This is a genomic window from Myxococcus sp. RHSTA-1-4 (assembly GCF_020037125.1).
Taxonomy (GTDB): Bacteria; Myxococcota; Myxococcia; order Myxococcales; family Myxococcaceae; genus Myxococcus.
The window spans coordinates 56,601-114,271 of the sequence record NZ_JAIQDG010000005.1 but is presented as its reverse complement, the minus strand read 5'-3'; the positions used below and the strand labels follow the sequence as shown (position 1 = coordinate 114,271).

The following is a 57,671-nucleotide window of genomic DNA, read 5'->3' as shown; positions in this document are numbered from 1 at the left end:
TCCAGCGCACGGGACAGGGCCGCCTGCGCGGACTCCGCGGAGAAGTGCTCCAGCCGGCGCGTCTGCCCGGCGATGACCGGCTCGCGCAGGGACAGGTCCTCGCTCAGGTCCACCGCCAGCTCGGCGAAGAAGGCGAAGCGCTTCTGGTCGAAGGCCACCCCCGCGCCCCCGAGCGTCTCCGGCACCGCCGCCGCCGCGTAGGCCAGCACCGGCACCTCGGCCGCCATGGCCTCGATGAGTGGGACGCCGAAGCCCTCGTGCTCGCTCATGGACACGAAGACGGACGCGGAGCGGTACGCGGCCACGAGCTGCGCGTGGCTCAGCCGCCCCAGGAAGTGCACGCCGCTCAGCCCCTTCGCCTCGCGCTTCAGCGAGCGGAAGTAGCGGCTGCCCGGCTCGTACCCGCCCACCATCAGCAGGCGCGCCTGGGGCCGCAGCCGCAGCACCTCGCGGTGCAGGGTGATGAGGTCCTCGAAGCGCTTGTGCGGCATCACCCGGCTGACGCCCAGCAGCACCGGGCCGGGGCCGGACAGGCGCTGGAGCATCTTCGGGTCCGCGCTGGCCCGGCTGAAGCGCTCCGGCTCGATGAAGAGGGGCACCGTGTGGACGTTCCGGTAGCCCGCGGCGCGCAGCTCCGCGGCGTTGAAGTCCGACACGCCGATGGCCACGTCCGCGAAGGGCGCCATGGCGGCGAGCTGGGCGCGCCCCGCCACCAGCGCGTCCTCCAGCGGCAGGCCCGTGTAGAAGCGCGCGGGGCTGATGTTGTGGAAGACCACGCCGCGCCGGCAGGGCAGGTGCATGAGCCGGCTGCTCAGCGGCGACGCGATGCCGTGGTGGTAGAGCACCAGGTCCCCGGGCTCCGGCCGCAGGGCGGAGGCGGGGCTGGCCAGACCCTCCAGGCCCGCGCCCACCTCATCCGCGTAGATTGCGCCCGCGTGGCCCATCCGGCGCAGCAGGAGCTGCAGGTGCAGCGCGGCCTGCCCGGTGGCGTCGCCGGGGACAAAGCTCGGAATCAACTGGTGGATCGCCATGCGCGCCCTGCCTATCACACGAGCGTGCTATGAGGCGCTCCGTGTCCATTGGCCCCATCGCCTTCGACGCGACGCTCTGGGACGAGCCCACCACCGGCATCGGCCTTTACACTCGTTGCCTGGCCTCGGCCCTGGAGGGACTGGGTGTGCGACTGGTGAGGCTCGGGGCGCACGGCTCCGGCGAGCACCCGCGCGGTGACTCCGGCCGCACCGCGTGGACGCTCGGCCAGCTCCCCGGGGTGCTCCAGCGGCTGGGCGCGCCGCTGTACCACGCGCATGGGAACTTCAATCTGCCCCTTACCCGCGTGCCCGGCACGGCCTACGTGCTCACGGTGCACGACCTGATTCCGCTGCTGATGCCGGACACGGTGTCCCGCGCGTTCCGCTGGCAGTTCCGCCTGTGGCTGGCGCGCAGCCTGATGCTGGCCGGCCAGGTGGTGTGCGTGAGCGAGCGCACCCGGCAGGATTTGCTGGCCCGCTTCCCCGAGGCGGAGGCGCGCACCGTCGTGGCGCACAACGGGGTGGACCATGTCCACGCGCCGGTGCTGGACTCCATCAGCGTGGACTTCCTGCGCGCCCTGTCGTTGCCGAGGGACTACGTGCTCTACGCGGGTTCGCTGGACGTGCGGAAGAACGTGGACCTGGTGCTGGACGCCATGGAGCGGCTGCGGGCGCGCGGGCGGCCGGTGCCGCTGGTGCTGGTGGGGCAGAGCTGGTTCGGCTCGGGCCGCGTGGAGCAGCGCGTCTCCCGGCTGCGCTCGGAGGGGCATGACATCCGCTCGCTCGGCTACCAGGGCGACGCCGTGTTCTACGAGTTGATGCGCCGGGCGGCCGTGTTCGTGTTCCCCTCGCGCTACGAGGGCTTCGGCCTGCCGCCGCTGGAGGCGATGCACCTGGGCACGCCCACCATCGTCTCCACCGCGGGCTCGCTCCCGGAGGTCTGCGGCGACGCGGCCCTGGCGGTGCGGCCGGACGACGCGGACGGGCTGGCGCACGCCATCGACCGGCTGCTGCGCTCGCCCGAGGAACGGCGGGCCCTGGCGGAGCGCGGGAAGGCCCGCGCGGCGGAGTACACCTGGAAGCGGACCGCGGAGCGCACCCTGGCGGCGTACGAGGCCGCGCTCCGGCGTTGATCAACGGAGGAGACTCATGCGAAAGCTCATCTGGAGTGGCGTGGTGCTGTGCGGACTGCTCGTCGGGTGCAAGAGCACGCCGGAGAAGACCGAGGAACCCGCGGTGACGCAGCCGGAGTTCCAGCCCGGCGAGTCACCCAAGAACACGACGTCCCAGGAGGGCAAGGCGCCCATCCAGCAACTCGTCATGGACGCGAGCGCCCAGCCGGGGGACCCGCTCACCATCGAGGGCTTCCGCGCCTTCCGGGACGTGATGGACGTGAGCGTGAAGCATGGGGGCGGCTGCAAGGACCACGTGTACTCGCTGGCGTGGGACGGCGAGCTCCGGGAGGGGACGGACGGCACCCCGGTGGCGAACCTGGTGCTGATGCACGACGCCCAGGAGGACCGGTGCAAGGCCATCGTCATGGCCACGCCCCGCTTCGACCTGAAGCCCATCGCGCAGCGCTTCCGCGAGAAGTACGGCAAGTCCTCCGGCGCGGTGGACCTGGCCCTGCAAGGCCAGCCCACCGTGCGCTACGAGTTCTGAGCCGCGCTAACGCGCGACGGCCGGACGGGCCTCCGTCACGCCCTCCGCGACGAGGTCCTCACGCAGCTTCGTGAGGACCTTGCCCAGCAGGTTCTGCCCCCGCCACTTCGACGGGTCCTGGATGCGAGGGTCCTCCGCGCCCAGGCCCACGCCCCAGATGCGGTCCAGCGGACTGGCCTCCACCAGCTCCGTGCCCGCGGTGGCCAGCAAGGTCTTCAAGAGCTCCGCGCTCTGGGTGAACTTCGCGCGGTTGCCCTCGTAGACGATGCGCTCCCGCTCGCGCTCCCAGACGGCGGCGTCGAAGTCGCGCACCTTGCGCCCCAGCGCCTTGTGCGTCTTGGGGGACGCGGACTTCAGGATGCTCGCCAGCACCTCCGCGTCCCCGAAGAGGCGCGCCTTGCCCGCCATCATGTACTGCTCCGCGCAGACGTAGCGGACCCCGTCCACCACGAACTCCGAGCGGTGCCACTGCGAGAACGGGGACTCCTCACGCCAGAAGAACGTGAACCTGCGCTGCTCCGCTCCGTCCATGTGCCATGCCTCCTGCTTGGTGTGGAGGTTACACTAACGTGTGACTCGCGCGAGCCTGACGTGGGGGGGATTACAATGCACACTGGCTCCCCATGAAGCTCTCCGACGCCCAGGTCCTGCTGGAACGCTGCTTCGCCGGCATGGCGGAGGGGGCGCCCCGGCTCATCGAGCCCGACGACTCGCGCTTCGTGCTCCGCCCGAGCGCCGTGTGGCTGGAGTACCGCTGGTACGTCCACGAGCGCGGCCTGGCCGAGGTGTTCCTCAAGTGGGGCCGCGTCCCGTCCGAGCAGTCCGCGGGGACGGAGGCGACGGTGCTGCGCGTCCACCTGCTCGGCGCCTCGCCGGAGCTCTCCGGGCGGGCGGGGAGGGTGCTCGAAGGGGGCACGCCCTCCCAGGAGCGCATCCTGGACCTCTTCGGTGATGACGGCGTGCGGCGCGAGTGCGTCTCCTTCGGCCGGACGAGCGTCACCGTGGAGCACTGGGACGTGTCCGGCCCCCGGCCGCTGCTGGAGGACGCGCGCTTCCACGCGCTCGCGGGCACGCTGGACGACCCGGACTCCACCAACGAGGAGCGCCACGAGGCCGTGCAGCGGCTGGCCGCGGAGCGCAGTCCCCGCGTGGTGGACGCGCTGCTCGCGCTGGTGGCACGCAAGCCGTCGTTGATGGCGCTGCGCGTGCTGTCCGAGTGGGGCGTGCTCCAGGCGCGGGGGCCGCTCCAGCGCGACCTGGCCGCCGTGCGCCCGGACAACCCGGCGGACCTGTGGACGCTCACCGCGCTGGACCGCCGGCTGGAGGCCTGGCAGGCGCTGGCGGGCTGAGCCGGCGCGGCGGGCTTCCGGACCTGCCGGCGTGGCTCGCGCCCCATGAGGGCCCGAGCCACGCGCGTGCAGGCGCCTTCGTGCGTCCCCGGGAGTCTCAGCCCTGGCGCGCCGGCACCTTGGGGCCGAGCACGTCGCGCAGCGCGTCCGTCACCGACAGCTTCGGCTCCCAGCCCAGCGCGCGCAGCCTGTCCGGCGCGCCGACGAGGCTCGGGATGTCCGAGGGCCGCAGCCGCGCCGGGTCCAGCTCGATGCGCGCCTCCACGCCGGCCAGCGTCAGCATCTCGTCCAGCAGGCTGCGGATGGTGCGTCCCTCGCCGCTGCAGATGTTGTACGCCTGCCCCGGCTCGCCCTTGAGGAGCAGCAGCCGGTACGCCTCCACCACGTCGCGGACGTGGCAGAAGTCGCGCACCGCCTCCAGGTTGCCCGTGCGCAGCACCGGGTCCACCGTGCCCAGGCCAATCGCGCGAATCTGCGAGGCGAAGGAGGGCACCACGAAGGTGGGGTCCTGCCCCGCGCCCAGGTGGTTGAAGGGCCGGGCCATCACCACCTCCAGCCCGTAGCTGCGGTGGAACTGCACGCCCGCCAGCTCCGCCGCGGACTTGGAGGCCGCGTAGGGGCTCAGCGGCACCGGCGGCATGGACTCGGTGGCGCGCGTGCCCTCGGGCACCGGGCCGTACACCTCGCCCGAGCCCACCAGCACCACCCGCGTCTTCGGCGCGGTGTCGCGCAGCGCCGTCAGCAGGTGCACCACCCCCATCGTGTTCACCGCGAACACACGAGAGGGGTTGTGGTGGCTCTTGGCCACCGAGCTGAAGCCCGCCAGGTGGATGACACCCTCGGGCTTCGCCTCGGCCACGGCGGCCTTCATCGCGGCCTCGTTGGCCACGTCGAAGTGCAGCGCGCTGCTGCTGATGCCCTCTCCGCGCGGCCCGTGCGCCTCGATCACCTCGTCACCCGCGGCGCGCAGCAAGGCGCACAGGTGCCGGCCAACGAAGCCGTCCGCTCCCGTGACGAGGATGCGCATCTACCGCTGCCCCGCCTTCAGACGCTCCAGGTCCGCGTCCACCATCATCTCCACGAGCTGCTTGAAGCGGACGGTGGGCTCCCAGCCCAGCTTCTTCTTCGCCTTGGAGTAGTCGCCGATGAGCAGGTCCACCTCGGCGGGGCGCACGAAGGCCGGGTCGATGTGCACGTGCTTCTGCCAGTCCAGCCCCACGCGGGCGAAGGCAATCTCCACCAGCTCGCGCACCGTGTGCGTCTCGTTGGTGGCCACCACGTAGTCGTCCGGCTCCGGCTGCTGGAGCATCCGCCACATGGCGTCCACGTAGTCACCCGCGAAGCCCCAGTCGCGCTTGGCGTCCAGGTTGCCCATGGGCAGCTTCTCCTGGAGGCCCAGCTTGATGCGCGCCACGTTGTAGGTCACCTTGCGCGTGACGAACTCCAGGCCGCGGCGCGGGGACTCGTGGTTGAAGAGGATGCCGCTCACCGCGAACAGGCCGAAGGACTCGCGGTAGTTCACCGTGATGTGGTGGCCGTACGCCTTGGCCACGCCGTACGGGCTGCGCGGGTAGAAGGGCGTCTCCTCCGTCTGCGGCACCTCCAGCACCTTTCCGAACATCTCGCTGGAGGACGCCTGGTAGAAGCGCACCTGCGGGCGGGTGTGGCGGATGGCCTCCAGCATCTTCGTCACGCCCAGGGCGGTGAACTCGCCCGTCAGCACGGGCTGGTTCCAGCTCGTGGGCACGAAGGACTGCGCCGCCAGGTTGTAGACCTCGTCCGGCTTGACCAGGTTCAGGAGCGCCGCGAGCGAGAACTGGTCCAGCAAGTCTCCCTGGTGGAGCTGAATCTTCCCGTGCAGGTGCTGGATGCGCTCGAACTTCTCCTCCGAGGAGCGGCGAACCATGCCGTGCACCTCGTAGCCCTTCGACAGCAGCAGCTCCGCGAGGTAGCTGCCGTCCTGCCCCGTGATTCCCGTAATCAGTGCACGCTTGGTCGCCATGGTCATTTTCTATGTTGGCTGGAGAACGCGCGGGTTCTACCTGACGGCATCACCCGCCGCCAACCCTTCCCCGCGTCTTCGGACTTGAAAGACATACTTCCCGTGACAAGGTAGGCGCTCCCATGAAGCCCAAGGAGCCGGTCATGCGCAACCCCACCCTCCTCGCCCTGGTGGCGCTGCTTTCCGGAGCGGCGGCGTCAGCGCAACCCGCCACGGTGGCGCCCCTGCGGGAGACCACACCGCAGGCCAGCGCCTCGGGTGGGGCGGTCGAGGACGTCGCGCTGTGGGTGAACCCCGCGGACGCTGGCGCCAGCCTGCTGCTCACCGCCCAGGGCAGTGCCGGCCTCATCACCTTCGGGGTGGATGGGCAGCAGGTGGACGCGGAGCTGGCGGACGGGCCCACCGTCAGCGTGAGCGCGCGCGACGACTTCCCGCTGGGAGGCGGAAACCGGACGCTGGTGGTGACGGCCAACAGCAACTTCAATGGGCTGACGGCCTACCGGGTGGACCCGGGGGGCGCGGACCGCGTGCTGCGCATCGGGGCTCCGGGCGCCTTCGCCGCCGGTCCCTTCACCGCCGTGGCGCTCTACCGTGCCTCCTCGGGCAGCTTCTACGCCTTCGCGGGCAGCCAGAACGGGCGCCTGGAGCAGTTCGAGCTGACCGGGGCGGACGGTGGGGTGACGGCCACCCCCGTGCGCGTCCTCCGCACGACGGGAGGCGCCATCGAGGGCATCGCGGCGGACGAGGAGACCGGCCTGCTGTTCGTCACGGAGGCGGGGCAGGGCCTGTGGCGCTACTCCGCCGTTCCCGACGGTGGCACGGACCGGACGCAGGTGTCGGCGCTCGGCGGCGGGCAGCTCTCCCTGACGGTGGGCCGGGTGGCCCTGTACCCCGCGAGCAACGGCGAGGGGTACCTCCTCGTGGCCGACACGGGCGCGGATGCGTTCGCCGTCTTCGAGCGCCGCTCCCAGGCCTTCATCGGCACGTTCCGCATGGTGCAGGACGGCGGCATCGACAGCGTGGAGGCCCCGGCCGCCCTGGCGGTGTCGCCGCGGCCGGTGGGCCCGGACTTCCCGGAGGGCCTCTTCGCCGGGCATGACGGCACCAACAGCCCGAGCCCGGAGAACCTCAAGCTCGCTTCCTGGGGAGCGGTGGCCCGGGCCTTCGACCCGGCGCTGCGCATCGAGACGTCGCAGGTGACGGACGGTGGCGCGGACGGCGGGGCGGATGCGGGAGCAGATTCCGGGCCCCCCGTTCGCCCGCCCCCCAACCCGCCCATTTCCGGCAATGGTGGCGACGAGGGCGGGGGGTGCTCGTGCGCCACGGCCTCCGTGCCCGCCTCCGCGGTGCTCGCGCTGCTCGCCCTGGCGCTCGCGGGCCGGCGCCGGCGGAGCTGATGCGCGTTGCCAGGGCGCGCGCCCCGCGCTGAAGTGCGCGCCCTCATGCTGCGTTCCTCTCGCCTCGTCCTCCTCGCGCTGGCGGCCCTCGCCACCGCCTGTGCCGGCACCGCTCCCTCCGTCCCTCCCGCGGCCGCCCGCTCCGCTCCGGCGGAGCCCGTGCGCCTCACCCTGGTGGGCCTGAACGACTTCCATGGCCAGGTGGAGCCCCACCGCACGCGTCTGAAGGACGGGCAGGTGGTGGAGGAGGGCGGCGCGGCCACCCTGGCGGCCTACGTGGCCCGGCTGCGCGCGGACAACCCGGACGGGGTGGTGCTCGTGGACGCCGGGGACCTCTTCCAGGGGACGCTGCCCTCCAACCTCACGGAGGGGGCCGTCGTCATCGACGTGTACAACCGCCTGCGTTTCACCGCGGCGGCCATCGGCAACCACGAGTTCGACTACGGCCCGGTGGGGCCGGGCGCCATGGCCAGCAAACCCGGCGAGGACCCGCTGGGCGCCCTCAAGGCCCGCGTCCGCCAGGCGCGCTTCCCGCTCCTGTCCGCGAACATCCTCGAGGCCGCCACCGGCAGGCGCCCGGCATGGCTGGGCAACGACGGCACGCACCTGGTCACCGTGAAGGGCGTGAAGGTGGGGCTGGTGGGGCTCACCACGGAGGACACGCCGGACGTCACCAACCCCGCCAACGTGGCCTCGCTGCGCTTCCTGCCGCTGGCGCCCGCCGCGCTGGAGGCGGCCCGCTCCCTGCGCTCGCGCGGGGCGGAGGTGGTGGTGGCCGTGGCGCACGCGGGCGGCAAGTGCCCGGACCTGAAGAACCCGCGCGACACGTCGAGCTGCGAGCGGGGCGACGCGGAAATCCTCGCCATGCTGGACGCGCTGCCGCCGGGCACGCTGGACGCGGTGGTGGCCGGGCACACGCACCAGTCCATGGGCCACTTCTTCGGCGACGTGCCCGTCATCGAGACGACGGGCCAGTCGCGCTCGCTGGGCGTGGTGGAGCTGTACGTGGACCCGGAGAGCCGCCGCGTGCTGCCCGGGCGCACCCGCATCCAGGCCGCCATCCCCCTCTGTGCCCGCGTGGATGCGGACAGCGGCACGTGTGAGGGGCGCCGCCTTCGCGACAGGTCCGGGGTGCGGCTGGTGCCGGCCACGTTCCTCGGCGCGCCGGTGGTGCCGGACGCGGAGGTGGCGGGGCTGCTGGCCCCGGCGCTGGCGCTGGCGGAGGAGGCGCAGCGCCGCCCGGTGGGCGTCTCCGCGGCCACGCCCCTGGCGCGCGGCTACGCGGAGGAGGGCGCGCTGGGCAACCTCATCGCGGACGCGATGCGTGAGGTGGCCGGCGCGGACGTGGCGGTGATGAACCCCGGCGGCGTGCGCGCGGACCTGCCGGCGGGCCCGCTCTCCTTCGGCCACGTCTACGAGGTGCTGCCCTTCGACAACACCGTGGCCGTGCTCCAGCTCACCGGCGTGGAGCTGCGGCTCCTGCTGGAGCTGGCCAACGCCTCGGAGCGCGGCGCCGTCTTCCCCGTCTCCGGGCTGGAGGTGACGCTGGCGCGCTGCCCGGGGCCCCAGCGCCTCCAGGACGTGACGCTGGAGGGGGGCAGGGCGCTGGAGCCCGGGAGGACGTACCGGGTGGCGCTGCCGGACTTCCTCGCGCGCGGCGGCGACGGCGTGGGCCCCGTCATGCGGGCGCTGCCCCCCGAGCGCGTGGACCTGACGCCCGCGCGCGGCATGGACCTGCGCGAGGCGCTCATCGCCTACGGGCGGGCCCGGGGCGGCATCCTCTCCGCGCCGCCGCTGGGACGCGTGCGCTACAAGGGTGTGGCGGACTGTTCCAGCGCACCGCGCTGAGAGAGCCCGGGCCGAAATTTCGGTCCGGGTGTGATCCGCTGGGACTGAACGAACAGGGCCAACTTGGCGTAAGTACGGAGAAAACGCGCCAGGGCCCGATTTTTCGGCCCTGGATCAGTTTTCAACGGGCGGAAGAGTCCTTACTCTAGTGATCGCGAGCGACTGAGCCGAGGTGGCCCTTTGGCAGGGCCTGCGCGCGCGGACGACCGTGAGCGGGAGGGACAGACATGCTCTACAAAGTGACCCCGATGATGGCGCCGCCTGCGCAGGAGAAGGCCAAGCCGCGCGAACCGGGGCAGGGTCAGCCGCGGAAGCGGCGCAAGTCCGCCGTGTACGACGCGGACGGTCACGAGGTGCTCATCTCGCTGATGTGCATCAAGTGCCGGACCCTGAAGCCGCTGGCCCAGTTCGGCCTGCGGAAGATGGCGGACGGGGCCATCCGGAATCAGCCGTGGTGCCGCACGTGCCGCTCGGGCGCGGGCTCCAAGAAGGCCAAGGCCGGCAAGGACGCCGCCGCGGCGGCCCCCGAGGCCGCGCCGGTGCTCCAGGTCGTCGCCGGCACGGACGCCACGGCCGAGGCGGGGGACACTCCCGTCACGCCGCCCGCCGCCGCGCGGGGCTGAAGCTGATCCACCGGCGAGCTTCCTTCCCGAGGGTGGGCCCATCCGGGCCGCCCCGACGGGAGGGATCCGACCGCTCGATGAGCCCGCGGCGCTGACGCCGGGGCTTCCGGCCCGGCTTCCCGGGCCGTTCCTACCGTCGATCAGGACAGGCGCAGCCCCGCGGGCAGCGTGTCGCCGAGGGCGCGTGCCTCGTCGGCCGCCTCCAGCGCCACCACCTCGCGCACCATGCGCACCCAGGTGTCGGACGCCTTCGCGGCGATGAGCGCCCGGGCCGTGCGCTCGCGCAGCTCCGGGTCGATGTCCCGCGTGCGGTCCCCGGTGAGCCGGGCGAGCTGCGCCGCGGCGAACGGGGCGCCGTCGATCTTCTTCAGGTCCAGCTCCAGCAGCAGCGTGAGCCACGCCTCCGCCGTCTCCACGTCCACCACCTTGTGGCTGCTGCCGTAGAGCGGCACGCGCGCGCCCAGCCGGCCCAGGGCCCAGGCCCAGGGGCCGCCGGACTTCGCCTCGGCCTTCAGCCTCGCGGCAACCCACCGGCCCACCTCGGACTTGTCCCCGGGCGACAGGTGCTCCAGCGAGGCCGCCGTGCGGACCATCTCCTCCAGTCCCTCCGGCTGGATGCCCTTGAGCTTCCCCGCGGGCGGCGCGTCCGGCGGCACCTTCCGGGCGAGGTGCGGCTGGAGGTACGCGTACAGCTTCTGCTGCTGCGCCTCCGTGAGGCCGCCGGCGATGCGGCGCCACATCACCCAGAACTCCGTCCACACCGCCTTGTCCGTGTGGTGCTGCACCAGCGCGTCGAAGAGGCCGAAGGTCTGCTCCGCGCGCCAGCCGTCCAGCGGGTAGCCGAAGCCCGGGCGCAGGGTGAAGCCGGTGAGGCTGTAGAAGACGCGCTCGTGGTCCGCCGTGCGCCGCCGCTTGCTGGCGCCCGCGAACAACGTGCTCCACATCTCGCGCAGCACCGGCACGCGCCACGTCTCGCGCGGGCCCAGCGCCTTCTCCAGCGTGCGCCCGAGCTGCTTCACGTCCTTGGGGCCGATGGGCAGCGGCTTGCTGCCGTAGACGCGCTCGATGTTGTCCTTCGCCTCCACGAAGCGCGCGGGCATGGACTCGGTGACGGTCAGCTCGTGCGAGCCACCCGTGCCGCGCAGCTCGAACTCCAGCCGCCAGCGCTCGTCCGCCACGTCGGAGACGCAGTACAGCTCCAGCGTGCCAATCTCCGTCAGCGCCGCCTGCAGGTGCACGGGCACCTCGGCCACCTTGCCCGACGCCCCCTTGAGCAGCGTGTGGATGGGGGGCAGGGGCTTCAGGTCCTCCGCCAGGGGCACGAGGTCTCCCGGCTTGTCGATGCGGTCGCTCGTCGTGGAGTAGAGCTGGAACTGCACCGGCCGCCCCAGGGTGAGCGTGAAGGGGCGCTCGCCCAGGTCCACCTTCTGTCCTTCCTCGAAGCCGCGGGGGATGAGGCAGAGCGCGGGCTGCTCCGCGCTGTCCGCCGGCCGCTGCAAGCCCACGTAGTACGCGCGCGCCGCGCCACCTCCGATGCGCAGGCCGTGCCCGCGCCGCACCAGGCCGTAGTACGCGGCGCCGCGCGCCACCGCGAGCTCCAGTGACTCGTGGCGCAGCAGCGGAATGCGCGGTGCTCCGGGCCACCACGCGGAGAGGGCCTCCACCAGGCGCTCGGAAATCTGCGGCGAGTTGAAGACGCCGCCGTTGAGGAGGATGGCGTCGGGGCGGGGCAGGGCGCCCTCGGCGGGAGCCGTCTCCCCCAGCGCCGCGAAGCCCGCCGCCGCGTGCTGCGCGAGGAAGGCGGCCAGGTGCCGCGTCACCGCCGGGTCCTGCACGTACGGCAGCCCCAGCTCCTGGAGCGCCATGCGCGCGGCGCGGCGCGGGCGCTCGGTGGGGGGCGTCCTCGGGAAGAAGCCGTCCAGCACCAGCGCGTGCGCCTCGTCGCGCAGCAATTCCGTGGAGAGCGTGCCGCCCAGCAGCCGGCTGCCCTCGCCGACGAGGGACACGCCGTACTTCTCCGGCGGCTCCTTCCCCAGCAGCGCCTCCTTCGCGGTGCGCGCGGCCTGGATGGCCTGCGTCCACTGCGTGGCGGACAGGCGCCGGCCGTCCTTGGAGAGCTTCTCCTCCACGCGGCGGGCCAGGGCGGCATCCATGTTGTCGCCGCCCAGCATCAGGTGGTCCCCCACCGCGAGGCGCCGCAGCATGGGCCCCTCGGGGGAGAGGCCCGCGTGCACCAGCGTGAAGTCCGTGGTGCCGCCGCCCACGTCCACCACCAGCACCAGCCGGACGTTGGAGAGCGTCTGCTCCAGGTCCGCCCGGTGGCGCGCGGTGTAGTCGTAGAAGGCCGCCTGCGGCTCCTCCAGGAGGGTGAACTTCTCCAGCCCGGCCTTGCGCGCGGCGCTCACCGTGAGGGCGCGGGCCGCCTCGTCGAAGGAGGCGGGGACGGTAATCACCACCTCCTGCCTGGACAGCGGCGCGTCCGGGTGCGCGAAGTCCCAGGCCCGTGCCATGTGCGTCAGCAGCATGGCGCTGGCGTCCACCGGGGACACCTTCTGGACGTCCGCGGGGGCGCCCCAGGGGAGGATGGGCGCGGAGCGGTCCACGCCCGGGTGGCACAGCCAGCTCTTGGCGCTGGCGACGAGGCGCCCCGGCACCCGGGCGCCCTGCCAGCGCGCCAGCTCGCCCACCACCCACGGGCCGCCGTCATCACCCCAGGGCAGCTTCAGCGACTCGGCGGCCAGCTCGTGGCCGGCGGGAACGTAGACGGTGGAGGGCAGGAGCGCCCGGGGCGCCACCTCTCCCTGCCGGACGAGCTGGGGAATCGGGAAGTCCTCCACGGGGGCGCCCGCGCCCTTCGAGGGGTCCACGGACGCCACCGCGCAGTGGGTGGTTCCCAGGTCGATTCCAACGATTCGCATACGCCTCCGAATAACGGACGGCTTTCTACTCCTTCATGCGGACGTTGAGTTCCAGCTTCCAGCGCCCCGGGCCGCCCTTTTCCAGGCAGCGCAGCTCCAGCGTGCCCACCTCCGTCACCGCCGCCTGGAGGTTGACGGGTGTCAGGTCCCCGAAGGCGGAGGGCTGGCCCGGCATGGTGGTTTCGATGGGCGCCACCTCCTCCAGGCCCCCGCTGGCCAGCTCGCCGTCCACGTCCTCCAGCATCGTCCCCACCTTGTCGTCGCGGCGGACGGACGAGGCGAAGAAGCGGAAGCTCGTGGGCTCACCGGTGACGAGGCCGAACTCCTGCGGCGGCACGTCCGCCTGCGTCCCCTCCTCCATGCCGAAGGGGGCCACGCAGAGCGCCTTCACGGGAGGCTCCATGCCGGGCACCGCGGGCATCGCCGTCTCCACGCCCACGTAGTAGGCGCGCGCGGTGCCGCCGCGGATGCGCAGGCCGTGGCCCTGGCGCACCCAGCCGTAGTACGCCGCGCCCCTCGCCACCGCGAGGTCCAGGTCCGCGCCCTCCAGCTCCTTGGCCGGCTGGCCGCCGTCCGCCTCCAGCCAGGCGTTGAGGACCTCCATGACACGCGCCTTCAGCGGGCCGGCCTTGAAGACGCCTCCGTTGAAGAGGACGGCCGTCGGGTGGAGGAAGGCCTTGCCGCTCACGTCCACCGGCGAGTCCTCGCTGGCCGCGAGCGCCTGCGCCTGCCGGGTGAGGAAGGCGGCCAGGTGCTTGGACACGGCCGGGTCCTGCGCGTAGGGCAGGGCCATCTGCGCCAGGCCCGTGCGGCGCGCGGTGCGCGGCAGCTCGGCGATGGGCGTCACCGGGAAGAAGCCGTCGGTGAGCACCCGGTCCAGCTCCTCCCGCGTCAGCTCCGTGCGCAGCGTGCCGCCGATGAGCGACGAGCCGCGGCCGGGGATGGAGATGGGGGCCCGCTCCATGGACGGGTCCGCGTACAGCGTCTCCTTGGCGTGGCGGCACCCGTAGGTGAGGGCGTTGAACTGCCACGCGTCCAGCTTCTTGCCCTCGGCCGCCAGGCGCTGGTTGAGCGTGTGCGCCAGCGCCAGGTCCATGTTGTCGCCGCCCAGGAGGATGTGGTCGCCCACGGCGACGCGAAGGAGCTCCATCTCGCCCTCGCGGTCCCTCACGGTGATGACCGAGAAGTCGGAGGTGCCGCCGCCCACGTCCACCACGAGGATGACCTCGCCGGGCTGCACCTGCTTGCGGAAGTTCTCCCCCATGGCCTCCAGCCACGCGTAGAGCGCGGCCTGGGGCTCCTCCAGGAGGGTGATGTGCTGGAGCCCCGCCGCCTTGGCGGCCTCGAGCGTCAAGTCGCGGGCCGCCGCGTCGAAGGAGGCGGGGACGGTGACGATGACGTCCTGCTCGGCCAGCGCGTTGCCGGCCTCCTCGCGGGCGCGGGCGAAGGTGTGGTCCCACGCCTCCTTCAGGTGGCGCAGATAGCGCGCGGAGGCATCCAGCGGGGAGACGCGCTGCACCTCCTCCGGGGCCTGCCAGGGCAGCAGCGCCGCGCGCCGGTCCACGCCCGGGTGGGACAGCCAGCTCTTGGCGGACGACACCAGGCGCGTGGGCACCTTGGCCCCGTGCGAGCGGGCGAACTCACCGACGAGGGTGCCCGCCTCCGGGTTCCACGGCAGGCCGAGGCTGCCGGCGGGGAACTCCTGCGCGGAGGGCAGGTAGAGGAAGGAGGGCAGCAGCGGGCGCGCCTCCACGGTGCCGGGCGCGGTGAGCTGGGGGATGGGCAGCATGGACTGCGCCGGGCCCCGCGGCTTGCCCTCTTCGAGGTTGAAGTAGGACACCGCGGAGTGGGTGGTGCCAAGGTCGATGCCGATGGAATAGCGGGCCATATCGGGCTGGAACTCCTTGAGGGCTCCGTTTTGTTCGCTCAGCGGAACGGCGGCCCCGCGCTCAGGCGAGCTCCACCTCGGCGGGCGCCAGCACGCGCGGGTCCATCGATGGGCTCACCGAGGGGAACTTCACCTCGGTCGTCACCCAGCCATGGTGGCGCAGCGTCCCGCTGTAGGGCGGCTGGCCGGCCACGTTGCCGGTGAGGCGGGTGCGCTGGGCGTCGAAGCCGGCGGGGACCGTGACGTTGTCCCCCTCCGACTGCGGCAGCACCGGCTGGAGGGTGAGGTATTGGTTCACCACCTTACGGCAGCCCTCGTGGACGATGCGGGCGGCGGCACCCACCTCGGCGTCCGAGAAGGCCGCCACGTTCTCCTGGAGGAAGTCCACGAAGCGGCCCTCGCGCTGCAGCATGCCCAGCAGGGACAGCGCGCTGGCGTGCTCGCGCTCGGGCGGCGGGGCGGGGGGCGGCTCGGCGGGCTTCACCACCACCAAGGGCTTCGTGGCCTCCGGCCTGGGAAGCGCGGCGGGCTCGGCGCCACCGGCGGGAAGCTGGGCGAGCGTGCCGGCGTCATAGGCGCGGCTGGCCGGCAGCACGGCCTGGGCGAACTCGCGGGACACGAGGCACCGCCAGAAGCACAGCCAGGCGAGCCAGAAGCGTGCGAAGAACGACAGGGAGGCAGACGGGTCGGTCATCGACTCCGGATAACAAAGCCCGCCTGCTTTGCAATTCGGCAATTGGGGGAAGTGCCCCAAATGCAAAGGGCCTCACGGTTTCCCGTGAGGCCCTTCGGTTCTTCATGGTGGAGGTGGACGGGATCGAACCGACGACCTTCGCATTGCGAACGCGACGCTCTCCCAACTGAGCTACACCCCCACAACCGTACTTCTGCCTGCCTGCTGCGCCCCGGCGGTGTTGGGTCCGCCGAAGTGGAACGGGCTAGTACCGGAGCCCTTTCATGCTGTCAAGCGCAAGCCGTCGCCAATAATTCCTGCGATTGACGTGCCGCGCACCGGGTGCCATAAAAACCCCTCGTCCCAGGCGTATCCTTCCCGCCCGTTGCACCTCCCCCGGTAATGTCTATCTCCCCCTCGAAGACGTTGAGCCCGGCCGAGCTCGCGAAGTTGGAGCACGCGTTCGCCTCCGACCCCTCGTCCGCCGCCTACAAGCCTCTCGCGGAAGCGTACCTGAGCATGGGTCGCTTCATGGAGGCGATGGTCGTCTGCAAGAAGGGGGTGAAGGCACACCCGAATGCCGCCGACCCTCGCCTGCTGCTGGCCCGCGTGTACGCGGAGCAGGGCAAGGACAAGAAGGCGCTGGAAGAGGTCCTCGGCGCGCTGCAGGTGCAGCCGGAGGACAAGGCCGCGCTGCGCATGGCCGGCGCGCTCCAGCTGAAGACCGGTGAGGCCGAGACCGGGAAGGCGAACCTCCTCAAGGCCTACGGCGCGGACCCGGGCGACCCGGAGACCGTCACCCTTCTCCAGCAGTACAAGATCGACCTGCCCCGGCCCGCCGCTCCGGCCGCGCCGCAGGCCCCGGTGGTGACGCCGGTCGCGCCCCAGCAGGCCCCGGCCGCCGCCGCGCAGCCGTCCGCCCCCCAGCAGTCCGCCGCCACCCAGCCGGGTGTCGCGGCGACGGCGACGGGCCCCGCGCAGCAGCCCGCGGCGAAGGCTCCCACGGCCCCCGCGCAGCAGCCCGCGAAGACTCCGTCCGGTGCCACGGCCCGGCCGGAGGCGCCCGTGGCCCGTCCGCAGCAGCTCCGCCGCGCGCCGGTGGTGGTGGAAGAGGTGGACGAGGACGACGACGATTCTCCCTCCTCGCGCCGCCGCCCGCCGTCCGGGGGCAAGAGCGGGAAGATGGTGACGCTGGCGCTGCTGGTGGCCATCCCGCTGTTCGCCGTGGGCTACGGCTGGTACTCCGCCAACGCGAAGCAGAAGGCCCGCGAGCTGAAGAAGGGCCTGGACGCGGCCAGCGAGCTGCTCAAGCACGACTCGTTCGACAGCTACAAGAAGGCGAGCGAGGCGGCCGACAAGGCGCTGGAGGTGGACTCCGACTCCGCCGTGGCCCACGGCTACCTGGCCTACGCGTACGCCATCCGCTGGGGCGAGCACGGTGGGGGTGACGACGCGCGCCGCAAGGCCGAGGAGCACCTGGCCGCCGGCAAGCAGGGCAGCGACGTGGTCAGCTCGCACCTCATCGCGGCCGAGGCCCTCATCCAGACGTATGGCGGCAAGGGCAAGGAGGCCCTGGGCCAGCTCGAGGAGAAGGTGAAGGCGCTGGACGCGGAGGGCCGCTCCAGCTCGCTGCTCTACCTGACGCTGGGCCTCATCCAGATGAACGCCGGTGACCTGGAGCGCGCGCGGGACAGCCTGGAGCGCGCGCAGGTGCTGTCACCTGACGACCCGCGCATCTACGCGAGCCTGGGCGCCGTGTACCGGCGGCTGGGCCAGGACAACACCGCCTGGAAGAACTACGACTTCGCCCTCCGGTACGAGAAGGACCACCCGGAGTCGCTGCTGGGCCGCTCGCTGCTGATGCTGGAGCAGGACACGCCCAACTTCGGGCTGGCCCACTCCATGCTCAAGAAGCTGCTGGAGTCCGACCCGCCGCCGTCGCCGCGCCAGCTCGCCGCCGCGCACCTAGCCCGCTCGCTGCTCATCAGCCGCGTGTCGGCGGCCATGGCGGACCTCAAGCCGGACGTGCAGCAGAAGCTGTCCGAGGCCACCGGCGTGCCGCTGGAGAAGGAGAAGGCCCGCGCGGAGATGCTCAAGAGCGAGGAGACCGGCTTCGCGCTCGACAAGCAGAACCCGGAGCTGAGCCTCATCAAGGGCCGCCGGCTGCTGGCGGAGGGCAACTACGACGCGGCCGCCGAGGAGATTCGCAAGGCCATCCGCGTGGACGCCTCTCGCGCCCAGTTCCACGTCGAGCTGGCCAAGGCGCTCATGGGCAAGCAGGGCGGTGAGAAGGAGGCCGCCGAGGCGCTCCAGACGGCCCTCAAGACGATGGGCGACAGCCCGAAGCTGGTGGTGATGCTGGGCAACGCCTACCGCCGTCAGGGCAAGCTGGACGAGGCCCTGGCCCAGTACCAGCGCGCGGTGAAGGACCCCAAGGCGAAGAACCCGGAGGCCCGGCTCGCCATGGGCTCCATCTACCGCGAGCGCTCCGACTGGCCGAAGGCCCAGGAGCAGCTCGAGAAGGCGAGCCAGGAGTTCCTGGGACAGGCGGACCGCGCGGCCATGGCGCTCACCGAGCTGGCGCGCGTCTACCAGGGCAAGGGTGACGCGGCGAAGGCGGACGAGACGTACCAGCGCGCCCTCAACGCGGACGAGGGCTACACCCCGGCCTACTACTTCTACGCCACGCTGCTGTCGAAGGACTCGAAGCAGGGCGCCAAGGCGAAGATGCTGGCCCAGGAGTACCTGAAGCGCGACCCGAGCGGCGAGCACGTCAACGCCGCCCGCGCGCTGGCCGGGGGCTGAGGCGCGACACGGGGGCTTCCCGGGCCCGGGCGGACGTACCGCCGGGGCCGGACAAGCGGGGCTGATGCGCGCGGGCAGAAGGACGCGCGGTCAGCCCCGTTGCCGTGGTTGAAGGCCCCCCTGGTGGACGCTATGCCCGTTGTCGTTTGCCTCTCCCCAGGCGCCAGCACCCTGGTGGTGGGGCAGGGTCCCCAGGCGGGCGGGCGTCCGCTGCCGGTATGTGGGGGCTCCGTATCCTTGCCCACCCCCCGCTGGTGCCTGTATGGGAGGGCCGTTACCGCGCCGGCAGTGAACCTGTCGCGCCTTGCCCTGGAGTCTGCGTGAGCGCGCGTGCCGAGTCCCTGTCGACGACCGCGTCCGACCTGATCTCCCTGACCAAGCCGCGCCTGTCCTCGCTGGTGCTCATCACCACCGCGGGCGGCATGTTCCTGGCTCCTGGCCCGCTGGACACCGTCCGCGCGCTGGTGACGCTGCTGGCCACGGCCGGCACGGTGGGCGCGGCCAACGCGCTCAACTGCTACTGGGAGCGGCACAGCGACCAGTTCATGGCGCGCACCCGCAACCGGCCGCTGCCTTCCGGGCGCATGGAGCCGTCGGTGGCGCTGTGGTTCGGCATCTCCCTGGCGCTGGTGTCCCTGCCGGCGCTGGCGCTGGGCGCCAACCTCCTCACCGCCGCCCTGGGGCTCGTGGCGCTGCTCAGCTACGTGCTGGCCTACACGCCGCTGAAGGCGCGCACCTCCGCCGCCATGCTGGTGGGCGGGGTGCCCGGCGCGCTGCCGCCGCTGATGGGCTGGACGGCGGTGACGAACCAGCTGGACGCGGGCGGCTTCGCCCTCTTCGCCATCCTCTTCCTCTGGCAGATGCCGCACTTCATCGCCATCGCCCTGTTCCGCAAGGAGGAGTACGCGGCGGCGGGCCTGAAGTCGGTGCCGCTGGAGCGCGGGGACGAGTCCAGCCGCGCCCAGATTGTCTTCTACCTGGTGGCGCTGATTCCCATGTCGCTGCTGCCCTTCCAGCTCCACATCGCCGGGACGTGGTACCTGGCTGCCGCGGTGGTGCTGGGGCTGAGCTTCCTGGGCCTGGGAGCGTGGGGGTTCTTCCGGAGGCTGGGAAAGCCCTGGGCGCGTCAGACGTTCTTCTTTTCGCTCATCTACCTCACCGGGCTGTTCGTCGCGATGACGCTGGACCGCGTCCCCCGCGGCTAGCGCGACAGGCCCGGGGGGATGCCGTCCATGCCTGATACCTCGGTCTCCATCCCCTCCGCGCCGCTGCTCCAGCTCGAGGGACTCACGCGCCGCTTCAAGGACCGCACCGCCGTGGACGGGCTCAGCCTGTCCGTGCGGCAGGGCGAAATCCTGGGCCTGCTGGGCCCCAACGGCGCGGGCAAGTCCACCACGTTCCAGGTGCTCGCGGGGCTGCTCGCTCCGGACGCGGGGCAGGTGCGCTTCGGCGGGCGCGTGCTGGCGCTGAGCGACCCGAGCCTGCGGCGGCAGATGGGCATCATCTTCCAGCGCAGCAGCCTGGATGACCTGCTCACCGCGCGGGAGAACCTGATGCTCGGCGCGCGGCTGTATGGCCTGGGCGGGGAGCGGGCTCGCGAGCGGGTGGAGGCGATGCTGGCCCTCATCGGCCTGGCGGACCGCGGCGACGAGCGGGTGTCCACGTGGTCCGGCGGCATGCGCCGGCGGCTGGAGCTGGCGCGGGCGCTGGTGCACCAGCCGCGCGTGGTGCTGATGGACGAGCCCACGCAGGGCCTGGACGAGGCCGCCTTCCGCTCCTTCTGGGCGCACCTGAAGCGGCTGCGCGACCTCGAGGGCATCACCGTGCTGCTCACCACGCACCGCGCGGACGAGGCCGAGGTCTGCGACAGGCTGGCGGTGCTGGACGCGGGCCGGCTGGTGGCGTGCGACACGCCGGCGGCGCTCGCCTCGCGCATGGGTGGGGACATCCTCACCGTGGAGGCGCCCGAGCCGGAAGCGCTGGCGCGCGAGGTGCGCGAGCGGCTGGGGCTGGACGCGAAGGTGGTGGAGGGCCGGGTGCAGGTGGAGGCCGCGCAGGGCCACGCGCTGGTGCCAAGGCTCGTGGAGTCCTTTCCCGCTGGGCGGCTGGCCTCCGTGTCGCTGCGCCGGCCCACGCTGGCGGACGTGTTCCTCCAGCTCACCGGGCGCGCGCTGGGGGCGGACGTCCCCGCCGCCGAGCCCGCGCCGAGGAGACGCCGATGAACGCCGAGGTTTCCGCTGCTCCCCAGCCCGTGGAGGCCCGGGTGCCGGCCCCCGCCGCGCCGGGCGCGCTGGCGCTCCAGTGGGCCACGGTGCGCGTGCTGATGACGCGTGACGTGGTGCGCTTCTTCCGCCAGCCCAGCCGCGTGGTGGGCGCGCTCGCGCAGCCCATCCTCTTCTGGTTCGTCATCGGCTCCGGCTTCGCGGGCTCGTTCCGCGTGGAGGGCGCGCAGGGGCTGGGCTACCAGCAGTTCTTCTTCCCCGGCGTCGTCACCATGGTGCTGCTGTTCAGCGCCATCTTCGCCACCATCACCGTCATCGAGGACCGGCGCGAGGGCTTCCTCCAGGCGGTGCTCGCGGGCCCCGGCTCGCGGCTGGCGGTGGTGCTGGGCAAGGCGCTGGGCTCGTCCGCGATTGCGCTGATGCAGGCGTCGCTGTTCCTGCTGCTGGCCCCGCTGGCCGGGGTGAGCGCGGCCACCGTCAACCTGCCGCTGCTCTTCTCCGTCATGGTGCTGTCCGCGCTGGCGCTCACCGGCATGGGCATGTCGCTGGCGTGGTGGGTGCGCTCCAGCGCGGGCTACCACGCGGTGATGAGCATCGTGCTGCTGCCCATGTGGGTGCTGTCCGGGGCGATGTTCCCGCTCAAGGGCGCGGACTCGTGGCTGGCGTGGGTGATGCGGGTGAACCCGATGCGCTTCTCCGTGGAGGGCGTGCGGCGCGCGCTGTACGGCGCGGAGGCGTCGGTGGCGGTGGGGCCCGCGTCCGTGACGGGGCTGGAGGTGCCGGTGCTGCTCGCCTTCGCCGCGGTGTTCCTGGGGCTGGCCGCCTTCAGCGTCAGCCGCCGCGAGTAGCGACGTGATGTTGAACCTTTTCACCGAGGAGATTGCACGATGACGCTGCGCACGCTCGGATTGAGCCTGTTGGGGACCGCGGGTCTGCTGACCCTTTCCGCCTGCCAGAAGGAGGCGGCTCCGGCGCCCTCCGCCGCTCCGGTGGCTCCCGCTGCTCCGGCCCCCGCCGCCGCGCCGAAGGAGCATTCGGCCACGCCCATCGGGGAGACCGGGGCCCAGGCCGCCGCTCCGGCCGAGCCCGCCGCTCCCGCCGGCAAGGGCGTGGTGAAGGGCTCGGTGACCTTCACCGGCACTCCGCCCGCCGCGGCTGACATCCCGCCGAGCAACGACCCGGCCTGCGAGGGCATGGCGACGAAGGACCTGTCGGTGGTGGTGAAGGACGGGAAGCTGGCGAACGTGCTGGTGCGCGTGCGCGGCAACGTGCCGGGTGCGTCCGCCGCGCCGGCCACTCCGGTCGTCGTGGACCAGACGAAGTGCACCTATGTGCCGCGCGTGCAGGGCGCGATGGCCGGTCAGACGGTGGCCTTCAAGAACAGCGACGGCACGCTGCACAACGTGCGCGGCGTGGTGGGGACGAAGTCGGCCTTCAACATCGCCCAGCCGCCCTCGGGCGCGCCGGTGAAGAAGCCCCTGCCCCCCGATGCGGAGGTGCTCCGTCTCAAGTGCGACGTCCACCCGTGGATGACGGCGTACGTGGTGACCAACGCGAACCCGTACTTCGCCACCACGGGCGAGGACGGCGCATTCACCCTCCAGGGCCTGCCCGCGGGGACGTACACCGTGGAGGCCTGGCACGAGACGCTGGGCACCAAGACGGCCGAAGTCACGGTGAAGGATGACGCCCCGGCCGAGGTCTCGTTCGCCTTCTCCGCCTCGGACGTGTCCGCGAAGAAGTAGGGCAGGGGAATGCAGGGGCTCGCGCGGCCCCTGCTGCCCGCCGCTCACGCCGCGGGACGGCCGGTCGCAGCGGGTGGACCCGACTTCTTCACCGTGAAGCCCACCCGCGCGCCGCCGCCGGGCCAGTTCTCCGCGAAGGCCTCGCCCCCATGGGCCCGGGCAATCCGCTGCACCAGCGCCAGCCCCAGTCCCAGCGAGCCCGCCTCGCGCGCCTCGCCGCCCCGGTCCTTCCGGTAGAAGGGCTGGAAGATGCGTGTCTCCTCGCCCGGCTGGAGTCCCTGGCCGCGGTCGTCCACGAAGAAGGCCAGGTGCTCGCCCCTGTCGTGCACGCGCAGCGCCTCCGCGCCCGCGCCATGCCGGCGCGCGTTCTCCAGCAGGTTGGCGAGCGCCCGTCCCAGCAGCGTCGCGTCGCCCATCAGCCCCGCGTCCGCCGCCTCCACGTCCAGCAGCTCCACGGACAGTCCCGCGCGCTCCAGCGCCTGCGCCGCCAGCGTGCGCCCGTCCAGCACCCGCGGCGTCATCTGCCCGAAGTCCAGCCGCGAGCTGGCCAGCAGCTCCCCCACGAGCGCGTCCAGCTCCACCACCTCGCGGTCCACCTGGTCCAGCGTCCTCGGGTTGCCTCCGCCATCGCGCAGCAGCTCCGTCAGCACCCGCATGCGCGCCAGCGGCGTGCGCAGCTCGTGGGACACGGCGGCGAGCAGCTCGCGCTGGTCCGCCACCTGTTTCTCGATGCGGGCCGCCATGTCGTTGAAGGCCTCCGCCAGCACGGCGAACTCGCCCGTGGTGCGCGGCAGCACCTCCGCTCGCGCGTCCAGCCGGCCCGAGCCCAGCTCCTGCGTGGCGCGCACCAGCGCGTCCACCGGCTTCGCCAGCCGCCGGGCCAGCTTGCCCGCCGCCAGCCACAGCACCAGGCCCGCCACTCCCAGCGGCAGCATCACCCGCCAGGGCGCCTTCGGACGGAACTGCGCGTAACACGCCCGCACCACTCCCAGCCTGACGCCGCCGCGCTCCACGGGCAGGCCCAGCTCCGCGCGCCGGCAGGGGGCTCCCGCGCGCACCAGCATCGCCCCCGAGGTGTCGTGCAGCTCCACGCCGACGTCCAGGTCGGTGGCGATGGCGCGCACCAGCGCGTCGCGCCGCGCGGGCTCGTCCCAGACCTCCGCGAACTGGTGGGCCACGAAGGTCCGGACCCGCTCCCCCTCCTGCTTCCACGTGCTGCCGCCCACCAGGCTCATCACCGTGGCCACCACCGCGCCGGTGGCGAGGATGGACAGACCGAACCAGACGAAGAGGCGCCGGTGCAGCCTCGCGCGCACGAAGTGCCCCAGCCGGCCCATGCGCCAGTACCGGTGATGCCAGCGCGCATGCGCACGCAGGTGCCTGGCATGCAGGTGCTTCCAGGGGCCGTGCCCCCACGGGCCAGGTCCGGGAGGGCCGCCTTCCGGCCCATGCCCCGGAGGGTCGCACTCGGGCCCCTGGCCCCACTCGCGGCGGCGGCTCATGGGCCCTCTTTGGCGAAGACGTAGCCCACGCCGCGCACCGTCTTGATGAGGCGCGTCCCGGCGTCACCCAGCTTCTGCCGCAGATGCGAGATGTGCACGTCCACCGTGCGCTCACCCACCACGGTATCGCTGCGGCCCGCCTCGCCCAGCAGCGCGTCGCGAGGGATGACCCGCCCGGCCCGGCGCACCAGCGCCACCAGCAGGTCGAACTCCAGGCCCGTCAGGTCCACCAGCCGGTCCTCGACGCGCACCTCGCGGCCGGCCACGTCGATGGACACTCCGCCCGCCTCCAGCCGGTCCGCCACCGCCGACGGCTGCGCCCGCCGCAGCACCGCCCTCAGGCGCGCCAGCAGCTCACGCGGGCTGAAGGGCTTGGGCAGGTAGTCGTCCGCGCCCAGCTCCAGTCCCACCACCCGGTCCGTCTCGTCGCCCTTCGCGGTGAGCATCAGGACGGGGATGCGGCTCTTCGCCCGGATGCGCTTGCATACCTCCAGGCCGTCCATGCCCGGCATCATCACGTCCAGCAGCACCGCGTCGTAGGCCCCGGCCTCCAGCGCCGCCAGGCCGCGCCCTCCGTCGGGCGCGTGGGTGACGCTGAGGCCGTTCTGCCCGAGGTACTCCGCGAGCAACTCGTACATCCGGGTGTCGTCGTCGATGAGCAGGACGCGTGTGGACATGGGCGGCTCTTGAATCTAGCGCGGCCCTCCGGTGGGCGCGGGAGGCTCGGCGGCGGGGGAGGGGGACTCGGCGGGCGGGGCGTCATACCCCCGGTACCCGCGAGGCTCCCACGAACCCCTGGGGCCTCGCGAGTCCCAGCGGGAGTCCCAGCGCTCACCCCAGGCGCCGGCGTGGCAGCGGTGGTGGCGGCGGGCAACGCTGGCGAAGCCGGAGGCGTAGCCTCCAACGGTTCCCAGGGCGAGCAGGACAATCAGCAGGCGGCGGTGGCGCATGGCGTTCTCTCCTTCGTGTGGATGGCGCTCGTTCGGTTCCGGGCCTGGGGCTCACACCATCTGGTGGCCGTCCCCACGCCAGCCTCCCCGCCCGCCGCAGCGGCCATGGCCATGGCCTTGGCCGGGGTGCCAGCCATGGCCGAAGCCGTGCTCGAGGAGGTCCGCCAGCTCACGGCGCTGGCGCGGGTCCAGCGCCTCGTGCACCTGCGCCAGCCCGCCCTGCACCGTGCGGCGCAGGTTGTCCAGGGCCACGTCATGGCGCGTGTACAGCTCGCGCAGCGCGGCCCCGTCGAACTGCTCACCCCGTAGCGCGCGGCCCAGGGCGGCGCGGCTCGGGCCCACCTCGTCGCGCACCTTGGCGAAGGCTTCCATCACCTCGTCCACCGTCTTGACGATGACCTTCTCCTGGCCGGGAGAGGTCTCCAGGCGCTCGAAGAGCCAGCGCAGCCGGGCGCGGCCCCAGCGGCCCGCGCGGTGGTGATGCCAGTGGCGTCCGCCGCGCAGCGTGTAGACGAGGCCGGCGAGGCACGCGGTACCGAAGACGAATCCGAACATGGTCCTGCTCCCGAAAGAGGCCGGACCCCGAGAGGGGCCGGCGCTGTTGACGGGCAGGAAGGTAGAAGGCGGGTGTGAAGGGCGCGCCCGAGCCTCGTGAAGAAGTGTGAAGGGAGCAGGCGGCCAGAACCGGAATGGAGGGAGCGCTCGACAGGTTTTTCCAGCGAGCGACGCTCCCCCCGGAGTGTTCTCCGCCTGACGCCTGCTCGCCCAGCGGGGAGGGAGGGTGGTGGACTTTGGACTCCGAGGTGGATTGTCGTCTCGATGTTGGGGCGATGTCCGCTCCACAAGGGGGGCCGGGAAGTCCGGACCGCCGCAAGCAGAAAGAAGAAGGTCACATGGCAATCGGTACTGTGAAGTGGTTCAACGACGCCAAGGGGTTCGGCTTCATCGCGCAGGACAACGGTGAGGACGTGTTCTGCCACCACACCGCCATCAACATGGATGGCTTCCGCACCCTCCAGGAGGGGCAGAAGGTGGAGTTCGAGGTCACTCGCGGCCCCAAGGGCCTGCAGGCCCAGAACGTCCGTCCCGTCGGCGGCTGAGACACACGCCTCCCTTGAGGCTTCATCAGGCCCGGTCTCCCACAGGGAGGCTGGGCCTTCGTCTTTCCGGCCCCTGGCCCGGCGGGCGGGCGGACGCGAGGTGTCCACCCGTCGACGCCCGGCATCCTTCCTTACCTTGTCGGCATGAGCGCGGCACACCCGCCGCCGGCGAAGGAGACGAAGGCATGGGCGACACCAGCGTGAAGAAGGTCGAGAGTCGGCACTCTCCCAAGGGGGAGATGGGGCAGAAGTACCTGGCGTCCGGCATCCGCCTGTCCATGCGGTTGTGGGAGGACGAGCCCCCCGGGGAGGCGCCGCCCGCCACCGCCCGCGACTACGAGACGGTGGGCTTCGTGCTGAAGGGCCGCGCCGAGTTGCACCTGGAGGGGCAGGTCATCCTGCTCAACCCCGGCGACTCGTGGCTCGTGCCGCGCGGCTCCAGCCACACGTACAAGGTGCTGGAGACGTTCTCCGCCGTGGAGGCCACCAGCCCGCCGGCCGCGGTGCATGGCCGCGACGAGGGAAAGGCCCCGCAGCAGCAGCCCGTCAAGGCGTGAGCGGCCGAGGTTTCTCACTTCTCCGATGAGCCCTGGCGGCTCACCGGGCGCGGTGGGGTTTCTTCCCGGAAGACCAGCAGCCCATCCATGACCGTTGCCCAGGGGGCCGTCGTCCACGAGTAGTTCAAGGGACGGGCCACCCTGGGCCCGAAGTCACGAAGCTGGCTCCCATCCAGATACCGGGTGTCCGCGGTGTGGCTCGAGAACGCCCAGCCCTCCAGGGAGTCGGCCGGTGCGGGCGCGATGGCATATGTGCGAGCAGTGCTGCCGAGGGAATAGCTCCCGGAGAGCGCGGAAAAGCCAAGCACGAAGGACTGCGCCCCGAACTTCTCCCGGACATAGGACCCGAAGGGAATCCCGTGTCGTGCGTCCGTATCCAGGCCCTTGAGGTCCTTCGCTGCATGAATGGTGGCAAGCCAGACAATGGCCTTCCTGGGCCTGGGGGACTGGGACAGGAGCCATTCCAGGTTCATGAACATGGAGCGGTCACGCTCGTTGAAATCGCTCCAGTCCGGGGTCCCTCCGGTTTGCTCCGAAGCCCGGGACATCACGGCGACTTGGCGGGCGAAGTTCCGTTCCAGGTTGCGGACCATCTGCAGCTGGCCTTGGGGCCTCGGTGTCGCAGCCGCTCCGGGCCTGGAGAGCACCGACTCCAGCTCCTTCCAACAGCCCAGGATGAACTTCGCGGTCTCCGCCGTGTACGGGTGGGCGTCGTCGTACTGCCATGACATGTGCCTCTCGAGTTCCGCTCCGCACTCGGCCTGCCTCGGGCCCTCCAGAGCGGGGATGAGCTCACGCGTCATCTGGCGCTGTGCGTAGGTCCCTCTGCCAATCTGGTCATCGAGCCCACCGGCGACGAGGGTCCCCGCCTTGAGCCGCTCGGACAGGAACGGAATCAGGGGCGCCATCTCCTGGTTGGCCCACATCCCGCCAATCGCGGATGCGACCATGTCCTCGCTGACGGGCTGGCCCGCCGTCAGCCGCTCCTGGATGTGGAGGAAGTCATAGATGCCTGCCTCGATGAAGAAGGCATCGTATTGGCACTCCTCCACGAGCCTGCGGGTCAACTCTGCTTTGAAGGCGATGGTCCTGCCGTTTCCGTGGTGGGACTCCTCGCCAAGCAGAGCGAGCCTCTTGTCGCAAAGGTCACGGACGATCCGGTCGGCGTCAGATACCGCCACGGCCCCCTGCGCGACCGCGCCTCTGGAGGGCGAGGCACAGCTCGAAAGCAAAGGGAGCAGGAGCAGGAGGTATCTCATTCGAGGCCCTTCCATGAGCAGGAATGCCGCGTTTTAACATTCGCTGGCGCGCCTCACCACCCACGGCACCTTCAAGGTGAACGACGGCGGGCAGGTGCTCATGGGTCGTTGCAGGGGGGAGGGCCGCAGCGCCGCCCTGCGCTCCAGCCCTCGCCTTCAAGCCGCCTCCCATCTTTCTGATGCTGATGCTTTGACGCGGCGTGCGTCCGGTGGGCGGCCCCGCACCTGCTTCAACCCCGCGCGTGCTTCACGGGAACGGGTACACGGGGACCTGGTGGTTGCCCGTGATGTCCGTGGTGTTGATGTGCTGCGTGGAGCCCGTCACGTAGAGGCGGTAGTCCTTCGTGAGGTAGTGGCCCGTGGAGTAGAGCTGCACGTGCGCCACCAGCAGCGTGTTGGCGGGGACCTTGACCTGCACGTAGTCGACGAAGGGCCCGGAGGAGGAGTAGGCGAGCACCTGCCCCGTCTGGTCGGAGACGTACAGGTCGAAGTCATCCAGCGCGTAGAGCGGCGTGAGGAGGATGGTCACGAACTGGCTCTCACCCGAGTAGAACGGGTAGCTGTCGATCTCGTCGTAGGGATAGGCGATGTAGCCCTCCACCATGAACGACGTGTCGTTGTCCGTCTTCGTCTTGGCGTAGGACTCGGTGTACTTCTCGTAGAGGCCATACACGCGCGTGCTGCCGCTGTAGGGCACGGACACGGTGCGCATCTCCACGCTGTTGTGGACGTAGCGCCCGTCGGAATCCGTGGCGTAGCCATGCGCGCCCACCGGCCCGAGGGGCCCCAGGGGCCCCAGCGCGCCCAGCGGCCCCACCGGCCCGAGCACCGTCCACACGCCGCCCGCCTGGAGCTGCTTGCCGAAGTCGTTGATGGCCGGCAGGTCCACCCAGTACGCCGTGGCGCTGAGCGGGCCGGTGGGGCCCAGCGGGCCGGCCTCGCTCAGCGGGCCTCCCAGATCCGTCATGTCGTCGGACCAGTCGGACCAGTCGCCGATGGCGCTGATCCAGTACGACGGGTTCCACATGTTGTCCCCGATGGGGCCGAGCATCCCCAGGGGGCCGTAGGGCCCGAGGGGGCCGTCATAGCCGAGCGCGCTGCTCGACGAGAGGTAGGACGCCGCGTTGGACGGCGTGAGGACGGCGGGCTGCACGGAAGACAGACTCCCGTTGAGCGCCTCCACGGAGCTGGCGCTGACGTACTTCTGCTGCGCCCACACCGGCTGCGCGAGGACAACTCCCACCAACAAGCTCAAGATGTTGTTGCGTTTCACGTCCCCTCCTTGGGGCTCCGAAGTGCGCGGCCATGTATGGCGCTCTGTGCGTGAATACAAGCCATAATGCCAATACCCATACTCCGGGCTGCCACGTCAAAGATTTCCATGCCGAGCGGACTCTTCCGGGTTCGAACTTCGTGCGCTGTCTGGGGTTGCCAGGAATACGGCGTCGCTGCGTATGCCTTGAACACCCCCGCGCAATGCGGGCTGGCCAGGAGGAGTACCCGGTGATGCTGAAATCAGTTCAGAGCACGGTGGGCGGTCTGGTGGTGTGCTGGATTGCGGGAGCCGGCTGTTCAGACGCGGCGGGTGACGTGCCCGCGAGCCTGGAAGGAAGCGCCCTGTCCCGGAGTGCGCTCGCGGTGGGCGCGGCGGAGCTGGTGCATGACGTCCGCCCGCCCTCGGTCTTTCCGCCCGATGTCGGCTCGGAGCCGTCCGGCTTCATCCAGGTTGGCACCCGGTTCTTCTTCAGGGCCTGGGACGTCCGCCACGGCCAGGAGCTGTGGGTGAGCGATGGGACGCAGGCGGGCACCCGGCTGGTGCGGGACATCTACCCGGGAGTGTATGCCTCCGACCCGGCGCAGTTCACCGTGATGGACGGCATCCTCTACTTCACGGCGTATGACGGAGGCGGAGGGCCTCGCCGGCTCTGGCGGAGCGACGGGACGCCCGAGGGCACCCGGCTCGTGTTGGAGGGAGGGCCGGGCGCGGACCCCGACACGCCGCACGTCGTCCTGAATGGCGCGCTCTACTTCCCCGGCGGAGAGGGCACCGAAGTGGGGCTGTGGAGGACGGACGGGACGGCGGCGGGCACCGTGCAGGTGAAGGACATCGACCCGAACGGCCTCTCGCACGTGCGGGAGCTCCGGAACGTGAACGGCACGCTCTACTTCCTGGCCTACGAGGAAGCGCACGGCACGGAGTTGTGGAAGAGCGATGGCACGGAAGCCGGCACCGTGATGGTGGTGGACCTCACTCCCGGCGGCGACAGCTCCCTCATCGGTGACATGGTGGAGCTGGAAGGGAACCTCTTCTTCACGGTGTTCATGGAGGGCAACGACACCCAGCTCTGGAAGACGGACGGAACGGCGGCGGGCACCGTGAAGGTGAAGGGCGGCACTCCCCGGGGGCCGGACTTCTATCCAATGGGCTTCCAGCGTCTCGGTGGGGCGCTCTACTTCTCCGCCGTGGATGGCCCATCCGGACGCGAGCTGTGGAAGACGGACGGCACGGCGGCGGGCACCGTGCGCGTGAAGGACATCCTCCCCGGGAGCGGGTCCTCCATGCCGGGGGCCCTGGCCGAACTGGACGGTGCGCTCTACTTCACCGCTTTCGACAACGTGGCGGGCAAGCAGCTGTGGAAGACGGATGGCACCGAGGCGGGCACCGTGCGGGTCTCCGACTTCCCGGAGCACGCGATGCTCAGCACCGAGGCGCTCGTCCGGCTCGGGTCGCGTCTGCACTTCCTCGTGAGTGGCGCGTCGTGGGGGAGCCCCGTGGAGATGTGGTCGGTGGGGAGCACGGGAACGGGCTCCACCCCGGTGCAGGGCTTCGTCTGGCCCCATCTCAATGGGGGCCTCTACCTCGCCCCGTCCCTCGCCCTGGGAGATGCCCTCTTCTTCGCGGCGAACGACGGCATCCATGGCCTCGAGCTGTGGAGGACGGATGGCACGCTGCCGGGCACGGCGCTCGTGGCGGACCTCAACGCGCCGGGCAGCGGGAGCGCTCCCGAGTTCGTGGTGGACGTGGGCGGAACGGTCTACTTCTCCGCCAGCACCGGCAACGGCGTCGAGCTGTGGAAGACGGATGGCACCGGGGCGGGCACCGTGCGGGTGAAGGGCGGCTTCTCCCAGTCCCTCTTCACGCCGCGGAAGGTGGGGAGCCTGCTCTTCTTCTCGCCAGGCGATGACCGGCAACTGTGGAAGAGCGACGGGACGGAGGCCGGCACCGTGCGTGTGAAGAACATCTCGTCCGGCTCGTACTACGGCCCGAACGTGTCGGACCTCACGGACGTGGGGGGAACGCTGTTCTTCACCGCCGCGGGGGGCACGTGGGGCACCGAGCTGTGGAAGAGCGACGGGACGGAGGCCGGCACCGTGCGCGTGAAGGACATCTGGCCGGGAAGCCAGGGCGGAGTGCCCCAGCACCTCGTCGCCGTGGGCGGAACGCTCTACTTCACGGCGCAGGACGGGGTGCACGGCATCGAGCTGTGGCGGAGCGACGGCACGGAGGCGGGCACGCGGCTCGTGGCGGACCTGTGGCCGGGCGGCTCCTCCTCGCCGTCCAACCTGACGGTGATGAACGGGACGCTCTACTTCACGGCCTTCATCGAGGACGCGGGCAGGCTCGTCGCCTCCCTGTGGAAGCTGGACGCGGCCGGTGGGCCGCCGGCGCGCATCGTCGTGCCTTCGCCCCTGGCGGAGTACTACCCGGCGACGGAGCTGACGCCGGTGGGCCACACGCTCTTCTTCCGCTTCGATGACTGGGTGGCTCCCGAGCTCTGGAAGTACGACAGCCTGACCGGCGAGGCCTCGCGGGTGACGCTGACACCCTTCAGCGAGCTCCACCCGCTGGTCGCCGTGGGCAACGGCGTCTGCTTCGTGGGGCGCACCGCCCAGTACGGCCGCGAGCTGTGGTGCTCGGATGGCACGGAAGAGGGGACGCGCCTCGTGAAGGACATCCTCCCGGGGACCGGCGGCGGCGTGGAGTTCGCGCCGTTCCTCGGGCTGGAGGAAGGGCTGGTGTTCTTCCGGGCCTCGGATGGGGTGCACGGCTCGGAGCCGTGGGTGTCCGACGGCACCGAGGCCGGAACGCGCATGGTGGGGGACCTCGCCCCGGGGCCTGGCACCTCGGCGCCGGGGCTCTTCACGCGCGTCGGCGACGCCATCCTCTTCAGCGCGGATGACGGCACCCACGGCGCCGAGCCCTGGCGCCTCTCGCTGTAACTCCACCGCTTGGGGGGCGCCCCTTCGACGCCGGCCGGTGGACTTCCTGTCATGGGTACGCTAGTAGCCGTAAGACAATGAATTCGAGATTAAACCGCGTGACGGGATTGTGGGCAGGGGTGCTCACCGCGCTCATGCTCGCCGGATGCACGAAGGGTGGCGAGCGGGAGCTCGGCACGGGGAGCGTGCAGCAGGCCGTGACGTCGTCGGTGACGCTGTCGGAGGCGGTGGCGATCACCAGCCAAGGCATCACCCTGAACGGCGCGGCGCACCGCAACCAGGTGCTGCTCGGCGTGTTCCAGACCGAGGACTATGAGGTCGAGACGCTGCTGCGCTTCCCGCAGCCGGGTGTGCCGCCCGGCTCCGTGGTGCAGAGCGCCACGCTGAGGTTCGCGGTGGAGACATATGCCGGTGACTTCTCGATCCGCGGCTCGTATGTGCAGGCGCCCTGGAGCCTGCTGGCCAACGGCCTGGGATGGCAGTTCCGAGATGATGGGCTGGAGTGGGACCGGCTGGGGGCAGTCGGGCAGGGAACGGACCTGCTCGCCGGTCCGTCATTCGCAATCAGCTCGTTTCCGGCCACGGTGAGCGTGCACGAGGTACCGCTCGACGTGGCGGTGGTGCAGTCGTGGGTCGATGACCCGTCGACCAACCAGGGCGTGATGCTGGCGAATACGAAGGCCGGCAAGGTGGCCAAGGTGTTCACCAGCCTGGCGGCCCAGCCGGAGCGACAGCCGCTCCTCACCATCGAGTACAACCCGCCCGCACCGCGCAGCGATACCTCGCCTCCGTCGGTCGCAATCACGTCGCCCGCGGGTGGCGCGACGGTGGAGGGCGTGATCGGCATCGTGGTGGACGCGAGCGACAACGTCGGCGTGGCCAGCGTGCAGCTGCGCATCGACGGCCGCAACCTCGACTCGGCGCAACTCGACACCCGCCAGTTCCGCAATGGCGACCACGTGCTGACCGCGCACGCGCGCGACGCCGCCGGCAACCTCACCACCTCGGCCTCCGTGCGAATCACCATCGACAACGAGCTCGTCGACACCTCGGCCCCCGAGGTGCAAATCACCGCGCCGGTCGCCGGCGAGACGGTGAGCGGCCCCTTCACGGTGCGGATGAGCGCGACCGACGACGTTGGCGTCACCCGGGTGCACGTCGAGCTCGACGGCGCTCAGGTCGGCGAGGCGGACGTGGCCGCTCCCTGGTCGGTGACGCTCGACACCGAGGCGCTGCAGCCCTACGGCACCCGGCAGCTGACCGCCGTGGCTCGTGACGCCGCTGGCAACGTCACCCTCTCGGCACCGGTATCGCTCAACGTGAGCGCGCCTCCGCCCGACGTCACTCCCCCCGAGGTTCAGATCGCCGCGCCCTCGAGCGGAGTCACGGTGGGCGGCACCATCCAGATCAAGATCGATGCCTACGACAACGTGACGGTCGCCGGCGTCCAGCTGCAGGTGAACGGCCAGGACTTCGGGGCCGAGGACCTCAGCTATCCGTATTGGATCAACGTCACCACCACCAGGCTGGGCAATGGCACCTTCCCGGTGACGGCGGTGGCGCGTGACCGCGCCGGCAACCGCACGACCTCGGCTCCCATCATGCTCACCGTCGCCAACGGGCCGCCCGTGGTGCTCGACATCCCGGTGGCGCACCCTCGGCTCTGGTTCACCGCGGACCGGCTGGCCCGGGCCCAGGCGCACTTCGCGCAGCACCCGTACACCCCGGTGGCGAACGTGCAAGGCCCCGAACAGGCAATCGACGCGGCGATGCACTCGCTGCTCACCGGTACCCCGGCGTCGTGCCGCGCCGCAATCGACTGGGCAGTGCGCACCGAGATCCCCATCACCGAGAACACCGTGTCGAGCGACCCAGCCCGCTGGTACGGCGAGGGGGTGATCCTCACCTATGACTGGTGCTTCGCTCACCTGCTGCCAGCGGAGCGCACGCTCTTGCGCGACCGCTGGAACTTCGCCATCGAGGCGCTCAACGCCAACCCGTGGGGCGGCATCGGCATGGAGGGCAACAACTACTACACGGGCTACTTCCGCAACTCCATCCTCTGGGCCATCGCCAGCTGGCACGAGAACCAGCCGTACGCCGACGACCTCTTGCAGTACGCGATGAACTCGCGCTGGGACTTCTCGCTGCGGCCCTACCTCGAAGGGCCAGGCGCTGGCGGAGCACCCCACGAGGGCTCGACGTATGGCCGCCGGACGTTCGGCTACCTGACGGTGCCGTTCACCACGCTCGGCCTGTATGGCCACGACATGTGGAACCAGACCGGCTACTTCATGGAGTCGGTCTTCTGGTCTATCTACTCGACCACGCCGGGGCGCAGCCGGATGGGCCAGTTCCAGTTGTTCGAGACCTTCCCGTACAACGACGACGAGCGCTGGTTGAATCGGTGGGATCCCAGCAACACCGCGCAGACCTCGCTGGGCAGCTACTTCGCCCCACTGATCGAGGAGTGGTCGGACCAGCCGATCGCCGGCTATGCCAAGCGCTTCCTCGAGCTCACCGGACACCCGATTGACGACCGCCTGATCCGGTACGTCTACAGCGATACGCTGGCGGCGGTGCCGTCGCGCGACCTCGCCGAGCTGCCGCTCGACTACCATGCGCCCGGCCTGGGCATGGTGTACGCCAAGACCGCGTGGGCGCCCGATGCCACCATGGTCAACCTGCAGTTCGGCACGACCGCCAATGCTGGCCATGCCCACCGCGACGCCGGCAGCTTCCAGTTGTGGCGGGCCGGCGAGTTCCTGACCCGCGAGACGGTCGGCTACGCCAATTCAATCATCGGCTACGCCGGCGGCGCGGCCGTGGACTGCGAGTCGCCGGTGGCGCACAACACCCTCCTGTTCGAGGGACTGGGCACGGTCGGCTACTACCACCACGCGCCACGGATGCTGCGCCTCGATTCGTCGCCGGTGGCCAACTACGCCGCGGTCGACCTCACCGGCGTGTACGACCTGAATGACGAGTGGGCCCACCGCGAGGCCGAGGTCGGCAACCCGTACGCCGGCCGCGTGGTGCGAGAGACCCTGTTCGTCCGTCCGCTCGACACCTTGATCGTGTTCGACCGGCTCGAGAGCGCACGCAACGACGCCTCGGTCGACAAGACGTTCGTCATCCACTTCCCGGAGAACCCGGTGCTCACCGGCAACACCTGGTCGGCGAGCAGCGGCGGCCAGGAGCTGCGGGTCAGCACCCTGGTGCCGGCCAACCCGGCCCGGCGAATCGTCGACGAGCGCGGCCCGGTGCGCAACGACGGCACCTACCCGTACCCGGTCGGCCAGTTCCGCGGCGAGATCGAGACCGCCGGGCAGGTGGTGAGCCACTTCCTGCACGTGGTGCAGGCCCGGGATGCGGCCAGCGGCGGGGCACTGCAAATCTCGCTCAGCGAGGCATCGACCTCGTACACGGTGACGCTGCTCCACCCGACCCGCGGCAGCGCGGTGGTCCACTTCGAGAAGGGAATCGAGAGCTCCGGCGGCAGCTTCGGCTACGCAGCCAGCGGCCCGGTCACCCTGGCGCCGCTGCGCGCTGGCGTCCAGGCGATGTCGGTCACCCCGAGCGGGCCGGTGTGGGGGCCGTGACCGGCACCGAGCTCGTCACGCCCATTCCTCCTATACCCAGACGGATTTGTTCCGCCGGACGCTGCCGGGCTGTAGCCGAGGTGACAACATCCGTGACATGGGAGGTGGGGGAATTGGTGTATGGAGCCGTTTCCCCCGCCGTACACCTGAGGAGTCTCCGATGCGTCGTCTCGGTCACACCCTTCTTGCCGTGAGCCTGCTGGCCGGCTGCGGGCCTGGCGAATCCGAGCCATCCTCCACTCCGTCACTCGCGCGCCAGGATGCGCCGCTCACCACCACGGACGTGGACGTTGCCCCCGAGTGCCAGGGCATCCTGACCTTCGTGAACACGGCGTCATTCGAGACGCTGGACGCGTACCTTCCCAGCGACGTCGCCAGCAACCTCGTCGCCCGCCGCTCGACGGCGCCCTTCGTGACGCTGGCGGAGGTCTCCGCTGTCAACCTGGTTGGCTCGTTTCGTCTGACCCAGATCGAGACTGGCGCCCGTGCCCTCGGTTACATCGACAGCACCTGTGTCGGCATCCTGGACGAGCTCGCCCTCTCCACCGATGACGCCTCGGCGATGGTCTCCCTGGTGAACAACGCGAGCGCCAGCACCCTGTACGCCGTCCTGCCCAACGCGTGGAATGGGGCCACGAACCTCATCAACCTGCGTCCGTTCACCTCGGTCCAGGCCATCTCCAACACGACCGGCATCGGCGCGGTGAGCCTGCGGAACCTCCGCAACGCCGCCACGATGGGCTACTCCCTGGAGGTGCTCGTCTCCGCGGTGAACGCCCTGCCCGAGGACGAGTGGACCGTGAAGCTGGATCTGTCCTTCGAGGTGGCGGACGTGATCGCGGGGGAGCACGGGAATGACTACGGCGCCGGGGGGACCTGCTTCGGCCTCGACCCCAGCACCTTCCCGAGCACCTGGACGAACCGTCCGACGCTGGCCACCGCCACCGAAGTTCGCGACTACGTCACGGGCGCCGTCTCCACCGCCAGCTCCAACCACCCGGTTTCGAGCGAGGTCGTCGCGGAGGGGCTGGCGGATCTCGAGGCGCGCATCGCTGGCCGCACCTTCAAGGGCTGCCATCTCAGCTACAGCAACGGCCCGTGGGCCGGCATCCAGGTTCACTTCTTCGTCGACACGGAGACGGGCTTCCGGATCCTGACGGAGCAGCACTGGGTCGAGTGAGCCCTTCCTGAACCTGGAGGCCCGAGGCGCCGGCCCGTGCGGCGCTTCGGGCCGGCGCATTCCTGGCCGACCCCGGACAGGCCCGGTACCCTGCGCGCCCCTCTCTCATGAAGGAGCTGCACCCGGTGTCCATCCGCAGAACGACCGCCAGCACCCGCAACGCCACCGTCAGCGCCATGCTCGACCCGGCTCTGAGCAGCGCGCGCGACGCGCTCCAGGCCTTCCTCGAGAAGGCCCTGCGCGCCCAGTTCGGCGCCGACTGGCAGGCGACGCTGGAGCGCGACCGGATGGCGCAGGGCCGCGCCGCGAGCGAGCGCTGGGACTGGGGCAGCATCAGCTACCGCCTCGGGCACTTCCGCTCCCCGCAGGCCACGGGCAGCGGCGTGGTGACCGAGCCGCTCGTCGCGCTCGCCCGGCTCGCCAAGGCCTACCGCAACCTCTTCCAGCACGAGGAGCTCACGGACGCGCAGGTGCGCCACGCCATGGAGGGGCTCGCGCTGCTGCAGGAGGCGCTGGGCAACAAGACGCGCGCGGCCGAGACGCGCGCCGCGCTCGAGGTGTGGGCGGGCCCGGCCCGCGCCGCGAAGCGCCCGGCGCGCAAGGCCCCGGCGGCCGCCAAACGTGCGAAGCCCGCGGCGAAGAAGAAGGCGCCGAAGGCGAAGAGTGCCCGCCCTGGTGGCAGGGCTCGGAAATAGGGGCGCAGGCGAGCGTTGAGGCGCTGCCCGGCGAGTCCCACCCGCCGCGGGCCGCGGGGGACGAAGTGCCACGGTCCACCTGGCGGATGGCTTGGGGGGCCGAGGACCTTGCGAGTAGCCTGCGCGTCCGCGGAATGGACCGCCTGCGAGGCACCTCATGGAGTCCGACTCCCTCAATCCGGCAAGCCTGCCCCCGGGGACTTCCATCGGCCGGTGGCGCCTGCTGGAGCAGCGCGGCCGGGGCGCCTACGGCGTCGTCTACCGGGCCGAGAGCGTGGAGGAGCCTCCGGGCGTCGTGGCCCTCAAGCTGGCCCTGTACCCCGGCGATGCCCGCTTCGTGCGTGAAGCCGAGTTGCTCTCCCGCGTCCACCATCCCGCTGTTCCGCGCCTCTTCGACCACGGACAGTGGCAGCCCCGCGACGGCGTGTCCTACGCCTGGCTCGCCATGGAGTGGCTCGAGGGCGTGCCCCTGTATGACTGGGCCGTGGCGCGGCGCCCGTCGTCAAGGCAGGTGCTCCACCTCCTCGCCCGGCTGGCGCGGGCGCTGGAGTTCACCCATGCCGCCGGAGGCATCCACCGGGATGTGAAGGGCGAAAACGTCCGCGTGCGGCGTGCGGACGGACAGCCCTTCCTCATGGACTTCGGCTCGGGGCACCACCTGGGGGCCGCCACGCTGACGTGGCAGCCGTTTCCTCCCGGCACTCCCGCCTACCGCGCTCCCGAGGCCTGGCGCTTCGTGCTGGGCCCCGGCAAGCCTCCCACCGTCGCCTATGCGCCCGGCCCCGCCGATGACGTCTTCGCCCTGGGTGTCACCGCCTACCGGCTCGTCACCGGCAAGTACCCGCCCTCGGCGCATCCGCGTGCGGAGGACGCCTGGCTGTGGCACCCGGAGAAGCTGGCGCTCTGGACTGCCAGCACGAGCAATGCCCGCTGCGTCGCGGAGCTGAGCGCCCTGGTGTCCCGGATGCTCCTGCCCCGGCCGGAGGCGCGTGGCAGCGCGAGGGAGGTGGCCGAAGCGCTGGAGCAGGCCGCACGGAAGGCGGGGCCTGACGCGGATGTGCCTCTCTTCACCGGAGAGGAGGCGAGGCCCGCCGGCCTCTTTCCTCCGCTCCAGCGCGTCACGGTGCGGCCACCTCCTCGCGTGGTGAGGTGGCCCCGGTTCGTGGCGGCCAGCCTCGGTGTCTTACTGGCCCTGGGCGCGGGAGCGCTGTTGCGCACGCGGTCCGTCGAGCCGTCCGAGAAGAAGCACCTCGTGGAGGGAGAAGAAGCGAAGGATGGAGGCACGGTCGCCGTCGGAGACGCCGCGCTGACGGCCCCGGTCGCGCCCGAGCGCGCCCCCTCCATGTGGTCGCCCATCCGGGCTGAGTTGCCGCCGAGGCCCTTGCCACAGCAGCGCAGACCCACTGGCGACGGACGATGTCCCGGCAAGGGACTGGTCGCAATCAACGGCGGCTGCTGGGTGAAGTTGCCCGTGGAGCTGAAGGACTGCGAAGCCACGGCTGGCTTTGTGTACAAGGGCGCGTGCTACGTCCCCGTCTGGGCACTGACACGCCCTCTCACTTCGGGCCCCACGAATCGCGACGACGCGCCATAGCCGGTAGGGCCGAGTCCCTCTACTCCAAGGGGGCCAGCGGCTGGGCACAGGCATTCGGACCGCGGTACGGCTTCGACGGGCTGCCGTGGAAGGTGGTACCGCTTCCAGCCGGACGAGGAGCCCCCTTTGCAGAGGTGCTCCCGCCGGCCGTGGGCGGCCCTCCTGGTGCGCCGGTGGTGCGGAGTTCGGCGGAGGCAGCCCCCCGCCTCGGCCTGGATTCGAACCGGGGACCCATCGGTTATCGCTCCGGTTCTCCGATTCTCCCGCGCCGTGAGGTCCCGCTGATCGCGAGGAGTGACGAAGAGGGTGGGCGAGTCTCTTGCGGCAGGTCCCCCCGCGTGTGACCTTCCACCCATGTACATCCGCCACCTCAAGGTCGAGCATCTGAAGCGGCTTGCGGCCTTTGAACTCGACTTCACGCATCGCGGTGCGCCGCGCATGTGGACGGTGATGATTGGCGAGAACGGGACGGCGAAGACGACGCTGTTGCAGGCCCTCGCGCTGGCGGCGGCGGGATTCAGGGAGGTCAGCGGTCTCGCGGGGCCAGCCGTGAAGCACCTACGAGATCGGCGCGACGAAGCGCACATGTTCATTGACGCGACGTTCGCGTTCGGCCCCCAGTCACGCAAGGGTGGCAAGGCGATCCACCCGCACCTGCCGTCCGCGGGCGAGCACAAGCCGGCGGAGTTGATGCTCCGCTCCCAGGTGCGCCTCGATGCGGGCGCGACCTCGCTCGACGCAACTGCGTTCTATGGCAACGAGCCGAAATCGCGCGGTCCTGACCCGCTCGCGGAGGCCCGCTCCCTGAACACACCGCTCTGGTTCGTCGCGGGGTACGGCATCTCGCGGGCGTTGCCGGATGCGAACGAGATTCCAGCGCTGGCACGCCCATCCATCGAACGCCTGGAACCCCTGTTCCGGCAGCAGCGGCTCGCGTCCACCGGCTTCGCGAACCATTTCCTGGAGAAGGACCGGCGGGAGGGGCGCAGGCCCGGGGAGACCTCCCGGCGTTTCAGCCGGATGCTGAATCAGGCCGTCAAGCTCGGAGGGGATGACCTCTTCCCCGGCCTCGCGCGTCTCGAGCTGCGCGGGCAGGGCGGGGCCCGGTCGAGCACCGCGCTCATCGAGAGCGACCGCTTCTACCAGGTGATGGCCAGGGGGCAGGACCCGGTGTCAATCGCGGGAGTCGCGCTCTCCCATGGCTACCAATCCACCTTCGCGTGGATCGCGGACCTGATTGGCCATGTGCTGCTCGAATCGAGGACAGAGGTCACCACGACCGAGATGGAAGGGCTCGTGCTGATTGACGAGATCGACCTCTATCTGCACCCGACCTGGCAGGCGCGCTTCATTCCCGCTCTGCGCCGGGTCTTCCCCCGCATCCAGTTCGTCGCGACAACGCACTCGCCCATCGTGCTCTCGACGCTGGCTCCGCACGAGGTCATCCGGCTCACCGTCGACGAGCAGACCGGCGACATCGTCCAGGGCGGCTGGGCGCGCGGTGGCGGGCAGTTCCGTCCCGGCATCCAGGACGCCGAGCACCAGCCCGACCCACGAATCATGACCGGGGGCGAGCTCTACAGGACCTGGTTCGGGCTCGAAGGCGTCACGCCCAACCCGCTCGGAGAGAAGCTGCGGCGGCTCCAGGTCCTCTCGGTGCATCCGGCTCCGACGGCGGCGCAGAAGAGGGAACTGAGGGAGCTGCGCAGCTCGGTCCGCCGGGAGCTCATCCAGCGGCTCGGGCCTACCGAAGGCAAGAGGGCCTTCTCGGATATCGAGGCGAGCCGCGAGGGCACGGGAGGCACCTCATGATTCGTATTGCCCGGGGGGCCGAGCCCAGGGGGCTGAAGACAGCGGCGCGGAGGCGCCTGGAGGCCGCGGTGCGGGTCTTCAATGCGCACGGGGGGCCGTCGGAGGCCCTCACGGCGATGCTGGACGGGTACAACGCGCGTGCGACGAAGCTGGCCCTGTACAAAGCCCAGCATGAGAAGTGTGCCTGGTGCGAGCGCGAGACGGACTTCAGCAGCTCGCCGGTGGAGCACTATCGTCCCAAGGACGGGGCCTGGAGGCATCTGCCGGGCGAAAAGGGGCGCGTCGACGCGGGCCACTACTGGTGGCTCACCTGGACATGGTCCAACCTGTTGTTCTCGTGCGCGCGGTGCAACGACGCGGGCCACAAGGCGAACTATTTCCCGCTGCGTGCCGGGACAGGCCCCGCGGCTGTTCCCGCCGCCCCCGTTCCGCTTCCTCCTCCGGAGCCGCTCGCGGGCGTTTCCGCGGAGCATCCGTTGCTTATCGACCCTGCGGGGGGCGAGGACCCGCTCGACCACATCACCTGGGTTCCCACGAGCAAGAGCTTCGACAGGCGCGACTGGATTTGGACCCCTCTGGGCCTGACCGATGAGGGCGATGCGACGATTGCCGTCCTGAAGCTCGGCGAGCTGGCGGATCGCGCACAGGGACACGTCCGTACGAAGCTGCTGCCGAGCGTCGAGGAGATGGAGGAGCACTTGAGCGCCGGGCGCGTCCAATCCGCGCACCGCCGCTGGACGCGCCTCCTCGAGGACAACCTTGCGCCCGCCGCGCCCTTGTCCGCCTTCACCTGGCACGCACTGCACTATCTGGTGCCGGCGGCGTACAGGCGACAGCACGGGCTCGCCGACCCCACGAGGCCGGGGGCTCCTCGCGGCGCGGGCAGGTGACACCCGCGGTGTGTGTCGGCGGTCTTGGGTGAGCGCAGATTTCCCGTCATCAGCTCGACCGGTTATCCAGGGTTCCGGCCACCGCGTGCCGCGCGCGAAGCTGCTCGGGCGCGCGGTGGGGGTGGTGTACAGCGCGCGCGACGGGCTCTCCGGCACCGAGCGGCTGTGGCTGCCGCTTACCCCGGGCAGCGAGGACCCCCGGCTGCTGGAGCCGCACGGGGACTGAGGCAGACCGGTGGAGGGAGCCTCTGCGGGCCGCGGGGGACGAAGTGCCACGGTCCACCTGACGGATGGCTTGGGGTGCCGAGGACCTTGCGAGTAGCCTGCGCGTCCGCGGAATGGACCGCCTGCGAGGCACCTCATGGAGTCCGACTCCCTCAATCCGGCAAGCCTGCCCCCGGGGACTTCCATCGGCCGGTGGCGCCTGCTGGAGCAGCGCGGCCGGGGCGCCTACGGCGTCGTCTACCGGGCCGAGAGCGTGGAGGAGCCTCCGGGCGTCGTGGCCCTCAAGCTGGCCCTGTACCCCGGCGATGCCCGCTTCGTGCGTGAAGCCGAGTTGCTCTCCCGCGTCCACCATCCCGCTGTTCCGCGCCTCTTCGACCACGGACAGTGGCAGCCCCGCGACGGCGTGTCCTACGCCTGGCTCGCCATGGAGTGGCTCGAGGGCGTGCCCCTGTATGACTGGGCCGTGGCGCGGCGCCCGTCGTCAAGGCAGGTGCTCCACCTCCTCGCCCGGCTGGCGCGGGCGCTGGAGTTCACCCATGCCGCCGGAGGCATCCACCGGGATGTGAAGGGCGAAAACGTCCGCGTGCGGCGTGCGGACGGACAGCCCTTCCTCATGGACTTCGGCTCGGGGCACCACCTGGGGGCCGCCACGCTGACGTGGCAGCCGTTTCCTCCCGGCACTCCCGCCTACCGCGCTCCCGAGGCCTGGCGCTTCGTGCTGGGCCCCGGCAAGCCTCCCACCGTCGCCTATGCGCCCGGCCCCGCCGATGACGTCTTCGCCCTGGGTGTCACCGCCTACCGGCTCGTCACCGGCAAGTACCCGCCCTCGGCGCATCCGCGTGCGGAGGACGCCTGGCTGTGGCACCCGGAGAAGCTGGCGCTCTGGACTGCCAGCACGAGCAATGCCCGCTGCGTCGCGGAGCTGAGCGCCCTGGTGTCCCGGATGCTCCTGCCCCGGCCGGAGGCGCGTGGCAGCGCGAGGGAGGTGGCCGAAGCGCTGGAGCAGGCCGCACGGAAGGCGGGGCCTGACGCGGATGTGCCTCTCTTCACCGGAGAGGAGGCGAGGCCCGCCGGCCTCTTTCCTCCAGTCCAACGCGTCACGGTGCGGCCACCTCCTCGCGGGGTGCGGTGGCCCCGGTTCATGGCGGCCGGCCTCAGTGCATCACTGGCCCTGGGCGCGGGAGCGCTGTTGCGCACGCGGTCCGTCGAGCCGCCCGAGAAGACGCACCTCGCGGAGGGGGAAGAGGCGAAGGATGGAGGCACGGTCGCCGTCGGAGATGCCGCGCTGACGGCACCAGTCGCGCCCGAGGCAGCCCCCTCCATGTGGTCGCCCATCCGGGCTGAGTTGCCGCCGAAGCCCTTGCCAGGTCAGCGCAGGCCCGACGGTGACGGACGATGTCCCGGAAAGGAACTGGTCGCAATCAACGGCGGCTGCTGGGTGAAGTTGTCTGTGGAGCTGAAGGACTGCGAAGCCGCGGCCGGCTTTGCGTACAAGGGCGCGTGCTACGTCCCGGTCCTGGCTCTGCAACGCCCTCCCACCTCGGGACCCACGAATCGCGACGACGCGCCATAGCCGGTAGGGCCGAGTCCCTCCAGGTCGTCCCGCTGCTCGCATTCCTCCCTGGTGTCTACTCCAAGGGGGCCAGCGGCTGGGCACAGGTGTAGTGTGTAGCAGGCCGGCTCCGAGTATTCCCTGACGCGCAACGTGGCCGCCAAGGTGCCCCAGCGCGTGCGCCAGCCAGTCGCCCGTGAAGTCTCCGCTGTCTTCGACGCCCCCAGCCGCAAGGAGGCCAAGGCACGTCTGGAGGCCTTCAAGACGGGCCTGGGCGCCCATCTGCCCGAGGCCGTCGCCTGCCTGGAGAAGGGCTTCGCCGCGGCCACCGTCTTCTGCGACTTCCCCCAGGGCCACTGGCGCCGCCTGCGCTCCACCCATGGCCTGGAGCGCCTGCATGGCGAGGTGAAGCGTCGCACCCGTTTCGTTGGCGCCTTCCGCGACAGGGCCAGTGCCCTGCGCCTCATCACCACCGTCGCGCTGAAGGTTTCCAGCATCTGGAGCGACCGCTGCTATCTCGACATGTCCCTGCTCAATCCCAGCCAAGAACAGTCCGTTCAGCAGCTCACCTGGAGGACCCGAGGCACTCCCCCCGCTCCCCCTCCTACACACGCTCTGGGACTTGACCACTCCCGGTCGAGCCTGCGTAGCTGTGTGGGCGTCATGCCCCATCAACACGGGGCGCCAACGCTCGATTCATCTGACCGGGTAGTACTAACCCGCACGCGCATAGCGGCTCGGAGGCTGGCCCACGTGTCGGGTGAACGCGGTGCTGAAGGTGCTCGCCGAGCCGTAGCCGACGCGCTCGGCGACCTCGGCGATTCCGAGGTCGTGGCCTCGGAGCAGGTTCCTCGCGACGGCCATCCTCCAGGCGAGCAGGTATTCCATCGGCGGCAGTCCCACGGTGCGGGTGAAGCGCTCGAAGAACGTCGAGCGCGAGAGCGCCGCGGTCTTCGCGAGCTGGTCCACCGTCCACGGACGCGAGAGGTGGCCATGCATCTGTCGTATCGCTGGCGCGAGCCGCGCATCGGCCAATCCGCGCAAGAGCCCCGGAGGCGCGTCGTCCCCTGAAGTCGTCCGCAGCGCTTCGATGAGCAGCACCTCCACGAGCCGCGTGAGCACGAGGTCACGACCCGCCCGCTTCTCGTTCGATTCATCGCCGACGAGCCGCACCAGGACCGAGAGCCGCTCGACACCGCGCACGTGCACCAGCGCTGGCAGTAGCGAAACCAGGAGCGCCGCGTCCGGTGAGTCGAAGACGAAGAAGCCGCCGAGCAACCGCACGTCGGGACGGCCACCACGCGTGCCGTGGCGGACCTCTCCCGTCGGCGAGGGCGTGACCTTGGGGTCGATGCGCTCGGGCGTCACGGGCTCGAAGCCCGACATCGTGAAGCCCGGCGTTGCCGGCAGGAGCACGAAGTCACCCGCCTCGAGCGTGACGGTCCGCTGCCCGTCGACCGAGAGCTGGCAGCGGCCCTCGAGCACGGCACAGAAGCTCGGCTGGCCGAAGTCCGAGTAGCGAACACCCCAGCGACCGGCGCCGCTGATGCGCTTCGAGAACACGGCGCGCGGCTGAAGCAGCGCGATGACTTCCGAGAGTGGGTCGCTCATGTTCGGACTCCCGCCAATGAGATTCGGACTCCCCACGATAGAGAGTCCGGCCTGCCGCCACTATCTTGACTCGAGTCATGAACGCCGCGCTCACGCGGCAAAGGAGTCGGCATGAAGACCGTGCTCATCACGGGTTGCTCTTCTGGCTATGGCCTCGAAACCGCGCGTCACTTCCATGCGCAGGGCTGGAACGTCGTTGCCACCATGCGGACGCCGCGCGAGAACGCGCTCCCTCGCTCGGAGCGGCTGCGCGTGGTGGCGCTGGATGTGACGAAGCCCGAGAGCATCGCGGCCGCGCTCGAGGCGAGCGGGCCCATCGACGTGCTCGTCAACAACGCGGGTATCGGGCTCATGGGCGCCTTCGAGGTCACCCCGATGACCACCGTGCGCGAGCTGTTCGAGACCAACACCTTCGGCGTGATGGCGATGACGCAGGCCGTGCTGCCCCGGTTCCGCGCGCGCAAGTCGGGAGTCATCGTGAATGTGACGTCGAGCGCGACGCTGGCGCCCATGCCGCTGGTGGCCGTGTACACCGCGAGCAAGATGGCCATCGAAGGCTTCACCGCGTCGCTCGCGTTCGAGCTCGAGGCGTTCAACGTGCGGGTGAAGCTGGTCGAGCCGGGTTATTGCCCGAGCACGCGCTTCGCGAGCAACGGGGGCCCCCGCATGGAAGGGCTGCTCCCCGAGGCCTACGCACCCTTCGCGGAGCGCATCTTCGCCTCCCTCGGCCAGCTCACCGCGGTGACGCGCGAGTCCGACGTGGCCGAGGGGGTGTGGCGCGCCGCGAACGACGCGACCGGGACGCTCCGCTTCCCAGCCGGCCCCGACGCGGTGGCGCTGGCTCGGAGCGCCTGAGTCCCGAAATGCCTCAGTGCGTCCGCGGCGCCGCAGTGTCCGTGGGGGCCGCGGGCTCACCGTGCCCTTGCGCCTCCTCCGAGCGGGAGCGGAGGAGGCGAGCATGGCGCCCCAGGGCGCGGCGAGGCAGGAGACCCCCGGTGCTCCAGAATCGCTCACACCCCTCTCACGTACTGCACGCTCAACCGGCCCTGCGCTGCGGAAAGGAGCCGCGGTTCCGGGCCACCCACTCGCGGGCCTCCTCGACGGTGGGCACGAACACCGTCTCGAAGGTCGTCTTGCCAGTGAAGAGCAGCGCCAGGGCAATGGCCTTTCCGTAGGTGCGCTGCACCAGGTCCGCGCCCACGTAGATGGCGGCGTGGAACCACTCGGAGCGGCCATGCGCGGAAAGGTACCTGCGGCCCGCCACGTCCAGCACGGAGCGGCCGACGTCGACGATGCAGAAGTACTGCCCGCGGCGCTCGAAGGTCTCCCGGTAGAGCTGCAACGCACGCTTCACGTCATCCACGGAGAGGACACCCTCGAAGGTGGCCACCAGGGTGTCTGGCGGCTCGAAATGGGCGTGGTGCGCGCCGAACCTCACCTCTTCCTGATGCATGTCGTCCCCCAGCGTCAGTGATTGCGAGCGCGGTCAACGGCCGCCTCTCCCAGTCATGACGTGGGCCCCACCCGCTTGTTACCTCGGGGCACCTTCCACGGGTGTTGTCTTCAAGACATACACGGGGATTGAGCGCCGCTCGCGGTTGTCGAACACCTCGATGTCGAGGACATGCGAGCAGGCCTGGCGCAGCTCAATTCGAACCAGGGGCCCATCGGTCATGAGCCGGGGTAGGGCCGGTTGGCAGGGGCTCGCAGCCCCTGGCAGCGCTACGCAACCTGCGGAAATGACTGGGGCCTCACAGGGAGCAGGGGCGGTGCCGGTTGGCACCGGTTCCACGGCTTCGACCCGGCGTGGTGCGCCTCCGCCAGCGTGGCGGCACTACGCGAGAGCGTGTTTCAAACACGCGGCATCGCGGGGGGCTGCCCTCGGCGGACGGGCCATATGAGCGAGTTCCCCTCTGGAGCCGCTCGAAGCGCTGCGCTGGTACGTGGCTTGCTCATGCACTCGCCCGAGGCCCTCCGGCCCCCACGCGATTCGCGACGGGCCCGGAGCGGTTCTCATCAACCCCAAGGAGACATCATGAAGAAGCTGCTCGTTCGTGGCGTGTTCGCCCTCGGTCTGGTTTCCGGCTTCGGCGTGGGCATGGCGCAGCCCTCGCAGGCCTCGCTGCCCTCGCAGGCGACCGGCTGGGAGTTCTGTGATGACTATGCCTGCAACGTCAAGTGCAAGCGGGAGGGATACACCGAGGGCTGGTGCAACGGCGACGCCGACTGCGAGTGCTCGCAGTATGAGTCGAGCCGTCGTGGCCTGCTGACGGAGCTCCGGGAGGAACACCGGACTCCGTCAGCGGAGCCTCAAATCCCGAAGACGATGTCGCGCTGGCGGGCCAGCTCCAGGGTGCGGGCATTCTCGGGAACCTGGTGCAGGAAGCGCTGGCGGACGGCTGGCTCCGGAATGATGGAGGCTCGGGCGCGCAGGCTCCGCAGCGCATCGTGCAGGGCCTGCTCGCCGGCGGCCACATCTCCTTGCGCGAAGCAGCTCTCGGCCAGCACCTGGAGCAGCTCCACCCGGACCCGTCCTTCGCCCCCCATGGCCTCCAGCTCCCGCAGCGCGCGCTCCACCTCCTCGCGAGCCTCGGCCGCGCGCCCCTGGCTCAACAGGGTGGCACCCAGCTTCGAGTGCGCCTCCGACAGGAAGGGAATGAAAGGCGCCAGGAACTCGCACGCCTGACGGGCCCGCGCCTCTGCCTCACCCTGCTCGCCGCTCGCCGCCGCGGCCTGTGCCAGCACCCGGTGCGCCACGCCCAGGTCCAGCCGGTTGCCGATGCGACGCTCCATCCACTCGAGCACCAACTCCCGCGCCTCTTGCCGGTGGGCGGACTCGGGGCTCGCCACCAACACCGTGGCCAGGTTCTGCTGGGCGAAGGTGACGCCAAAGCGCGGAGAGACCCGCAGTGCCAGGGCCACACCCTGGCGCGCTCGCTCCACGGCGCCCCGCACATCCCCGAGCGCCAGCAGGGCCTGGGCCATCCAGGACAGCACCACCACATCGCCACGCTCCGAGCCCACCGCGCCGAAGGTCCCCACGCACTGCTCCGCCCAGGCGAGCGCCTGCCAGGGCTCGCCATGCGAGTACAGGGACCGGAAGCTGTACTCGATGTTCCGCCAGCCGCGCACCATGTCATCTCGGGCGACGACCTCGCGCCCGGTGCGCTCCAGCCTCTCGAAGCAGGCGTCGGCCTCTCGCAGGCAGCCCAGGTACAACGCCATGCCGCTCATGAAGCACAGTGAAAGGTGGTAGGCGTTTCGCGCCTCCGGCTCCGGCTCGGTGTCCAGCAGCAACCGGCACAGGCCGAGCACGTTCGGCGAAGAGAATCTTGGCCAGGGCGGCTGATGGGGCGCGGGGCTACACCGCCGGGCAGGCCGGGACGCTCTCGACACGCCTACAGCGCGGCCCAGAGGTAGACGGCCGAGTACGTCTGCGCCGGCTCGTAGTAGGTCGTCCCTGTCGTCGTGTCGATGAAGACATTTGACAGCCACCGGGTGGAGTCGAACTCGAAGACGCCGTTCTCCGCCGGCACCACCACCGGCGCGCCCGCGCCCATGGTGACGCTGTCCAGGGGAACCGGCTCGAGCGCCGTCGCGCTGAAGCGTCCGAAGAAGGACTGCAGCATCACCACCGCGCCCTTCAGCGGAGCCGGGGCGCCCGTCTCCACGCGAATCGTCCGCGTCCCCCAGTTGGTGTCATTGACGTCGTACCGCTCTTCATCCGTGACGAGCCCGAACCAGGCGCCCTCCTCGGCGTCTCCCAGCACGAGCCCCGCGGGGTCCACCGTGCAGCTCGAGGCCCCGTCGCCCGTCAGCGTCGCCGCGCCCATGACGTAGGCCTTGCCCGGGTCGGTGATGGCCGCGGCGACTCCCGCCGAGGCGCCCACCCCGCCCACGTCGTGACTGCCCGAGCTGAAGGCGAGCCTGAAGCCCGCCAGCGCCGCGGACGCGAAGGCCGGCCACGTCACCACGCTCTGCGGCGCCGACATCTGTCCCGTCGCCAGGCTCGAGCCGCTCACGACGAACCGCGTGCTGGACGCGCCTCCCACCCACGCGAGCACGCTGACCCCCACCTTGGAGGAGGTGATGGGCGTGCCCGTCACGGTGGCCTTCACCTTGACCTGCCGCCGGCTGTCCTCTCCCGCGTTCTCCCGCGTGAGCTGCACCCCGAACCCGGAGATGGCGGAGCCCACCAGCCCACGGGCCGTCGAGTCGATGTCGAAGGAGATGTCGAAGTGGGAGATGCCATACAGCGCCAGCGACACGTCCCCGGTGAAGTCGAACGTCGCGGTGTCTCCGGAGGCGACCTCCTGGTAGCCGAATTCCCAGCTCATCGCGCACCTCCGCCCGGACGTCGTGAGATTTCGGCGACCACGAAGGCCGTCAGGTTGCTCGTCGGAGGCGGCTGGATGCCGTAGTCATCCCCCGAGCGCGAGTTGAAGATGTTCATGATGAGGGCCCCCGAGATGGTGCCGTCCGTGGCGACCGTCAGCGTGTCGGACGTGACGCCCGCCTCGAAGAGCTCCACGTCGCTCTTCTTGTCGTCCTCGAGGTCGAGCGTCACGTTCTGCAGGAGCACCCCGGCTCGGCGGACCGACTCGCCCTCCGAGAGCGTGGGCTTCACGCTGAAGTCGCACTTCACGCCCAGGCTCTCGCTGATCTCGCTCCACTTGCCGGAGTTCGTGTCGATGGACAGCACCCGGTACGTCGTCACCCCGTCCGTCGACAGGAAGGCCACGTCCGCCGTGCCGCCGCGCTCCTCCTCTCCGCTGAGCGACGCCGTCCCCGACACCGTCGCCTCGGCTCCGCCGGGCCTGGCCACGGACGCGGTGAGCGACAGGCTGCTCACCTCCATCGCGCTGCCGCCGGCGATGAAGAAGCCGGAGAGGAACGCCCGCGCCTCCGCCGCCTGCGACGCGATGGGAATGGGCGCCTCCCAATCCCCGGCGAGCCCGGAGAGGTTCCCCGCCACCACCTGGTTCCCGGAGATCGTCACGCCGAGCGCGGCGACGACGGTGATGCGCACGAAGCTGTCGTGCCCGCTGCCATCCGTGGAGCCGGCCGCCTCGCCTCCAGAGTAGTTGGTCATCACCAGGTTCGCCGTGACGAGGACGGCGTCCTCGGCGAGGTTGGGCACCAGCGTCGCGCTGAGCTGCCCCACCGGCTCGGAGGTGGAGCCGTTGTCGGCGTAGTACACCCGGAAGTAGCTCAGCCCCGCCATCGCCGCGAGCACGCGCTCGCCCGGCAGCAGGTCCTCACTGAAGTCGACCCGCATGGGCGAGCCCCACGTCTTGTCCTTCGGCATCACCGCTGTCTTTACGCAGATTCTCATCTGCCTCCCTCGCTGCCGTGCCTGACGCCGGGCCCACCCTGGGCCAGGACTTCACGACGACTCTTCGTTGGACCCGAACACGTCGATGATGAGGTTGGCCGGAACGAGTGAGACCGCGCTGGCGCCCAACACTCCCGACACCAGGCCCACGCCCATGGCCACCTTGCCGCGGGTGCTGGTGGCGGCGAGCTTGCCCTTCGCCCGGTCCTTCACCGCGTAGCGGGTGGTGGCGTAGCCGAAGAGCGAGCCCCCGACGCCCACCGCGGCGCCCCAGAGCATGTCCGAGAAGACGTCGAGCACGTCCTTCCCGTCCACGTCGAACAGCTCCCGGCCGTACACCAGGTTCGTCATCGGGATGGAGACGAGCCCCGCGACGGTGTAGCCGAGGGTGCTGCCCACCACGGCGAGCGGGAAGGCCACCATGAACTGCTCCCACGCGTCCTGGGCGGGGTTGAGCGCGTCCTCGAGCTTTCCCCAGTACGTGGCCTCGGACAGCCACTTCTTGCTCCGGGTCCACGTCGAGCCGGGCCTGCGAATCTCCTCCGCGTACTGCTGGGCGCGCTGCTGGGGGAACCCGCGCACCTTCCGCTCGCGACCCGCCTTGCCGCCTCCCCGGACTCCGCCCGTGATGCCGCCCCGGATGAAGCCGCTCACCGCGCCCACGCCCACCTCCCCCAGGAACTCCTTCGTGCTCCAGGTGTCGGTGGTCAGCGCGTACGACATGCCGTTCCACGCGCCCGCGGAGACGGCGCTCGAGAGCGCCATCAACCCGGCCGTCGCCAGGCCCGTCGTGACGGGGATGAAGATCAGCCCGGCCACGGTGGCCCCCACGGAGACGACGCCGCAGAACACGGCGAGGGCGGCCCGGCCGGAGTCGGTGATGCACCCCGTCGGGTCCACCAGCGCCGTGGGGTGGTTGCCCACGTAGCTGTAGGGGCTGGCGAACTCGTTGGCCGGGTCCGTGGAGTAGAAGCGGCCCACCGCCGGGTCATACAGGCGGGCGTTGAAGTCGTAGAGGCCCGTCTCCGCGTCGTACGCGGCGCCGGTGTAGCGCTGGGTCATCCACGGCGCGATGTCCACGCCGGACTCGCGCGGCGCGCCGAAGGCCGTGTAGCCGAAGCCCGTCACCAGCGCGCCGTTCGCGTCGAACAGCGCCCGCGTGGACTGGAGCCTGTCGCTGGCGGCGTGGTAGCGGTCGCCGTTGCGGTACACCACGGGGAAGCCCGTGGGCCCCGGAACGAAGAGCACGGTGTCCGTACCTCCGGTGCGGAACAGCGGCCGGTCCTGGCCGGGGAACTGGAAGCGGCGCTCCTCCCCGTTGGCGTCGCGCACCCGGGTGGCCACGCGCAGGCCGTCCGAGTCGTAGGCGTACTCGACGGTGCGCGCGTCGCTGGCGCCGGGCCGGACGGTGATGCGGCAAGGCAGCGCCGTGCCGGGCGAGTAGGTGAAGTCCAGGTCCACCGGGCCGGTGCCCTGCGTGCGGCGGGAGGCCACCGTGCCGTCGGCGCGGTAGGTGTACGCCGTCCGCGCGCCTCCGGGCCAGGTCACCGCGTCCAGCCGGTTGGTGCCCGGCACGTACGTCATCCTGGCGCCGGAGAACTCGCGGATGTTGCCGTTGAGGTCGCCGTCGTACTGGAACGCCTCCGGTGCGCCGGCGCCCTCCACCGTGTCGGAGGCGGTGATGCGGCCGAGCCCGTCATAGCCGTACGCGAGCTGCTCGCGGTGCGTGCCGAGCGAGACGCTCGCGCCGCGCACGTTGTTGTCGGGAGAGAAGGTGTAGCCCTGCGTGGCGCGCGTCTGTCCGGAGGCCGAGGTCTCCAGCAGGTGGCCCGGCGAGTCGTAGTCCAGCGCCCACGTCACGGGGCCCGCCTCGCTCACGCGCACCCGCGCCATCGCATCCAGCTCGAAGGAGGCCAGCCTCGCGCCCGCCGCGTCGTGGATGGAGGTGACGTTGCCCAGGGCGTCGCGGCCGTAGTGGAGCAGGCCGGGCTCGGGGAAGAGCGAGCGGGGGAGGCCGATGCGCACGGTGGCCTCCGTGTTGTCGTAGGCGAAGTCCACCTCGTACGGGCCCGTCACCTCGCCGTCGTCCCACGTCACGCTCAGCGAGCGAGCGGCGAGCAGCCCCAGCGGCGTCCAGCGGTATGTGGACTCCACCGTCGCGGGCGCGCCCGTGTCCTGCGAGCGGGTGCGCATCAACTGGCCGAGGGCCAGCGGGTCGCTCCCGTCGCCGTCGTAGTGCCAGAGCCCCGTCGTCACCGCGCCCGAGGCCGGGTCCGTCAGCGGCCACCCGGGCGTGTTGGCCAGGGGGCGCAGCACCGCCTCGTCCCACTCGGCCGCCACGTGGCCGCGCGCCGTCATGCGGCCGAGCGCGTCGTAGGTCATCCAGGTGATGCGTCCCTCCTCCGCGTCCACGGAGGACTGGACGAAGCGCGCCAGCCCGCCGCGGTCGTGGAGGTAGCGGGACTCGCCTGAGTCCGGGGTGGACTCGGAGTACAGCCGCCCGAGGCAGTCATGGTCGCGGACGATGGCCGCGCCGGTGCCGTCGCGCCAGCCGTCGGGGAGGATGTTGCGGGTGCGCGTGCCGCCCGGCTCGTAGGAGATGGCCGCGGCGGAGACGAACGTGGCGCCGTCCTTCAGCGGCACGAGCCGCGCGAGCGCGGTGTCCTTCGCGTCACTCACGCGCAGGCGCTGCTCGCGCGTGGGGGACACGTACGTCGCGACGCGGAAGTCGGTGGCCGGCAGGTTCAGCCCGGGCAGCACCGGCGTGCTCGACGTGTAATGAATCTTCGTCGTGGGCCGCGAGTCCTCCGGGGTGGTGTACGGGTCGATGATGGCCCACGCCGCGCCCGGCAGGCCCACCTCCACCGGACGCCCCAGCGGAGACGCCTCCAGCCGCTGCCGCGAGTACGGGTAGCCGCCATCCGCCGAGCGCCCCGCCTCGCCGTTCCAGTAGTCCGAGGCGTCGCCGGCCATCGCCCCGCTGCCCGCGAGCGAGAGCTCGAAGGCCTCCAGGTCCACCAGCCCCGGGCGGTAGAGGAGCGGGGCCAGCGCGGCGCCCGAGCCGAAGTGCCCGGGCACGGGCTTCGTCTTGACGACGTCGCGTCCGAGCGCGTCCTGGATGCGCTGGGTGACGAGGTACGTCGTGCCGCCAAGCGCATGGAGCTGGCGGTCCGCGCCCGTGGCGTCCTGCAGGCGCGCCTGCAGCGACGGGCCCTCCATCCACGCCAGGTTGCGCAGGCCCAGCGTCCCCGCGCCGGAGGTGAGCACCGGCACGCCTCGCACTTCGCCGGCCACGGAGAACACCAGCCCCGCGTCCGTCCAGAAGAGCAGCCTTCCTCCTGTCACCGCGAGCAGCAGCGCGGCCGGACTGGAGGCGCCTTCGCCCACCGGCGCCACCTCCGCCCCGTCCACCTCCAAGCGCCACGTGCCGTCCCAGGACAGCCGCGCGGTGTCGCCCACGGTGAAGCCGAACCCCGCCGGCAGCCGCACGGGCCCGCCGTCGAGCGCCACCGGCTCGGCGTAGAGGGCCCATTCGTCCGTCTCCGTCGACATGGCGGTGAGCGAGGCGCTCGCCGCGTCCTCGTGCCGCAGCACGCCCCGGTCCGCGCGCCACGCGCCCTCCGCCGAGGGCGTCCACGCGTCCTGCCAGTCTTCACCGTCGCGGAACGACTGCAGCGAGCCTCCCCGCGTGGCCTGGAGGGACACCTGCGTGTTCGGGTCCTCCGCCGAGAATGTGTCGTGCCGCTGGCGGGAGCTGAACTCGAACTGCACGCCCTTGAGCTGGCCGTTGGCGCGCACCACGCCGAGCATGCGCCGCGCGGGCCCGTAGGCGACGCGCGACGTCAGGCCCCCGGGGCCCACGTGCGCGGTCAGCTTGTTCGTCCCCGGCTCGAAGGACTGCGCGAGGACGTGGGACTCGCGAGGGTAGAAGCCCACGTCGTCCACCCAGACCTCGCCTCCGCCTGCCTCGACGCGCAGGTGCACGGAGAGCGGAGCGCTGGTGCCGGACCGCGCGGCGTACTCCGCCAGCGGGAGGGCTGCCTGCACCCAGGCCCACCGCCCGGAGGTGTCCTCCATCGCGAGCCGGATGGGCTCACCCACCGCGGCGCTGCCCGACGTCACGGTGATGACCAGCGCGGGCGCGCCGCCCCCGGGGGCTCCGCGGGGCCGGGTGTACCAGCAGCCAGCGACGTAGGTGCGCGCGTTGGAGGTGGGCGTCAGCGGGGCGCGCGTCAGCGTCGCCGCTCCGCCCGGCAGCCAGGCGGACTGGACACCCGTGTGGGCGCGGGACTCGCCGACGGCGGCGCCTCCGGCGAACGTCCACGCGGAGAGCGACTCCTGGGGCTCGAAGCCGCAGGCGTCGGCCTCCCCGGCGGCGAGGTCCGCGTTCGTCACGATGAGCAGCGGCAATTGCCCGGCGTCATCCACTCGCGTGCTGTGCGCCACCCCCGCGGCATCCAGCGACAGCGTGGCGATTCCGCCGCCGCCGCGCGTCTCGATGAGCGTGCGCGCGTACCACTCGGGAGGAGGGGCCTGCGTGCTCGTGGAGAAGGGGAACCGCGCGGCATCCGGCGCCGTGGAGCCGCCCCAGTCATACCGGGCCGTCACGTCGAGCACCGTCCAGCCGCCAGCGGCCTGGAAGCCGCCGAACGTCGTCGCCGCGCACGCGGACGTGGAGAGGGTGCCGTCCTCGGCCCGCACCTGGGTGCGGAGCTGCGCGACGTGTGTGAGGACGTTGTGCCACGCCAGCGCGCGGTAGGCGGGCACGGCGGCGGCGAAGGTGGTGGACATCGTCGTCGTCCACGTCTTTCCGTAGACGTCCTTCGTGTCGAAGGACTCGGACGTGGTGCCGCCCGTCAGCGGGGCGGGGAGGTCATCCAGGTAGCCGTAGCGCGTCACCAGCGCGAGGCCGTCCCGCATGGAGCTGATGGACGCGGGGCGCACATAGGCGCCGTGCAGCGTCAGCGCGCTCCACGTGCCCGCGACGGCGTCCGCCACGGACGTGAAGCCGGCGCGCGTGGTGAAGACGTCCCAGGCGTTCGTCTCGCTGGCGACCAGCCGGCCCGTGTAGCCGCGCACCGCCGTGGGCGACCGCGGGTCCTCGTCGCTGTCCACGTTGTACAGCCGCCCGGTGGCGGGGTCCTCCACGGACCAGTACAGGTAACGTCCCTCGACGCGGCGGGCCTCGTAGACGGCCTGGGAGGACAGGGCCACCTCGGCGGGGAACAGCGCGCGCAGGGCGTCTGGCACGGGAGTGCCGGGCGCCACGTCGGGCGTGAGGCCCAGCTCCGGGGAGGTGGGCGCGGCGAAGAGTGCGGCGCCCTCGAAGGTGAGCGTCTGCAGGGGCTGGCCATCCAGCATGCTCAGCCCCTCGGCCGTCGACCCGTTGTCGTACGTCGTGACGGTGCGGCCGCCGCGCGACGCGGACGCGTCGTCACAGCCTTCCCACGACGTGGAGCGGTAGTACTTGATGACGTCGCCGGACGCGTCACACGCCGCGCTCACGCGGTCGAAGCTCCAGGTGGAGCGCAGCGGCGCGCCGAAGCCGGTGTCGATGCGCAGCGAGCGCACCGGCCAGTCCATCAGCGGCCCCTGGAGGGCGTCGCCCACGAAGCGGTGCAGGGTGAGATGGGGCGCGCGGTCGAAGTCGGGCGCCGTCTGCGGGTAGGTGACGAAGGTGTTCGGCCCCGCGGGGCTCTTGCCGGCACGCGGCGGTGACAGCGCGCCGTCGCGGGAGAGGGGGCTGTGGTACGTCTCACCGGCGATGGTGGACGTGGACTTCGCGCGTCCGTTCTCCAGCACGGCGAGCGCGAGCCGCGCGACGCCCTGGCTCGGCGGAAGCCGCCACGCGACGAAGGAGGGGGACGCGTCCACGACGCTGAAGGAGTCCGCGCCGGACGGGGCGCCCGTGTAGACGGGCCGCGGGCTCTCCGGGCCGGACCACGCCGGAGCGGTGCCGCGGTACCACACGGTGTCGCAGGCGACGATGAAGTCCCCGCCCGTGGCCGCGGGGTAGCCCGAGTCCTCGCCGGGCGGCAGCGCCGGCAGCGCCTTGGGCACGCGGGCGAAGCTGCCCGTGTCAGCGTCGTACGCGAGCAGCCGCGTGGTGATGGCGTCCGCCACGTTGAGCACCTGCAGCGCCACGTCCTGGCCATACGCATACGCGAGCCAGCCCGGGCGGCCGCGCCCCTGGTCGGTGAGCGCCTCGGAGAAGCTCCAGCTCACGCCGTTGAAGCGCCACAGGTACCGGTCCGTGCCCACCAGCTCATCGCCGGCCACGGAGGGCGTGGGGGGCCACGAGGGCGTGGGCACCTGCGTGACGGAGGACAGGCGCAGGTCCTCGGCGTCCGTGCCCTGGGCCTCCTGGAAGGCGTAGTCGGCGTCCCAGCGGCGCACGCGCAGCGCGTAGCGGCCGGTGGGGCTGGAGTCGAGCGCCTCGCACCAGGCGACCATGGAGGCGCCATCCGCCCACGCCATGGCCGACTGATACGGGCCCAGGTCCACGTCGAGCGAGCCGCCCGCGCTCCAGCGGTGGTCGCCGTCCAGCCACGCCAGGGACACCGTGCCCTTGCCGTCCACATGGTTCCACAGCAGGTAGCGCTCGCCGCGCGCGAGCACCTGCAGACTCCGCCCCCGCTCCGCGGGCCCGGTACCGCCGTCCCAGGTGCTCCGCTGCCAGTCCCACGTCAGCCGGTAGAGGCTGTCACCCGCGCCGTCGAAGCCGGTGATGACCGCCAGCAGGAAGCGGTCGCCCGCGGCCAGCCGCGCCGTGGTCGCCTGCGCGAAGGTGAGCCAGGAGGTCCCGTCCCTTCCCTGGTAGGGCTCCCACTCCCAGGTGCGCAGCGTGCCGCGGCGGAAGGGGTGCACGCGCAGTTCGTCACCGACGCGGTAGGCCAGCCCGAAGAAGTCCCCGGACGTGACGCCCGTGAGGGAGTCCGGGTCCAGCGCTTCTTCCCCGTCGAAGACGTACTCGCCGCTGACGGTGCTGGCCTGCCAGCGTCCCGTCCAGGTGTGGACCTGGACGCTCAGCCGCTTGCGCTCGGAGTCGAGCCAGCACGTGACGGCGTAGTCCGGCCCCAGCCAGACGAAGGGCGTGTGGCCGGAGCCGAACTCGGAGGGCGGCGCGACGACCTGGTCCCGCTCGCAGATGTCCAGCGCGACGGGGCCGTCGTACGTGAAGGTGCCGGTGGCCCCCTCGGGGTAGGTGATGCGCGTGAGCGCGCCCGGGTTGGCTTCCCCTTCTTCCAGGGCGTAGCCGAACACGTAGCCGGGCAGCGAGCGCCCCGCGGGGTCCTTCTCGATGATGCCCGTCAGGTATCGCTTGCAGAGGTCGGCGGCCGTCTCCGTCGGCGTGCCGGGGAGGGCGCGTGGCGGGGCGTACTGCAGCTCCACGCGGTACAGCTCGCGGGACTCCGAGTCCAGC

42 protein-coding genes, 1 tRNA gene and 1 pseudogene (2 of these 44 cut by a window edge) are annotated in these 57,671 nt (G+C 71.3%); 24 read left to right on the top strand and 20 right to left on the bottom strand.

Going from position 1 to position 57,671, the window contains the following annotated elements; all coding sequences use genetic code 11:
• A protein-coding gene (locus tag K8638_RS09710) for a glycosyltransferase family 4 protein (RefSeq protein ID WP_223754168.1) crosses the window boundary here: on the bottom strand, positions 1-1,031 show its beginning. It extends 1,207 nt beyond the left edge of the window; 1,031 of the gene's 2,238 nt are visible here — the first part of the coding sequence; its start codon is at positions 1,029-1,031; its stop codon lies off the left edge, out of view.
• Between the two features lie 41 nt (positions 1,032-1,072).
• Here K8638_RS09710 and K8638_RS09705 point away from each other — a divergent pair, with 41 nt between their 5' ends.
• Together K8638_RS09705 and K8638_RS09700 are read left to right on the top strand one after the other, a co-directional pair.
• Positions 1,073-2,164, top strand: a complete 1,092-nt coding sequence (locus tag K8638_RS09705; protein WP_223754167.1) for a glycosyltransferase family 1 protein — start codon at positions 1,073-1,075, stop codon at positions 2,162-2,164.
• Positions 2,165-2,180: 16 nt separating this feature from the next.
• Positions 2,181-2,693, top strand: a complete 513-nt coding sequence (locus K8638_RS09700; protein WP_223754166.1) for a hypothetical protein — start codon at positions 2,181-2,183, stop codon at positions 2,691-2,693.
• Between the two features lie 6 nt (positions 2,694-2,699).
• Here K8638_RS09700 and K8638_RS09695 read toward each other — a convergent pair whose 3' ends face one another.
• Complete coding sequence (locus tag K8638_RS09695) at positions 2,700-3,224, bottom strand: NADAR family protein (protein ID WP_223754165.1); 525 nt, start codon at positions 3,222-3,224, stop codon at positions 2,700-2,702.
• A 92-nt stretch (positions 3,225-3,316) separates the two neighbouring features.
• On the opposite strand from K8638_RS09695, the gene K8638_RS09690 reads away from it, so the two are divergent.
• On the top strand, positions 3,317-4,042 hold the full coding sequence (locus tag K8638_RS09690) for a hypothetical protein (protein WP_223754164.1): 726 nt from the start codon (positions 3,317-3,319) through the stop codon (positions 4,040-4,042).
• Between the two features lie 97 nt (positions 4,043-4,139).
• Here the strand turns inward: K8638_RS09690 and K8638_RS09685 are convergent, their stop codons facing one another.
• Together K8638_RS09685 and gmd are read right to left on the bottom strand one after the other, a co-directional pair.
• Positions 4,140-5,069, bottom strand: a complete 930-nt coding sequence (locus K8638_RS09685) for a GDP-mannose 4,6-dehydratase (RefSeq protein WP_223754163.1) — start codon at positions 5,067-5,069, stop codon at positions 4,140-4,142.
• Positions 5,070-6,044: a GDP-mannose 4,6-dehydratase gene (gene gmd / locus K8638_RS09680; RefSeq protein ID WP_223754162.1), complete on the bottom strand. Its 975-nt coding sequence runs from the start codon at positions 6,042-6,044 to the stop codon at positions 5,070-5,072. It abuts the gene before it with no gap.
• A gap of 122 nt (positions 6,045-6,166) precedes the next feature.
• Between gmd and K8638_RS09675 the strand changes: the two genes are divergently transcribed.
• From K8638_RS09675 to K8638_RS09665, 3 genes are all read left to right on the top strand, one after another.
• Positions 6,167-7,441 carry a myxosortase-dependent phytase-like phosphatase gene (locus K8638_RS09675; protein ID WP_223754161.1) on the top strand — a complete coding sequence of 425 codons (1,275 nt, stop codon included), beginning with the start codon at positions 6,167-6,169 and terminating at the stop codon, positions 7,439-7,441.
• 48 nt (positions 7,442-7,489) lie between these two features.
• Positions 7,490-9,289: a bifunctional UDP-sugar hydrolase/5'-nucleotidase gene (locus tag K8638_RS09670; protein ID WP_223754369.1), complete on the top strand. Its 1,800-nt coding sequence runs from the start codon at positions 7,490-7,492 to the stop codon at positions 9,287-9,289.
• Positions 9,290-9,516: 227 nt separating this feature from the next.
• Positions 9,517-9,912, top strand: coding sequence for a hypothetical protein (locus K8638_RS09665; RefSeq protein ID WP_223754160.1), 396 nt, complete (start codon positions 9,517-9,519; stop codon positions 9,910-9,912).
• A gap of 140 nt (positions 9,913-10,052) precedes the next feature.
• On the opposite strand, the gene K8638_RS09660 is transcribed toward K8638_RS09665, so the two are convergent.
• From K8638_RS09660 to K8638_RS09645, 4 genes are all read right to left on the bottom strand, one after another.
• Entirely contained in the window at positions 10,053-12,830 is a 2,778-nt protein-coding gene (locus tag K8638_RS09660) for an Hsp70 family protein (RefSeq protein ID WP_223754159.1), read from the bottom strand.
• Positions 12,831-12,855: 25 nt separating this feature from the next.
• Positions 12,856-14,718, bottom strand: coding sequence for an Hsp70 family protein (locus K8638_RS09655; RefSeq protein ID WP_223754158.1), 1,863 nt, complete (start codon positions 14,716-14,718; stop codon positions 12,856-12,858).
• A 61-nt stretch (positions 14,719-14,779) separates the two neighbouring features.
• Complete coding sequence (locus K8638_RS09650; protein ID WP_223754157.1) at positions 14,780-15,412, bottom strand: DUF2760 domain-containing protein; 633 nt, start codon at positions 15,410-15,412, stop codon at positions 14,780-14,782.
• A gap of 105 nt (positions 15,413-15,517) precedes the next feature.
• Positions 15,518-15,593: transfer RNA gene (locus tag K8638_RS09645), tRNA-Ala, on the bottom strand.
• A 200-nt stretch (positions 15,594-15,793) separates the two neighbouring features.
• Between K8638_RS09645 and K8638_RS09640 the strand changes: the two genes are divergently transcribed.
• The 5 genes from K8638_RS09640 (at position 15,794) to K8638_RS09620 (ending at position 22,163) form a co-directional block, all read left to right on the top strand.
• A complete protein-coding gene (locus K8638_RS09640; RefSeq protein ID WP_223754156.1) occupies positions 15,794-18,196 on the top strand; it encodes a tetratricopeptide repeat protein in 2,403 nt (800 codons plus the stop codon).
• A gap of 320 nt (positions 18,197-18,516) precedes the next feature.
• Positions 18,517-19,401, top strand: coding sequence for a heme o synthase (gene cyoE / locus K8638_RS09635; RefSeq protein WP_223754155.1), 885 nt, complete (start codon positions 18,517-18,519; stop codon positions 19,399-19,401).
• Between the two features lie 27 nt (positions 19,402-19,428).
• Complete coding sequence (locus K8638_RS09630) at positions 19,429-20,418, top strand: ABC transporter ATP-binding protein (protein ID WP_223754154.1); 990 nt, start codon at positions 19,429-19,431, stop codon at positions 20,416-20,418.
• Positions 20,415-21,266 (top strand): ABC transporter permease, encoded by an 852-nt coding sequence (locus K8638_RS09625; protein ID WP_223754153.1) that lies wholly within the window; start codon positions 20,415-20,417, stop codon positions 21,264-21,266. The genes K8638_RS09630 and K8638_RS09625 overlap by 4 nt, the downstream gene beginning before the upstream one ends.
• 39 nt (positions 21,267-21,305) lie before the next feature.
• A complete protein-coding gene (locus K8638_RS09620; protein WP_223754152.1) occupies positions 21,306-22,163 on the top strand; it encodes a carboxypeptidase regulatory-like domain-containing protein in 858 nt (285 codons plus the stop codon).
• A gap of 44 nt (positions 22,164-22,207) precedes the next feature.
• On the opposite strand, the gene K8638_RS09615 is transcribed toward K8638_RS09620, so the two are convergent.
• From K8638_RS09615 to K8638_RS09600, 4 genes are read right to left on the bottom strand one after another with little or no spacing between them, the layout of a single operon-like run.
• Positions 22,208-23,665 carry a HAMP domain-containing sensor histidine kinase gene (locus K8638_RS09615; protein WP_223754151.1) on the bottom strand — a complete coding sequence of 486 codons (1,458 nt, stop codon included), beginning with the start codon at positions 23,663-23,665 and terminating at the stop codon, positions 22,208-22,210.
• Complete coding sequence (locus K8638_RS09610) at positions 23,662-24,342, bottom strand: response regulator transcription factor (protein ID WP_223754150.1); 681 nt, start codon at positions 24,340-24,342, stop codon at positions 23,662-23,664. Before K8638_RS09610 ends, K8638_RS09615 begins: the two co-directional genes overlap by 4 nt.
• 15 nt (positions 24,343-24,357) lie before the next feature.
• Positions 24,358-24,615, bottom strand: coding sequence for a hypothetical protein (locus K8638_RS09605; protein ID WP_223754149.1), 258 nt, complete (start codon positions 24,613-24,615; stop codon positions 24,358-24,360).
• A gap of 51 nt (positions 24,616-24,666) precedes the next feature.
• A complete protein-coding gene (locus tag K8638_RS09600) occupies positions 24,667-25,170 on the bottom strand; it encodes a periplasmic heavy metal sensor (RefSeq protein WP_223754148.1) in 504 nt (167 codons plus the stop codon).
• Positions 25,171-25,508: 338 nt separating this feature from the next.
• Between K8638_RS09600 and K8638_RS09595 the strand changes: the two genes are divergently transcribed.
• Both K8638_RS09595 and K8638_RS09590 read left to right on the top strand, forming a co-directional pair.
• A complete protein-coding gene (locus tag K8638_RS09595) occupies positions 25,509-25,715 on the top strand; it encodes a cold-shock protein (protein ID WP_223754147.1) in 207 nt (68 codons plus the stop codon).
• 185 nt (positions 25,716-25,900) lie between these two features.
• Positions 25,901-26,272: a cupin domain-containing protein gene (locus tag K8638_RS09590; RefSeq protein WP_223754146.1), complete on the top strand. Its 372-nt coding sequence runs from the start codon at positions 25,901-25,903 to the stop codon at positions 26,270-26,272.
• A gap of 14 nt (positions 26,273-26,286) precedes the next feature.
• On the opposite strand, the gene K8638_RS09585 is transcribed toward K8638_RS09590, so the two are convergent.
• Both K8638_RS09585 and K8638_RS09580 read right to left on the bottom strand, forming a co-directional pair.
• Positions 26,287-27,531, bottom strand: coding sequence for an erythromycin esterase family protein (locus K8638_RS09585; RefSeq protein WP_223754145.1), 1,245 nt, complete (start codon positions 27,529-27,531; stop codon positions 26,287-26,289).
• A gap of 247 nt (positions 27,532-27,778) precedes the next feature.
• Positions 27,779-28,804 carry a hypothetical protein gene (locus K8638_RS09580; protein ID WP_223754144.1) on the bottom strand — a complete coding sequence of 342 codons (1,026 nt, stop codon included), beginning with the start codon at positions 28,802-28,804 and terminating at the stop codon, positions 27,779-27,781.
• 233 nt (positions 28,805-29,037) lie between these two features.
• Here K8638_RS09580 and K8638_RS09575 point away from each other — a divergent pair, with 233 nt between their 5' ends.
• The 10 genes and pseudogenes from K8638_RS09575 to K8638_RS09530 form a co-directional block, all read left to right on the top strand.
• The gene (locus K8638_RS09575) at positions 29,038-31,752 is read left to right on the top strand and encodes an ELWxxDGT repeat protein (RefSeq protein WP_223754143.1); all 2,715 of its coding nucleotides are present in this window, start codon (positions 29,038-29,040) and stop codon (positions 31,750-31,752) included.
• A 119-nt stretch (positions 31,753-31,871) separates the two neighbouring features.
• The gene (locus tag K8638_RS09570; RefSeq protein WP_223754142.1) at positions 31,872-35,354 is read left to right on the top strand and encodes an Ig-like domain-containing protein; all 3,483 of its coding nucleotides are present in this window, start codon (positions 31,872-31,874) and stop codon (positions 35,352-35,354) included.
• Between the two features lie 160 nt (positions 35,355-35,514).
• On the top strand, positions 35,515-36,534 hold the full coding sequence (locus K8638_RS09565; RefSeq protein ID WP_223754141.1) for a hypothetical protein: 1,020 nt from the start codon (positions 35,515-35,517) through the stop codon (positions 36,532-36,534).
• Between the two features lie 125 nt (positions 36,535-36,659).
• A complete protein-coding gene (locus tag K8638_RS09560) occupies positions 36,660-37,229 on the top strand; it encodes a hypothetical protein (RefSeq protein WP_223754140.1) in 570 nt (189 codons plus the stop codon).
• Between the two features lie 157 nt (positions 37,230-37,386).
• Entirely contained in the window at positions 37,387-38,823 is a 1,437-nt protein-coding gene (locus K8638_RS09555) for a serine/threonine-protein kinase (RefSeq protein ID WP_223754139.1), read from the top strand.
• Positions 38,824-39,177: 354 nt separating this feature from the next.
• Positions 39,178-40,635 (top strand): AAA family ATPase, encoded by a 1,458-nt coding sequence (locus K8638_RS09550; protein WP_223754138.1) that lies wholly within the window; start codon positions 39,178-39,180, stop codon positions 40,633-40,635.
• The gene (locus K8638_RS09545; protein ID WP_223754137.1) at positions 40,632-41,525 is read left to right on the top strand and encodes a hypothetical protein; all 894 of its coding nucleotides are present in this window, start codon (positions 40,632-40,634) and stop codon (positions 41,523-41,525) included. The genes K8638_RS09550 and K8638_RS09545 overlap by 4 nt, the downstream gene beginning before the upstream one ends.
• Before the next feature lie 85 nt (positions 41,526-41,610).
• On the top strand, positions 41,611-41,751 hold the full coding sequence (locus tag K8638_RS09540; RefSeq protein ID WP_223754136.1) for a hypothetical protein: 141 nt from the start codon (positions 41,611-41,613) through the stop codon (positions 41,749-41,751).
• A 135-nt stretch (positions 41,752-41,886) separates the two neighbouring features.
• Entirely contained in the window at positions 41,887-43,323 is a 1,437-nt protein-coding gene (locus K8638_RS09535; protein ID WP_223754135.1) for a serine/threonine-protein kinase, read from the top strand.
• A gap of 120 nt (positions 43,324-43,443) precedes the next feature.
• A pseudogene (locus K8638_RS09530) lies at positions 43,444-43,851 on the top strand (transposase); the annotation flags it as partial.
• A gap of 165 nt (positions 43,852-44,016) precedes the next feature.
• Here K8638_RS09530 and K8638_RS09525 read toward each other — a convergent pair.
• Positions 44,017-44,913: an AraC family transcriptional regulator gene (locus tag K8638_RS09525; RefSeq protein ID WP_223754134.1), complete on the bottom strand. Its 897-nt coding sequence runs from the start codon at positions 44,911-44,913 to the stop codon at positions 44,017-44,019.
• A gap of 111 nt (positions 44,914-45,024) precedes the next feature.
• Between K8638_RS09525 and K8638_RS09520 the strand changes: the two genes are divergently transcribed.
• Positions 45,025-45,768 carry an SDR family oxidoreductase gene (locus K8638_RS09520; RefSeq protein WP_223754133.1) on the top strand — a complete coding sequence of 248 codons (744 nt, stop codon included), beginning with the start codon at positions 45,025-45,027 and terminating at the stop codon, positions 45,766-45,768.
• A gap of 181 nt (positions 45,769-45,949) precedes the next feature.
• On the opposite strand, the gene K8638_RS09515 is transcribed toward K8638_RS09520, so the two are convergent.
• The 5 genes from K8638_RS09515 to K8638_RS09495 all read right to left on the bottom strand — a co-directional run.
• Complete coding sequence (locus tag K8638_RS09515) at positions 45,950-46,366, bottom strand: STAS/SEC14 domain-containing protein (protein WP_223754132.1); 417 nt, start codon at positions 46,364-46,366, stop codon at positions 45,950-45,952.
• Positions 46,367-47,223: 857 nt separating this feature from the next.
• Positions 47,224-48,228: a hypothetical protein gene (locus K8638_RS09510; RefSeq protein WP_223754131.1), complete on the bottom strand. Its 1,005-nt coding sequence runs from the start codon at positions 48,226-48,228 to the stop codon at positions 47,224-47,226.
• Between the two features lie 83 nt (positions 48,229-48,311).
• Positions 48,312-49,250, bottom strand: coding sequence for a hypothetical protein (locus tag K8638_RS09505; RefSeq protein ID WP_223754130.1), 939 nt, complete (start codon positions 49,248-49,250; stop codon positions 48,312-48,314).
• Positions 49,247-50,248 (bottom strand): hypothetical protein, encoded by a 1,002-nt coding sequence (locus K8638_RS09500; protein ID WP_223754129.1) that lies wholly within the window; start codon positions 50,246-50,248, stop codon positions 49,247-49,249. The genes K8638_RS09505 and K8638_RS09500 overlap by 4 nt, the downstream gene beginning before the upstream one ends.
• 51 nt (positions 50,249-50,299) lie before the next feature.
• Positions 50,300-57,671 carry the 3' portion of an RHS repeat domain-containing protein gene (locus K8638_RS09495; RefSeq protein WP_223754128.1) on the bottom strand. Its footprint extends 1,160 nt past the window's final position, so only the last 7,372 of its 8,532 coding nucleotides appear in the window; its start codon lies off the right edge, out of view; it ends in the stop codon at positions 50,300-50,302.

What these genes read in the sequence shown, in the direction of transcription:
- K8638_RS09700 (WP_223754166.1), top strand. Translation starts at nt 2,181, where the DNA reads ATGCGAAAGCTCATCTGGAGTGGCGTGGTGCTGTGCGGACTGCTCGTC.
- K8638_RS09695 (WP_223754165.1), bottom strand. Translation starts at nt 3,224, where the DNA reads ATGGACGGAGCGGAGCAGCGCAGGTTCACGTTCTTCTGGCGTGAGGAG.
- K8638_RS09690 (WP_223754164.1), top strand. Translation starts at nt 3,317, where the DNA reads ATGAAGCTCTCCGACGCCCAGGTCCTGCTGGAACGCTGCTTCGCCGGC.
- K8638_RS09685 (WP_223754163.1), bottom strand. Translation starts at nt 5,069, where the DNA reads ATGCGCATCCTCGTCACGGGAGCGGACGGCTTCGTTGGCCGGCACCTG.
- gmd (WP_223754162.1), bottom strand. Translation starts at nt 6,044, where the DNA reads ATGGCGACCAAGCGTGCACTGATTACGGGAATCACGGGGCAGGACGGC.
- K8638_RS09675 (WP_223754161.1), top strand. Translation starts at nt 6,167, where the DNA reads ATGAAGCCCAAGGAGCCGGTCATGCGCAACCCCACCCTCCTCGCCCTG.
- K8638_RS09665 (WP_223754160.1), top strand. Translation starts at nt 9,517, where the DNA reads ATGCTCTACAAAGTGACCCCGATGATGGCGCCGCCTGCGCAGGAGAAG.
- K8638_RS09660 (WP_223754159.1), bottom strand. Translation starts at nt 12,830, where the DNA reads ATGCGAATCGTTGGAATCGACCTGGGAACCACCCACTGCGCGGTGGCG.
- K8638_RS09655 (WP_223754158.1), bottom strand. Translation starts at nt 14,718, where the DNA reads ATGGCCCGCTATTCCATCGGCATCGACCTTGGCACCACCCACTCCGCG.
- K8638_RS09650 (WP_223754157.1), bottom strand. Translation starts at nt 15,412, where the DNA reads ATGACCGACCCGTCTGCCTCCCTGTCGTTCTTCGCACGCTTCTGGCTC.
- K8638_RS09640 (WP_223754156.1), top strand. Translation starts at nt 15,794, where the DNA reads ATGTCTATCTCCCCCTCGAAGACGTTGAGCCCGGCCGAGCTCGCGAAG.
- K8638_RS09630 (WP_223754154.1), top strand. Translation starts at nt 19,429, where the DNA reads ATGCCTGATACCTCGGTCTCCATCCCCTCCGCGCCGCTGCTCCAGCTC.
- K8638_RS09625 (WP_223754153.1), top strand. Translation starts at nt 20,415, where the DNA reads ATGAACGCCGAGGTTTCCGCTGCTCCCCAGCCCGTGGAGGCCCGGGTG.
- K8638_RS09620 (WP_223754152.1), top strand. Translation starts at nt 21,306, where the DNA reads ATGACGCTGCGCACGCTCGGATTGAGCCTGTTGGGGACCGCGGGTCTG.
- K8638_RS09615 (WP_223754151.1), bottom strand. Translation starts at nt 23,665, where the DNA reads ATGAGCCGCCGCCGCGAGTGGGGCCAGGGGCCCGAGTGCGACCCTCCG.
- K8638_RS09610 (WP_223754150.1), bottom strand. Translation starts at nt 24,342, where the DNA reads ATGTCCACACGCGTCCTGCTCATCGACGACGACACCCGGATGTACGAG.
- K8638_RS09605 (WP_223754149.1), bottom strand. Translation starts at nt 24,615, where the DNA reads ATGCGCCACCGCCGCCTGCTGATTGTCCTGCTCGCCCTGGGAACCGTT.
- K8638_RS09600 (WP_223754148.1), bottom strand. Translation starts at nt 25,170, where the DNA reads ATGTTCGGATTCGTCTTCGGTACCGCGTGCCTCGCCGGCCTCGTCTAC.
- K8638_RS09595 (WP_223754147.1), top strand. Translation starts at nt 25,509, where the DNA reads ATGGCAATCGGTACTGTGAAGTGGTTCAACGACGCCAAGGGGTTCGGC.
- K8638_RS09590 (WP_223754146.1), top strand. Translation starts at nt 25,901, where the DNA reads ATGGGCGACACCAGCGTGAAGAAGGTCGAGAGTCGGCACTCTCCCAAG.
- K8638_RS09585 (WP_223754145.1), bottom strand. Translation starts at nt 27,531, where the DNA reads ATGAGATACCTCCTGCTCCTGCTCCCTTTGCTTTCGAGCTGTGCCTCG.
- K8638_RS09575 (WP_223754143.1), top strand. Translation starts at nt 29,038, where the DNA reads ATGCTGAAATCAGTTCAGAGCACGGTGGGCGGTCTGGTGGTGTGCTGG.
- K8638_RS09565 (WP_223754141.1), top strand. Translation starts at nt 35,515, where the DNA reads ATGCGTCGTCTCGGTCACACCCTTCTTGCCGTGAGCCTGCTGGCCGGC.
- K8638_RS09555 (WP_223754139.1), top strand. Translation starts at nt 37,387, where the DNA reads ATGGAGTCCGACTCCCTCAATCCGGCAAGCCTGCCCCCGGGGACTTCC.
- K8638_RS09550 (WP_223754138.1), top strand. Translation starts at nt 39,178, where the DNA reads ATGTACATCCGCCACCTCAAGGTCGAGCATCTGAAGCGGCTTGCGGCC.
- K8638_RS09545 (WP_223754137.1), top strand. Translation starts at nt 40,632, where the DNA reads ATGATTCGTATTGCCCGGGGGGCCGAGCCCAGGGGGCTGAAGACAGCG.
- K8638_RS09535 (WP_223754135.1), top strand. Translation starts at nt 41,887, where the DNA reads ATGGAGTCCGACTCCCTCAATCCGGCAAGCCTGCCCCCGGGGACTTCC.
- K8638_RS09525 (WP_223754134.1), bottom strand. Translation starts at nt 44,913, where the DNA reads ATGAGCGACCCACTCTCGGAAGTCATCGCGCTGCTTCAGCCGCGCGCC.
- K8638_RS09520 (WP_223754133.1), top strand. Translation starts at nt 45,025, where the DNA reads ATGAAGACCGTGCTCATCACGGGTTGCTCTTCTGGCTATGGCCTCGAA.
- K8638_RS09515 (WP_223754132.1), bottom strand. Translation starts at nt 46,366, where the DNA reads ATGCATCAGGAAGAGGTGAGGTTCGGCGCGCACCACGCCCATTTCGAG.
- K8638_RS09505 (WP_223754130.1), bottom strand. Translation starts at nt 49,250, where the DNA reads ATGAGCTGGGAATTCGGCTACCAGGAGGTCGCCTCCGGAGACACCGCG.
- K8638_RS09500 (WP_223754129.1), bottom strand. Translation starts at nt 50,248, where the DNA reads ATGAGAATCTGCGTAAAGACAGCGGTGATGCCGAAGGACAAGACGTGG.